Raw genomic sequence first — 57,671 nt, 5'->3', positions numbered from 1 at the left:
GGTGCTGACGATATTCACTGCCACTTTCACGGTGAGCGCGTCGTAGTTGGTTGACCACAGGAAGCCAGGATGTCCGGACTGCGTGCTGTCGACCACGATGCGATAGGTTCCCGCACTCTGGCCTTCCAGCGAAACATTCAGCGGACTGCCGCTGGTAACCGCCTGAGTGCCGCTGGTCACGTTGTCCCAGCGCAGCGTCTGCTCGTTATAAACCTGCAACGACCAGTTCACCGAAACGGTATTGCTGGCATTGATCGACGCCCCGGTCACGCTGACGTTAATCTCCTGCAGATCGCTGATGCTGTTAACCGTGAAGCTCTCACTGGTGAAGCTGCTGGTCGCAGTGTTCATCGTGGTGGTCTGCGCCACGCTGTCGCTGAGCAGAGCAACGTCGCCCGTGACATCGGCCGCATTGTTTTCAGGCGCGGTTTCGGTGCTGCTCAATTTCATGTCACGATCAACATAGAGGTTCACGGTCTGACCATCGGCGGTGGTGCCGACGTAATGAACGTAATCCACATTGTTGACCACTTCACTGCCAGAGAGCGTCCAGCGACCGGAGAGGGTCAGTGTGTCTGTGATGGCACCTTTAACAAACAGCGTGTTATCAGCATCAGTGATATCCGCTATGTTTTGCGTGGTGACAACCAGATTATTGACCGCGCTGTCATTAACCAGCTCAATCTCTTCGATATTGCTGATTTTCGACTGCAGATCGCTGAGCGTCAGTGTGCCTGTGCCGCTCCACACCAGCGTATCCAGACCTTCACCCCCATCAATATGGGTGAAGCTGCTATCGCTCACGTTAAAGATATCGTCGCTAGCCGTACCTGTTACATCCTGCGCAGCGGTAACGGTATATTCCGTTCCATTCTGGCTATCCGTATAGGTGGTTGAAGAGAGATTAATCCCCTGCTGCACGTAGATATCGACCACTGTTCCGGCAGCCGTCGTGCTGGTGTAGTGCGTGTAGGTGATGCTGTCGACGATTACCGTGCCACTGTCGACCCAGGTGCCTTGCAGCGTCACGCTGTCGCCAGCGATGCCTTTGATATACAGCGCATTACTTTCGCTGGTGACATCTTCTACGCTCTGCGCATCCAGCACCAGATTGTCGCTGCTGGTGGTTGAGGTCAGCATGATCGATTCGATATTGCTGACTTTCGCTGCGACGTCGCTTAAGACCAGCTGGCCATTGCCATGCCACGCCAGCGTGTCGTCGCCAGCCGCACCATCTACCGAGGCGAAGTTAGTGTCATACACATCAAACACATCGTCTGCCTCAGTGCCGTGGAACACCAGAGCACCGCCGTTGCTGCCGTTAACCTCAACGCCCAGATGGATCGTGACGGTGGCAGTAACGACCTCACCATTGGCACCTTTCAGCGCATAGGTGAACACGTCTTCAGAGCCGGCTGGCAGTGTGGTGGTGGCAGGGGTGTAGGTATAAGCCCCGTTGTTATAGATCACCAGGGTGCCATACTGACCCGCAATGGAGACGCCACTTTCGGTGACCCAGGTATAGCTGTCATCGATCGTCACATCGCTGGTGCTGTCACCGGCTTTGGCATAGATGCGGGTGTAGATAGAACTCAGCTTATCAACCGCACCGTCTGTGCCTTCATCGGTCAGCACGTTGCCAGTGGCGAGTTCATTCGCGGTGATGACGTAGTCCGTAGTGCTTAAAACATCCACGTTCATGTTCACTCTGATCGTGTTGGTTGCCCCCGTTTTGGAGACAGCAATCCGATAGGTTCCTGCTTCAGAAACCAGAGAGGACATGTCGGTGAGAAGCAGCACTTCGTCACTATGGTTGCCCGCTTTCACCACTAACTCGTTGGTGGTTACCGTTGACCAGCTTCCGTCTTCTCCCAGTTTCTGGACTTCGTAGACGAGAGTCATATCCTGCGAGAAGTTATTGCCCCAGAAATCATATTGCGTTGAGAGCTTAAACTCGCCGGTCACAATGTCATCTGCAGAATTCAGCGTGAATGAGTCGGTGTAAATGGCTGCACTCTGTGCTGTCAGCAGGGCTTCGGGCATCGTGTCACTGGTTTTGTTGTAAATCACCGTAACGCTGGCATTTGCCTCGTTACTGGAAGCAATGTCGGTGATCGCTGCCGCCGTGGGATCGGTTGGATCCCAGCTCAGATCCAGAGCCGCATTGGTGGTACCAATCTGCACGTGAATCTGGGCGGATGAACTCTGGCCGGTGGCAGAGTCGGTAATGGTATAGGTAAAGGAATCTACCTTACCGATGCTGTCCATGGACGAGATCGGGGTATAGACATAGCTGCCATCGGCGTTGATGACCAGCGTGCCATACTGACCCACCAGTGTGGCGGTTTTGGTGGTGGCATCCAGCGTGACAGATGTCACGGTGCCATCACTGCTGGTCACGCTCGCCGCACTCACTGAGGTATAGGCGCTGTGCGGAATACCATCTGCCCCATAGACGGTATCGACATCCGTGATCACATTGCCGGTTGCCGTGGTGTAGTCGGTCGGCGTGCCCTGTTCCGCCAGCGTATAGACGGTTTTAGAGGCGTTCAGATTAAAGCTCGCACCGACGTTAATACCGCCGGTGGTATAAACCAGCTGATACTGGCCAGCAGTCAGACCGGTTAGCGTGATGGTGGAGGTGGATGCGCCCAGTCCAAACATGCCAAACAGGTTTCCGCTGTTCTCCTCAGAAACGGTAACCCAGGTGCTGGTGGATGAGTCATACTTCTGCAACACCAGCGTCGAGTTACTGGCGACGTTAAGGAATGCGGAAGAGGTGGCCGTAACATCAAGATCGATAATGGTGCCATCGGCGACCACAATCGGATCACTGACAATCTTATTGTTAAACGACACTAATCCGCTGTCTTCCAGTACTGTCCCCAGATCCTGACTCACATCAACCGGATAGGTAAAGCCGACCGCTGCACCTGAGCTGACATTATCGGAGGCGGTCAGCACAATCGCCTGCACATTCAGATCCAGAGCGTCAGAAGGCGCGCTGCTGTTACCTGCCGCATCTGTCACGGTAAAGGTCACTTCATGCGTGCCGTCATACAAACCGTCTTCAGCGGTAAATTTCCAGCTGCCATCATCAGCAACGGTAGTTTCGCCGACGATCTGACCTTTGTCATAGATCGTAACGGTGGCACCAGGCTCAAGATCGCTGCCGCTGAAGGTGAGTTTACTGTCGCTCTGGGTTTCGGCTGTATTAATAGCCGCGCCCACTTCATCGGTGATCACCACCGCAGCAATGTCCACACCTTCAGGTGCAACAGAGTCCACGACATAACTGACAGCGTCAGATTCACCGCTGCTGTTACCTGCCGCGTCGACTGTCTCAAACGTAAAGCTATGGTCACCCTCAGTCAGCGCTTCAGACGGCGTGAAAGACCAGCTGCCATCGTCGGCGACCTGAGCTTCACCCAGTACCGTACCATTATCGCGAACGATAATAGTGGTGCCCGCTTCCTGGCCTGAGGCGCTAAAGGTCGGTGTGGTATCACCGATAGCGCTGCCAGCGACTAACGCATTGCCTGCATCATCTGAGACCACCATCGCGGCCACATCAATGACCTCTGGCGCAACGGTGTCGACCACGACGTTAACGGTGTCGCTGCTGGTGTTGCCTTCCGCATCCGTTACAGTCACGATTAACGCATGGTCACCTTCAGCCAGGGCTGCTTCAGGCGTAAAGCTCCAGCTTCCATCTTCGGCAACCACGACACTTCCCAGCACGGTTTCACCATCGGCGATAGTCACTGTGGTGCCTGGTGTCTGATCTTTTCCGCTAAACGTCGGGGTGGTGTCATTTATGGCATCGCCATCAACAATCACGCGTCCTGCATCATCGGTAATTACGACACCGGTGTTAATGCCTTTGGTAGCTGAGACTGAGAGATCCAGTGCCTCAGACATGCCGCTGCTGTTGCCGACTGCATCGGTGACTTCAAACGTAAAGTGATGATCGCCATCGTCAAGTGCGGTTGATGGTGTAAACGACCAGCTGCCATCCTCATTCACCGTCGTTTCACCCAGTACAGTTTCACCGTCGCGAATAACAACGGTGGCTCCTGCTTCGAGATCTTTGCCACTGAAGGTCGGCATGTTTTCAGAGGTAACATCCGCGGCGGTAATCGCATTGCCATCTTCATCGGTCAGAGCCACCGTAGTGATATCAACCCCATCTGGCGCGGTGGTATCAATCGTGACGTTGAAGATGCCGTCATTACTCACACCTTCTGAATCAGTAACAGTGACCTTGATAGCGTGCGCACCTTCAGCCAGTGGGTTTTCCGGCGTGAAGGTCCAGCTTCCATCTTCACCAACTGTCACGGTGGTCAGCGTCGTTTCGCCATCAGCGATGACGATATTGGTTCCCGGTTCGAAGTTTTTACCGTTGAAGGTTGGGGTGCTGTCACTAACAGTGTCGCCATCCAGAATAGCGGTACCGTTATCATCAACGATCTCCATAGACGGCGCGGTTTGCACCACGACATTAATGGTGTCATTGACCGCGTTGCCGCTGGCGTCGGTGCCGTCGATGACCAGCGCGTGCTCGCCGTCGGCCAGCGGGGCGTCAGGGGTAAAGGTCCAGCTGCCGTCCTCGCCCACGGTGGCGGTGCCGAGCTCGGTGTCGCCGTCGGAGACGGTGACGGTGGAGCCGGGCTGCATGCCGCCGCCGCCAATTGTTGGCGTACTGTCGCTGGTGGTGCTGCCGTCGGCGATCGGGTTGCCCGCGTCGTCGGTGAGGCCCGGCGCGGTGGCGCTGGTGTCAACGGTGACGTCGACGGTGCTGCTGCTGGCGTTGCCGTTCGCATCAGTACCGTCAACCACGAGCGCGTGCTCGCCGTCGGCCAGCGGGGCGTCAGGGGTGAAGGTCCAGCTGCCGTCCTCGCCCACGGTGGCGGTGCCGAGTTCGGTCTCGCCGTCGGAGACGGTGACGGTGGAGCCGGGCTGCATGCCGCCGCCGCCAATGGTCGGGGTGCTGTCGCTGGTGGTCGCGCCGTCGGCGATCGGGTTGCCCGCGTCGTCGGTCAGGCCCGGCGCGGTGGCGCTGGTGTCGACGTTCACGTTCACGGTGTCGTTCACCGCGTTGCCGTCCGCACCGGTGCCGTCGATGACCAGGGCGTGCTCGCCGTCGTCCAGCGGCGCGTCAGGCGTGAAGGTCCAGCTGCCGTCCTCGCCCACGGTGGCGGTGCCGAGCTCGGTGTCGCCGTCGGAGACGGTGACGGTGGAGCCGGGCTGCATGCCGCTGCCATTAATGGTCGGGGTGCTGTCGCTGGTGGTGGTGCCGTCGGCGATTGGGTTACCGGCGTCGTCGGTCAGGCCCGGCGCGGTGGCGCTGGTGTCGACGTTTACGTTCACGGTGTCACTGACCGCGTTACCGTCGGCGTCGGTGCCGTCAACCACGAGCGCGTGCTCGCCGTCAGCCAGCGGATTTTCCGGCGTAAAGGTCCAGCTGCCGTCCTCGCCCACGGTGGCGGTGCCGAGCTCGGTGTCGCCGTCGGAGATGGTCACGGTGGAGCCGGGCTGCATGCCGCCGCCGCCGATGGTCGGGGTGCTGTCGCTGGTGGTCGCGCCGTCGGCGACCGGATTACCCGCGTCGTCGGTGATGCCCGGCGCGGTGGCGCTGGTGTCGACGTTTACGTTAACGGTGTCACTGACCGCGTTGCCGTCTGCGTCGGTGCCGTCAACCACGAGCGCGTGCTCGCCGTCGGCCAGCGGTGCCTCGGGGGTGAAGGTCCAGCTGCCGTCCTCGCCCACGGTGGCGGTGCCGAGCTCGGTGTCGCCGTCGGAGACGGTGACGGTGGAGCCGGGCTGCATGCCGCCGCCGCCGATGGTCGGGGTGCTGTCGCTGGTGCTGCTGCCGTCGGCGATTGGGTTACCGGCGTCGTCGGTGATGCCCGGCGCGGTGGCGCTGGTGTCGACGGTGACGTCGACGGTGCTGCTGCTGGCGTTGCCGTCCGCACCGGTGCCGTCAACCACGAGCGCGTGCTCGCCGTCATCCAGCGGCGCGTCAGGGGTGAAGGTCCAGCTGCCGTCCTCGCCCACGGTGGCGGTGCCGAGCTCGGTGTCGCCGTCGGAGACGGTCACGGTGGAGCCGGGCTGCATGCCGCTGCCATTGATGGTCGGGGTGCTGTCGCTGGTGGTCGCGCCGTCGGCGACCGGATTGCCGGCGTCGTCGGTGATTCCCGGCGTGGTGGCGCTGGTGTCGACGGTGACGTCGACGGTGCTGCTGCTGGCGTTGCCGTCGGCGTCGGTGCCGTCAACCACGAGCGCGTGCTCGCCGTCATCCAGCGGATTTTCCGGCGTGAAGGTCCAGCTGCCGTCCTCGCCCACGGTGGCGGTGCCGAGCTCGGTGTCGCCGTCGGAGACGGTCACGGTGGAGCCGGGCTGCATGCCGCCGCCGCCAATGGTCGGGGTGCTGTCGCTGGTGGTGGTGCCGTCGGCGACCGGATTACCGGCGTCGTCGGTGATTCCCGGCGCGGTGGCGCTGGTGTCGACGGTGACGTCGACGGTGCTGCTGCTGGCGTTGCCGTCCGCACCGGTGCCGTCAACCACGAGCGCGTGCTCGCCGTCGGCCAGCGGGGCGTCAGGGGTGAAGGTCCAGCTGCCGTCCTCGCCCACGGTGGCGGTGCCGAGCTCGGTGTCGCCGTCGGAGACGGTCACGGTGGAGCCGGGCTGCATGCCGCTGCCATTGATGGTCGGGGTGCTGTCGCTGGTGGTCGCGCCGTCGGCGACCGGATTACCGGCGTCGTCGGTCAGGCCCGGCGCGGTGGCGCTGGTGTCAACGGTGACGTCGACGGTGCTGCTGCTGGCGTTGCCGTTCGCATCAGTACCGTCAACCACGAGCGCGTGCTCGCCGTCGTCCAGCGGGGTTTCCGGCGTGAAGGTCCAGCTGCCGTCCTCACCCACGGTGGCGGTGCCGAGCTCGGTGTCGCCGTCGGTGACGGTCACGGTGGAGCCGGGCTGCATGCCGCCGCCGCCGATGGTCGGGGTGCTGTCGCTGGTGCTGCTGCCGTCGGCGATCGGGTTACCGGCGTCGTCGGTCAGGCCGGGTGCGGTGGCGCTGGTGTCAACGTTGACGTCGACGGTGCTGCTGCTGGCGTTGCCGCTGGCATCGGTGCCGTCAACCACGAGCGCGTGCTCGCCGTCGTCCAGCGGGGCGTCAGGGGTGAAGGTCCAGCTGCCGTCCTCGCCCACGGTGGCGGTGCCGAGTTCGGTGTCGCCGTCGGTGATCACCACGGTGGAGCCGGGCTGCATGCCGCCGCCATTGATGGTCGGGGTGCTGTCGCTGGTGCTGCTGCCGTCGGCGACCGGATTACCGGCGTCGTCGGTGATTCCCGGCGTGGTGGCGCTGGTGTCGACGTTCACGTCGACGGTGTCACTGACCGCGTTGCCGTCCGCACCGGTGCCGTCAACCACAAGCGCGTGCTCGCCGTCATCCAGCGGGGCGTCAGGGGTGAAGGTCCAGCTGCCGTCCTCGCCCACGGTGGCGGTGCCGAGCTCGGTGTCGCCGTCGGTGATCACCACGGTGGAGCCGGGCTGCATGCCACCGCCGCCGATGGTCGGGGTGCTGTCGCTGGTGCTGCTGCCGTCGGCGACCGGGTTACCGGCGTCGTCGGTGATTCCCGGCGTGGTGGCGCTGGTGTCGACGTTCACGTCGACGGTGCTGCTGCTGGCGTTGCCGCTGGCATCGGTGCCGTCAACCACGAGCGCGTGCTCGCCGTCATCCAGCGGGGTTTCCGGCGTGAAGGTCCAGCTGCCGTCCTCGCCCACGGTGGCGGTGCCGAGTTCGGTGTCGCCGTCGGAGACGGTGACGGTGGAGCCGGGCTGCATGCCGCCGCCGCCGATGGTCGGGGTGCTGTCGCTGGTGCTGCTGCCGTCGGCGATTGGGTTACCGGCGTCGTCGGTGATGCCCGGCGCGGTGGCGCTGGTATCTACGGTGACGTTCACGGTGTCACTGACCGCGTTGCCGCTGGCACCGGTGCCGTCAACCACGAGCGCGTGCTCGCCGTCGGTCAGCGGGGTTTCCGGCGTGAAGGTCCAGCTGCCGTCCTCGCCCACGGTGGCGGTGCCGAGCTCGGTGTCGCCGTCGGAGACGGTGACGGTGGAGCCGGGCTGCATGCCGCCGCCATTGATGGTCGGGGTGCTGTCGCTGGTGCTGCTGCCGTCGGCGACCGGATTACCGGCGTCGTCGGTGATTCCCGGCGTGGTGGCGCTGGTGTCGACGTTCACGTCGACGGTGTCACTGACCGCGTTGCCGTCCGCACCGGTGCCGTCAACCACGAGCGCGTGCTCGCCGTCGTCCAGCGGGGTTTCCGGCGTGAAGGTCCAGCTGCCGTCCTCGCCCACGGTGGCGGTGCCGAGTTCGGTGTCGCCGTCGGAGACGGTGACGGTGGAGCCGGGCTGCATACCGCCGCCATTGATGGTCGGGGTGCTGTCGCTGGTGCTGCTGCCGTCGGCGACCGGATTACCGGCGTCGTCGGTGATTCCCGGCGTGGTGGCGCTGGTGTCGACGTTCACGTCGACGGTGTCACTGACCGCGTTGCCGTCGGCGTCGGTGCCGTCAACCACGAGCGCGTGCTCGCCGTCGTCCAGCGGGGTTTCCGGCGTGAAGGTCCAGCTGCCGTCCTCACCCACGGTGGCGGTGCCGAGCTCGGTGTCGCCGTCGGTGACGGTCACGGTGGAGCCGGGCTGCATGCCGCCGCCGCCGATGGTCGGGGTGCTGTCGCTGGTGCTGCTGCCGTCGGCGATCGGGTTACCGGCGTCGTCGGTGATTCCCGGCGTGGTGGCGCTGGTGTCGACGTTCACGTCGACGGTGCTGCTGCTGGCGTTGCCGCTGGCATCGGTGCCGTCAACCACGAGCGCGTGCTCGCCGTCATCCAGCGGGGTTTCCGGCGTGAAGGTCCAGCTGCCGTCCTCGCCCACGGTGGCGGTGCCGAGTTCGGTGTCGCCGTCGGTGATCACCACGGTGGAGCCGGGCTGCATGCCGCCGCCATTGATGGTCGGGGTGCTGTCGCTGGTGCTGCTGCCGTCGGCGACCGGATTACCGGCGTCGTCGGTGATTCCCGGCGTGGTGGCGCTGGTGTCGACGTTCACGTCGACGGTGTCACTGACCGCGTTGCCGTCGGCGTCGGTGCCGTCAACCACGAGCGCGTGCTCGCCGTCGTCCAGCGGGGTTTCCGGCGTGAAGGTCCAGCTGCCGTCCTCACCCACGGTGGCGGTGCCGAGCTCGGTGTCGCCGTCGGTGACGGTCACGGTGGAGCCGGGCTGCATGCCGCCGCCGCCGATGGTCGGGGTGCTGTCGCTGGTGCTGCTGCCGTCGGCGATCGGGTTACCGGCGTCGTCGGTCAGGCCGGGTGCGGTGGCGCTGGTGTCAACGTTGACGTCGACGGTGCTGCTGCTGGCGTTGCCGCTGGCATCGGTGCCGTCAACCACGAGCGCGTGCTCGCCGTCGGCCAGCGGGGCGTCAGGGGTGAAGGTCCAGCTGCCGTCCTCGCCCACGGTGGCGGTGCCGAGTTCGGTGTCGCCGTCGGTGATCACCACGGTGGAGCCGGGCTGCATGCCGCCGCCGCCGATGGTCGGGGTGCTGTCGCTGGTGCTGCTGCCGTCGGCGACCGGGTTACCGGCGTCGTCGGTCAGGCCCGGCGCGGTGGCGCTGGTGTCGCCTTCCGCTGGATTACCTGTGTTGTCGCCCGCGCCCGGCACAGAGGCACTGCCATTGTCTTCTGCCGGGCTGCCTGCATCATCACTCGCGCCCGGCGTCGTGTCACCGGTGTCGATGATAACGTCGACGGTGCTGCTGGCAGGGTTGCCGCTGGCATCGGTGCCGTCAACCACGAGCGCATGCTCGCCGTCGGCCAGCGGGGCGTCGGGGGTAAAGGTCCAGCTGCCGTCCTCGCCCACTGTGGCAGTGCCGAGCTCGGTGTCGCCGTCGGTGATCACCACGGTGGAGCCGGGCTGCATGCCGTTACCACTGATCGTGGGGGTACTGTCGCTGGTAGGACGACCAGCCACGGGGTTGCCGGCGTCATCGACAAGAGATGGCGTTGTGCCAGCAACAACGCTGGCAGTGCTATTGTCCTCATTGGCTGCTGCCGTATTGTTATTTCTTGAGGAGGAGCCACCTGAGTTTGATGCTGCAGCCACACCAATTATCGCGGCCAGACCACCTAAAACACCACCCGCCAGATAGACATTGTCAGTGATGAGCGGATCCGCAGTCGTTGAAGCGAGTTCATATACGCCATTAGCCGCATCATAGTTATACGCATAGGCCACACCATCCGGGCCAGAGGCAGTCATAATCGGGAGTTCATCTGCGCTGACGTTTTGCAGGACGATGTCATACTGCTCACCCGTTACATCATCCACCAGCTTAAATTTCATCTGGCCGTTAGCTTTTGACGCAACGATTTTCTGCGGAGGCTGCCCATCAACGCTGTGAACTTCATAGGACGCAGCCTGTGGCGTGGACTTCAATGCCAGCGACTGCCCAGGTTTTAAAGCATGCTTAGCAATGATATTGCCATTACTGTCTTTAATAATTAATTGAATTTTCATTTTTCACCCATAGATGCCGAAATGAACCGGGCGATTAATTAATCACCAGGCGTTGCTGTGCTGATTTAAGAAAAATTTTGTTAAAACAATTAATTAACCTCCATGTAGCCGTTAATAATGGCCACCTGCTGTGGCGTAATAAACATGGCTGAAAGTATTATTTCCTGTAATGAGCGGTGCCATTTGATACGCTGCATTAATAATGCGGAACGCCTTTTCCTGTACCTTGCCATAAGGTGAGTGATCGTTTTTCAGAGTAAGGTTTTAACCTGTTTTAGGATTGATTCGCTTATCCTGAATGTTTATTGCCCCGGTTATATGGCTCATGGATGAGTTCGGGTAACTGAGTGTTTATCCGGGGCGGTAACGCTATTTGGTATAACTTAAACCACCTCTCTCTTATCAAAGGGACAGGAGGGGGTGATGATTTAATTATTCAGGTAACTGCAGTCGGCATTCTTACAAATAAACTCATAAAATGGAATTTACAGAGTCCTGGTAAGATATAGTATCGATAAGAGTCGTTATGCAAAATATTATTCTTTAAACGTTTTTCTGGAGTGGTTTTTTAGTGTTAAATTCTAAAAATAATCTCTATTGCAGTTTTTATCAGATTTTTATGTCAATTCAATGTAAGCGTAGGTAAGGCGCTTTTTTTTGCGCGTAAAAAAGAGTTTCAAAATGGATTATATAAAAAATTCAATAAAAACAGTTCATTGTGTGATGCGATTTGGTTTATCAGGGGCATTATTTCAAAGGTGATCTGTTTTTTTTACACCTGATGTTAATAGGTTTTGCGTACAATAAAAACCTGCGTTGTCATATGGCAATAAATAATGGTGGGATATTTTTAACAATAAATGCACTCTTAATTATCTTTCTGTGAGACAGGCAATAAGATAATCATTTTATAGTCTATGTTAAAATCTATAGCGTGTTGCAGTGTGTCTGGCAGGAGAGAGGTAAATATCTACAGTCTGTGAAGAGGGGCGTGTCTTTATGTTTGCTTCTTCGTTTTGGATTTTCTGATTTTATTCGCGGGTATAATTATTCCCTTTGTTCTGATAACGGTGATTTATTGTACCCTGACGGCTGGGCTGCCTGTTGGGTATCACGGCATACCTGACAGGCATCCTGAAACACGCAGGTGTTGTTAATACCTGCGGCAACGTTTGGTTTCAGCAGACAGTGGACTCAGAAGGGTAATCGCAAGGCAGGGAGTTAATTCGTTGAAGCACATTTCACATTCTCTCGGGAATGAGTCTGTATAGTGCCTTCTGCAGCAATCTCTCTCTTCATTTTTGCAAAAAAAGCCCGGCTTACGCCGGGCCTGATTTTATCTTTACGCCATCTTCAAACGCTGCAATCGTTTCTCGCGGCGAATCTTACGCTCTTCCATCACGGCAACCAGCGCCATCAGGCAGATACAGGCGATAGCAGCGGCATCCAGTGCGGCAAAGGTGCCCGCCCAGCCGGTCAGGCCAAATATCGGCGTGCCGTCGGCAATCATGCCAAGGCCCAGTTTAGCGAAGCTGTCACCAATCAGATAGGCGAAGGTGCCTTTGATGCCATCTGCTGCGCCGATTGCCTTTTTCGGTACAAAGCCGACCGCGGCGACGCCGATTAACAGCTGCGGGCCAAACACCAGGAAGCCCAGAGCGAACAGCGACGCCAGATAGACATACTGGTTGCTGGCATGCTGATAGATCCCGAGCGTGGCAATAATCAGCGCTAACGCGACGCAGGCCACCAGCGCACGGCGGCCATTGGCCAGATCGGATAACCAGCCCCACATCAGCGTGCCGACCAGTGCGCCCACTTCAAACAGGGTAAAGCCCTGAATCGCCACCTCTTTAGATAGCTTCAGCTCCTGGAAGGCGTAAACCGTTGACCACTGATCGATCCCGATGCGCACCACATAGAGGAAGATGTTGGCGAAGCAGAGCAGCCAGATCACTTTGTTCTTCAGTACGTACTCAATAAAGATCTGCCATTTGGTCATCGACTCATCTTCAGCTTCTTTGTCCTCATCGCTCAGCTCTTCGTCAAACAGCTCTTCGGCCTTGCCCAGGCCATAAGACTCCGGGGAGTCGCTGCCGTAGCGCAGGCCGATAAAACCAACAATCAGCGCGATAATAGACGGGAAGATAAACATCCCAATCACGTGGCCGTTGAACAGCACATTGGCGCCAAACAGCGCAACGCCTGCCGCACCGGCACCGCCGAGGTTGTGGGAGATATTCCACATGCCAAGATAAGTACCTCGTTTGCGGCGCGGCGTCCATTTGGTGATGGTGGAGTAGCTACAGGAGCCGCCGGTACTCTGGAAGAATCCGCTTAAGGCATAGAAAGCGATCATCAGGAACAGGCTGACGGAACCGGTGCCCATGCTGGCGCTGAAACCCAGCATACAGATGGCCGAGAGGATCAGCATAAACGGCAGGAACTGCTTGGTGTTTTTGCCATCAGCATAATAGGAGACCAGGGTTTTACCGACGCCATAGGTGATGGAGAAGCCCAGACCGATCATCCCCAGCTGCGTCATGCTCAGTCCGTAGGTGGTGATCATATCGTTCTGTGCAATGTTGAAGTTTTTGCGGATCAGATACATGGTCAGGTAGCCGATAAAGACCACCAGATAGGACTGCATAAACGGCTTGAACCACATCTTGCGCCGCAGTTCGATCGGCAGATCCAGCGTTGGTCTGCGCACCTGTTTAAGGAATGCCAGCATGGAAGGGGATTCTCCTGGTTGGAATAGCTGCAATGGGCAGCGAATGGCTGGCATTGTAAAAACCTGCCGCCAGACTGGCCTGAGACAGCATCCAGGCGAAACCAGGAAAATTTCTTAGTTTTTTCGCACTCGGGGCAAAAAGGAGAGGCGTATCACGCTTCAGGCAGGACGCGCGGCGCCTGAGCATTTAAAAACGGCAGCAGAAGCAGCGCGGAGATCCCCGCCGCCGTGGCAATCACCGCAAAGAAGCCGCTCCAGTGCCAGACGTCGATAACCCACGCCAGCGGCCAGCCGGAGAGTGACGCGCCCAGATAGGCGAAAAGACCGACGAAGCCGGTTGCTGCGCCCGCCGCATCTTTATGGGAACACTCGGCTGCCGCCATACCAATCAGCATCTGCGGGCCAAAGACAAAGAAACCGGTAGTAAAAAAGCAGGCTGCCTGCATCACGTAACTGGTAAACGGCATCAGCCATAGTGAGCCGACGGAAAGCAAAATCCCGGCTGCAAAAATCAGGTTCATCGGACCACGGTTGCCGTTAAACAGCCTGTCCGAGCCCCAGCCCGCGACCAGTGCACCTATCACACCGCCCAGCTCAAACAGGGTGATTACCGAGTTTGCCGTCACCAGATCCACCCCCAGCGTGTCGGAGATGTAGAGATTTCCCCAGTCATTGAGCGCCGCGCGAACCACATAGACCAGCACGTAACAGAGTGACAGCAGCCAGATGTAGGGGTTGAATAGCACGTAGCGGGTCAGGATCGCTTTGCGACTCAGACCTGCGCCTTCCTGCTGCTGCGCCATCTCCATCTCATCCTGTCGCCAGTCGCCTACCGCGGGCAGGCCGACAGTCTGAGGCCGGTCGCGCAGACGCCAGCAGAGAAACAATCCGGCGAGTATCGCTAAAGTGCCCGCAATCATCATCCCGGTTCGCCAGCCATAATGCAGTGTCACCGCGCCGATAACGATCGGGATGACCGCACCGCCAACGTTGTGCGCGGTGTTCCATAATGCCCACCAGCCGCCGCGCTCGTTACGTGAATACCAGCTGGTCAGCAGGCGCGCGCAGACCGGCGCGCCCCAGCCCTGGAAAAAGGCGTTGATGGTCCACAGCAGCGCAAAGGCCCACAGCGACGTCGAGAAGCCAAACAGGATATTGACCACGCCAGTGGCGATCAGCCCCAGCCCCATAAAGTAACGGGCGTTGGAGCGGTCACTGACGATGCCGGAGAAGAACTTCGACAGGCCGTAGGTGATGTAAAATAGCGTCGCCAGCAGGCCGATATCGGTGCGCATCATCACGCCGCTGGCGATCACTTCCGGCGCCGCCGCATTGAAGCTTTTGCGGGTAAAGTAGAACAGGGCATAGCCGATCCAGATGGTCGACATGATGTGCCGCCGCCAGTAGCGATAGCGGCTGTCAATCTCACTTTTGTCCTGCAGCGAGGCGGCGTTAGCGGGCGTTTTCAGAAAGTTAAACACGGTGGTTCCTCAGGCCGTACGCAGCGGCAGATGCACGCTGACGCGGGTTCCATGGGTGCAGGAGATAGTCAGCGATCCGCCCAGCGCACTCACGCGTTCGCGCATCCCGACCAGACCAAAGCTCTGCTGACCGGAACCTGGCGGCAGACCGCAGCCATCATCTTCAATCACCAGCAAAACGCGACCATTCTGTTGCCAGCCTTTGATCGTCACGGCGCTGGCGCTGGCGTGTTTCACAATGTTGTTCAGCCCCTCCTGACAGACGCGAAACAGCGTGACGCGCTGCGCTTCGCTCAGCAGCGTCTCATCAATACGCCACTCAAGGTGACTGACGATGCCGCAATCCTCCAGCTCCATCTCACGCATCAGGGAGCGAACTGCCTGTTCAAGTGACAGGTCATCTAACTGGCGGGGTCGCAGACGTCCCAGCAGTCGCCGCACTGAGTCATAGACGCCAAGAGAGAGCTGTTCAATGTGGACGCCGCTCTGGATCACCCGGCTATTACCCGGCGCAAGGCGCTGCACAATGCCCGCCTGGGTACGAATTGCCGTAATCGTCTGACCGATATCATCGTGCAGCTCGCGCGCCACCTCCTGGCGCACGTTCTCTTCTGTCTCGACCAGCCGTTCCGCCAGGCGTCGGTTGCGCGCCAGCTCACTCTGCAGCGACTGATTCAGCTCGCGCAGCCGCTGGATACCGGCACCCAGCAGCAGTCCGGTCAGGCTTTGCGCCAGTAGCGAGAGCAGGAGATCGACCGGATGATCGTGCCAGGTCTGGCTGGCGATCAGCGCGATTGCGTTCATCAGCGTCGCGATCAGCGCACCCTGCCAGCCGTAGTGCCAGGCCAGCGCAATAATCGGCAGAGCCAGACAGAATGGCGTAAAGCGCGACAGTTCAGCGGGCAGGCCAAGCTGCAACCACAGACTGATGACAAACAGCAGCAGATACCAGATAAGATGCCGGGCGCGCCAGTTGACCGGGTGTGAGACCAGCGACGGCCCCAGCGGCTGCCAGCGGGTGCTGGTGAGGTAGTGCCAGATGACCAGGCAGGTCGGGGCCAGCGTCAGACCACCGGTGAGCGTCAGCAGCAGGGCGTTCAGCATCTCCTGCTGTCCCGCCCATGCCAGGGATTGCAGCAGCGCTGCGGCGATCAGAGCCGCGCCCTGGCTCAGCAGCGTGCGCCAGTCACGCTGATGGCGGTAATGGGAGATCAGCGCCACCGGCAGCAGCGTCAGTACACTGCCCGCCATTAACAGCGGCAGATGCGCCAGCGCGACCACCTTCGCCAGCCAGATCAGCATGATCCACTCAGCTGCCAGCAACACCGGCCAGTAAGCGCGTGGACATTGCAGCATCAGCCCCAGACGCAGGCCAAACGGGAATAGCAGCACCGCCAGCTCCGGGCGTTCCACCAGGTGCAGGCTGATACTCCACAGGCAGAACCAGGCCGCCGAGAAGATGAAAAAGCTGGCGACAATGGAGATCAGCCGCGAAACACAGGGGCTCATTGCCAGCCATCAAACATGCGGCGCGCCAGCTCCACATCATTGCTGACGCCGAGCTTCTCCATCAGATTCGCGCGATGGACATGTACGGTTTTCGGTGACAGCGCCAGCTCAACGGCAATTTCCTTTACCGCCATGCCCTGTGACAGTTTTTCCGCCACCTGACGTTCGCGTCGGGTCAGCGGGTCCTGCCGGCCAGCGGCCAGCTTGATCGCAATCTCTGGCGTCAGATAACAGCCGCCTGTGGAGACCGTGCGCACCGCCGCGATCAGTTCATCGGGACGACAGCGTTTAGAGAGGAATCCGCGCGCACCGGCATTAAGCGCCTGCTCCACCAGGGCCGGACTGTCATGGACTGACAGCATAATGGTGGCCAGGCCCGTCGGCAGCTTGCTCAGCAGCTCCAGCCCGGAGAGATCCGGCATCGAAATATCGCAGATACAGACCTGAACGCCCCGGCCCGGTAAACCTGCCAGCGCCTCACGGCCAGAACCAAATTCCGCTACGACCTGGAAATCCGATTCCAGGCCCAGCAACTGGGCAAAGCCGGAGCGGACGATAAGGTGATCGTCAATAAGCGCGATGGTGATCATGTTTATTCCTGGCGGGTAAAATCGCGCTTACCTTAGCGATAAGCACGAAGCTGTTCAAGTCGTGAGCAGTCTATTCAGGTAACGGTGTGGGTAGGGTGATGCAGGTCAAACTGTCGTGGATCGTGAGAAAAGCATGCCGGGCTGAATAGCCGCCCGGCAGATCGTGAGGCTAAGCAGCCGATCAGTGCAGACAGCACTGCTTATATTTTTTGCCGCTGCCGCACGGACAGGGATCGTTGCGGCCGGGCAGTTTCTCTGCCGCGACAGGCTTCTGGGGAACGGGAATGGCTTCTGGCTGGGAGATCCAGTGATCGTGCAGCGCCAGCGCAGCAGGACGGATAGCTTCAATGCTGGCTTCCATCTCGTCCGGCGTCATGGCATCGATCTTTTCAAGATTCTCTTCCACGCCGTGCAGAGCGATGGCGTCCAGCGCGGGTTGCAGATCCTGCGGCAGGGCAGACCAGTCGGTCAGCGCGACACCGCGCATGTAGCCGAAGCACCACTCTTCCACCACGGTAAATTCCAGACCTTCCATTTCGCGGATGCCAAACAGCGGTTCGAACTGCTCAGGGAATTCAGATAAGCGGTCAGCCACATCATTCATATGCTGGAAGCAAAGCGACATAAAGCGCGTCATTTCACGCTCGTTGCTCCATTTCGGAATCTGCTTCTCGCCACCCCACAGTGCCACCAGCCACTGGCTTGGCTCAATGCTGACGGGACCGGAGAGTACAGCAGTCAGCAGGCCATCCAGCTCGGAGACATCAATAATCGATGCTTCGCTGCCATATTTTTCCAGCATATCTTCCAGCCATTGCAGCTCTTTTTCGGACAGTGGGCCTTCTTTCATGCGGTTGCCTCCCGGGCATTTCAAAATTTCAGCGGCGTTGAGCCTTAAAACCGCAGCAGTGTACACCCTTGTGGACTGCAACACAGCTAACCCTGTTCGGGCGTGCTGCGGTGACTAAACCGCGTTTAGCACCACTTTCACCCCGTTATGCAGGCGATAGCCCACAGCACTTTATGGTACATTTTTGCGCTCCAGCCAGACAGTTGCGTGTTAAATAATAATAAGTAAATGATTAATATATGAAAAATGGATTTACTGGCAGGCCGGCTGTTGCAGTCTCCCTTGCGCGGCGGTCCCCTGGCGGCCAGTGGATCAGCAGATTAATGACGCGATTCATGCCAGCCTTTATCTTCCTGCTGGCGGGATGTGGAACCCTGTCGCAAACGTCCGCCCCGGTGGGCGATCGCGTTTATCTGACACACGCCACTTTTCATGAAAATGTCGATGACATCGTGCAGCATTACATGCAACAGAAGCAGGTTCCCGGCATCAGCATTGCGGTCATTCATCGCGGTGGGCCGACCCGCTATTACTCTTTTGGCGTAACCGATCGTGTGCATCGCTATCCGATCACGCCCGATACCCTGTTTGCGCTGGGATCGCTGAGTAAAGGCGTGACGGCAGAAGTGATTATTCAGCTGGTTGATCAGGGTAAGTTGCGCTGGAGCGATACCCTGGCCGATCTTCTGCCGGAAGGCGCTTGCCTCAGCGCTGACGCGCAGCACATCACGCTGCTGCAGCTGGTGACGCACACCTCGGGTCTGCCGCGACAGGATATGGATTTGACGATGCTGCAGCAGTTCGTTCGATATCTGGACACCGGCGAGAATTTCTATGGCAACCTTGATAGCGACAAGCTGCTGAGTTATCTGGCGGACTTCTCTGCGCCCGCGGTACGCATGCCACACTACTCCAACCTCGGCTATGCGCTGCTTGGTTATATCCTGCGCACGCGTTTTCATCAGGATATTCAGACGCTGGCGTCACAGCTTATTTTCACACCGTTAAAGATGAACCAAAGCAGCTTTGTACCGGAAACGCTGGCGGGCTATCCGCTGCGTGCGCTGGGCCATGCAGGCGATCAGCCGAAATTTATCCGCCGCGGCACGCTGACGCCGGACTGGCATTTTCACGGCAACATGGTGGCGGCGGCCAGTCTCTACAGTAATGCGCGCGATCTGAGTGCTTATTTGCGCGCGCATCTCAGTGCCACCGGTGATGCTGCGCTGGACCGGGCTTTCGCGGCGGTAGAGCAGGCGTGGTATCAGCAGGGCGCGCAGGTGCAGAATATCGCCTGGGTGACCGACACTTTCGAAGGGCAGCAGATCATCTATCAGGTGGGCTATATCGGCGGCTATTCCAGTTTTATCGGCTACGATAAACGTAACGGCAATGCGATTGTGGTGCTGCAGAACGGCTTTAACTGGAGTAACTATTTAGGCATTGCGTTGTTGGTCGATCTGGCAACTCAGGATAAAGTGGTCGGACAGTGATCCGCTACCTGGCCTGTGTGCAGTAAAGTGAATAGCGCTGTTTTTCCTTACACATAGCGTCAGTGCGCCGGAACTGAAGTGCGATAAAAATTGTCTTTAGCCTGACTGTCAAAATTCAACGTGGAAATCATTATGCGCAGGACTCAACGTGTACTTTTATCAATGGGATTACTGGTTGGCTCGCTGAGCCTGATCCCCGCTGTACAAGCCGCTGGCGAAGCAACGGATACCGTTCCGCCACCGCCGCAGATTCAGCCTGCTAATCCGGATGCCCAGCCCGCTACGCCTGATACGGGCAGCGTTCAGCCGGATGCCGGTGCCGCGCAAAGCCAGGCACCGACCAGTTCACAATCTAATGATGGTATTACGCCGACCACGCCGGCACCTTCCAACGGCGCACACCCTAATTACGACCTCAGCACCATCATCATCGACTACAAACAGTACCAAATCGGTGACACAGTGCCAGAGAAGTACACCGATAAAACGTACACCATCAATGAGTGGCAAAAGCGTAATCTGCCCGCTCCACAGGAAAATACCCACTGGGCCTATATCAACGCCAACTACATTCTTATTACCAATGACACCGGCAAAATCGTCATGGGTAAATCGGGCGATATCTTCTTCCGCGGTTAAAATAAGCGGTAAAAAATCAGCCGGTCGTGATGACCGGCTTTTTTTTAGCTGAAACGCTCAGCACCAAAGCTTGCCAGCATCGGATGCTTTTCACCGCTTACAATCTCCTCCGCCAGTAATTCACCGACAATCAGCGCCAGGGTTGCGCCCGAATGCGTGAACGCCACATAACAGCCCGGCACCTTCTGCAGTTGCCCCAGCACCGGATCGCCATCGCCTGGAATCGGCTTCAGGCCAATTTTCCAGCTCTGGACGCTGAGCGGCTCGTCACCCCGTAACAGCTGACTCGCTTCCTCGGCCAGCTTTGCTACAACCTGCTTATCAATATGGTAATCGCCTCCGGCCAGCTTCTGGATATCAGCCTCGTACCAGTCGTGATCCAGGGCGTAACGGTTGCCGGGGTTTGGCCGGATGGCGGCGCGGGGCGTGTTCAGCACCGCTTTGAGTTCATGTTTGCCCGGCTCAGTGATCACCAGCATGGAGACGGGCGATCCGTTGGGAATCGTCACACCCAGTGGCGCAATCACATCCGGTGTCCAGGGCCCGCAGGCGACCACCACCGCATCTGCCCGCAGTTCACCCAGCTCACTGCGAATGCCGCAGGCCCGGCCATTCACTGTGATCACACTGGCTTTACCGGCGTGTTCAATCAATTCCCCCCCGCGTGCCCGGAACTGATTCACCAGATACTCTGACAGGTGCGGCAGGCTGACCCAGCCTTCACCGGGGTTAAATATCGCCTGCGACGGCAGCGCGTCGGGATCGATCGTCGCATCCGCCTGCGCCACGTTATCAGGGGTCATAAGTTGTGAGTCGTAGCCGTGTGCTTTCTCATAGGCGTGCCGCGCCTGCGTTCCGGCTGCATCATTGCTGAACCAGCAGACCCCGCCATCAAAACGCAGCCAGTCGAGGGTAGGTTGTTGAGCAAACAGTGTGCGATAGCGATCAATGCCCGCCATGCGCAGCGCGTGATAGGGGCGGGAGCGTTCACCCGCCGAGTTGAGCCAGGAGAGTGAACGTCCCGATGCGCCAGAACAGAGCGCGGCTTCGGTCACCAGGGTCACCGCCGCTCCCCGTTTTGTCAGCTCCAGCGCCGTCGAGACACCTATTACGCCACCGCCCAGAACAACCACTTTCATTTCAGTTTTTACCGCCATTATCAGGTTCCTTGCTCAGTTACAGCACTTCAGAGAGAAAACGTTGCAGTCGCGGCGACTGTGGCGTATCAAAAATGGCGCCCGGCGGCCCGGCTTCAACAATCTCACCTTCGTCCATAAACACCACCTGATCCGCCACTTTGCGCGCAAAGCCCATTTCATGTGTCACCACAACCATCGTCATGCCGCGACGACAGAGATCTGCCATCAGCGTCAGGACACCTTTCACCAGTTCGGGATCGAGCGCGGAGGTCGCCTCATCAAACAACATGACCTCGGGATCCATCGCCAGCGCGCGGGCAATCGCGACACGCTGCTGCTGGCCGCCGGACAGATCGCGTGGCCGGTGATCGGCGCGCTGACCCAGACCCACTTCTTCCAGCCGCTGACGCGCAATCGCCATCGCCTGCGCTTTGGGCAGGCCTTTAACCCGCCACGGTGCCAGCGCCACGTTCTCCAGCGCGCTGTGATCGGGGAAGAGATTGAAATGCTGAAACACCATGCCGATCCGTAACCGCAGCGCATCTGGCTTGTCGCGCAACACTGACCGATCAGCCAGAAGTACATCCCCCGATTGCGGTTCATGCAGCCGGTTGATGCCGCGCAGCAGCGTCGACTTACCCGAACCGGATGGCCCGATAATGCAGGTGGTGCTGCCGGGCGCGACCCGCAGCGAGACGTTACGCAACACCTCAATCGGGCCGTAAGCCAGAGTCAGATCGCGCAGCTCCAGGCTGGCACCGTGCCAGCTCGCGGCAGTGGTGCTGTTCAGGTTATTCATGGTTGCCTCCGATCCGGGGATGAGTGACCAGTGCGCCGCCGGGCGCTCTGACTTCATCCACCTCTTTTAAGCCACTTTGCGGGGCAGTCAGGCGACGTCGGCCGGTGCGATAACGCACATCGACATAGTTGACCATGTGCGTCAGCGGCACAGTGATAATCAGATAGAACAGCCCTGCCAGCATCAGGGGCGAGAGGTTGCCGGTGAGCACCGCCGCATCCTGGCCCACGCGAAACAGTTCCCGTTGCTGGGTCATCAGGCCCAGCAGGTAAACCAGCGAGGAATCTTTAATGATGGCGATGAACTGGTTAACGATGGCGGGCAGTACGCGGCGGATCCCCTGCGGGATCACCACCAGTCGCATTGCCCGGCCATAACTCATCCCCAGTGCACGGCAGGCTTCCATCTGGCCGCGTTCAACACTCTGAATACCGGCGCGGAAAATCTCGCCCATGTAGGCGCTGGCGATCAGGCTGAGAGCGAAGATCCCCAGCGGATAGGGCGTAGGACCGAACAGCTGATAGCTGAAGCGCGCCAGGCCCTGACCAATCAGCAGAATGGTCAGAATTGATGGCAGACCGCGGAACAGATCGGTATAGAGCCGGGCAGGCAGACGCAGCCAGCGTGAGGGCGAGATGCCCATCAGCGCCAGCAGAAGGCCGAATAGCGTGCCGAGCAGCGTTGCCGCCAGCGAGATAATCACCGTGTTGACCAGCCCGGTGGTCAGCATCTGCGGCAGTACTTCCATCATTGATGGAAAATCAAAGAAGGTGCGGGAAAGAATCGTGAGCAAGTCCATCGCCGTCTCCATGCAGGGTGGGGGATCCCCCGGTTAACTCAGGACGCGGACGTCCGCATCTTTACTGCCCGCCAGGCAGATACTGTTTTGGCATCGGCGATCCGGGGAACCACTTCTGATAGAGCCGTTGCCAGGTGCCATCCTGCATGGCTGCTTTGATGGCACTGTCCAGCGCGGCCTTGAAGGCGGGTTTGCCTTTAGCAATGGCAATGCCGGCCGGGGCATCAAACGAGGGGATATCGGCGGCAGAGACCAGCTTAAAGCGGTCGGCGTAGCTTTTTGCCGCCTCATAGTCGAGGAAGATCGCGTCGAGCGTACCGTTGTTGAGCGCAGAGACTGCGCTGTTGTTATCCGGGAAGCGCACGAGATCGGTCTGGGTGAAGTGTTCGACGGCATAGCTCTCCTGCAGCGTGCCCTGAACCACCCCGAGCCGGTGTTTTGCCAGGCTGGCGACATTCTTCACGCCGCTGTCATGGCGGGTCAGCACGGTGAGAAATCCCGCCAGATAGCCGGTTGAAAAATCCACCGTCTTTTCACGCGCAGGGGTGATGCCGATAGCCGCCACCGCCGCGTCATACTGACCGTTGGCCACCGCCGGCATGATGGCCGAGAAGTCCTGTCCAATAAAATCGACCTTATCGATCCCGATACGATGGGCGACATCTTTGAAGAATTCGACGTCAAAGCCGGTGAACTGACCGCTGGCATCCGTGAAGGTGTAAGGTTTTGAGTCGCCGACGCTGGCGATGCGTAGCTGACCCGGTTCGATCAGCCCATAGGGATTGTTATCGCTGGCAGCCAGCGTACAGAACGACAGTGAACAGAGTGCGAGCGTGGTGCCGAGCAGTTTGCCCAGGGTGGTTTGCGATTTCATAGCTCATCCGTTTTTGCAGGTTTAAACATCAGAGACTGTTGAGCCAGCGATTATAATTGAGACCGGTCTCAACACAGGTGGCACCTTAAGACACTGATGTTGTGAGACCGGTCTCAAGGGGTTACAATGAGTTTAAGCACAGCCTTTTTTCGGCGTCAATATTCCTGTCATCAACCTGTGATTCAAAATAATTATGACCAGCCAGAAACGACAATCTAAAGCGCCCACCGTGGCGGATGTGGCGCGCGCAGCAAAAGTATCCAAAGCCCAGGCGGCGCGTGCGCTGGGTGGCTATGGTGCGGTCAGTGATGAGGTACAGGAGCGGGTCAACAGCGCGGCCTCCGCGCTGGGCTACCGTCTGAATGCCCTGGCCCGCAGTATGAACACCGGACGTTCCAATACCATTGGTGTGATTGTCGGCGACATCGAAAATCCCCATTTCGGTCTTGCGCTGCGCGGCATGGCGGATGTGGCGCGCACTGCCGGTTACCATCTGCTGCTCAGTAACAGTGATGAGAAGTTGCAGGCTGAGCAGGATGCGGTGCGGGTGATGCTGGAAAAGCGGGTCGACGGCATTATCGTTGCGCCTTGCTGTTCAGAACACCATCACAACAGTCACCTGACTCAGGTTCTGGAAGAGGGCAGAGCGCTGAAATTATTTGATCGCGCAGTGACTGACCTTGATGTGGAGGCGATCTGCTGCGAATTTACCGAAGTCGCTGCAGAAGCAACCGCGCAGTTACTGGAAGCGGGCCATCGCCACATCGCCTATATCACCAGCATGGCACTGGCAACCGACTACAGCACGCCAGGGGATTTTGGCCTGACGCCGGTCGCCCAGCGCGTGGGCGGCATGATGCAGGCATTTGCTGCCGCGGGCGTAGAATTTGATCCGACGATGGTGAAAGTGAATGCGCTGGACGAAGCGGAGATTGCCCGTATCGTGGCCGAGCTGTGGCAGCGTCCGCAGCCGCCCACTGCGCTGGTGGCTTCTGACAGCGTGGTGGCGATGTGGCTGCTGCGCGAAGTGACGCAGCGCGGACTGCGAATCCCTGCCGATCTCTCATTCGTGATGTATGACAATTTTCCGTGGAGTGAGATTGTCACGCCACCGCTGACGGTGGTAGCGCAACCGGTGTATGAGATGGGCCGTGAAGCGGCACGACGCTTGATCGCGGAGATACGCGGCGAAGCCGTCGGACCGATGCCGCGCTTTGATGCCCGTCTGATGATTCGCCAGTCCATTGCCGCACCGGCCAGCCTCATCAGTGCGGAATGATGCGGTTAACCCGGCCAGCCCGGTAACCGGTATATCGCCTGGCTGATGCGTTCGCAGGCAATGGGTCTATCATTTTCGCCAGTTTTGGACCTTTTTAATCAATTATGATCGTGGCAATCTGCAGAGATAATCTGCAGCCAGGAGGCAACATGTCACAACATACCAATCGGTACGGACAGCCGGTCGGTGAGCCAATGCCAGACTGGCAGCCCCGACCTCTGCCCCAGCATCAGGTTTTTACTGGCGAAGTTTGTCGGCTGGAGCCGTTTAGTGTGGCGCGTCATGCTGAGGCACTGTTTGAGGCATGGGCGCTGGCTGAAGATGGGCGTGACTGGACTTACCTGCCTGCCGGTCCTTTTACCGATCGTCCGGCATGGCAGGCGTATGCCGCACAGCTTGAAATGAGTCGTGATCCGCTGCATTTTGCCGTGATCGATCTCGCCACCGACCAGGCGGTGGGTAGCCTATCGTTAATGCGCATCCAGCCTGAACATGGCGTGATGGAAGTCGGGCATGTCATGTTTTCGGCCCGGCTGAAACAGACCCGTATGGCAACGGAGGCGCATTTCCTGCTGATGCGTTACGCCTTTGAGACGCTGGGTTATCGCCGTTATGAATGGAAATGTGATAACTGTAACGCCCCTTCCCGTAAGGCGGCGGCACGTCTCGGTTTTCGTTATGAAGGCGATTTTCGTCAGGCGATCATCTACAAAGGGCGTTCACGTGACACCAGCTGGTTCTCGCTTATCGATAGCGAATGGCCGCAGGTGAAAAAGGGCCTGCAGCGCTGGCTGGCGGAGGAGAACTTTACCGCCGACGGTCAGCAGCGCGAAAAGCTGGAGGCGCTGCGCGACAGACCCTGACCGGGCGATAACGGGCTCACATTAAAATATCTTTCAGGACCGCCGCCAGCAGGGTGGTGGTCATGAGAATAGATAACCGTTTGATCCAGCGCATATCGGTAGTCAGGGTAACAACGTCATTTCTGAGGCTGTCCACAGCCGAAGTTAATCGGAAATTCATTTCACTGAGAGCGACATCCAGCTTATCCACTTTGGCTTCTAACTGATTAAAACGGATGGCCAGTTTGTCCGTTTTTCTTTCAACATGGCCAAGCCGCTCGTCTATCTGATGTACTTTTGTTGTGAGCTGACCAAGCTGCCCATCTATCTGATCGACTTTGGTCGTAAGCTGCCCGAGCCGAATGTCTATATGGTTGGCTTTGGTCTGAATCTGACCGAGTTGCTTTCCAACCTGTCCGCCTGGCTGCCTCTGCTGCATATCAGTAAACACCTGCACCATCGCCTCCGCTTGCTGATCGTCGATCCCTGCCTGTTGCAGCGCTTTAAAAGCTTTGTGGGTACTCATCATTGTGCTTGTCATCACGACACCTCCTTGGGCACTTCAGCGATAACGGCATCATGACAGGCAAAAGACGTATCGCCACTAAGCCGGTTACATTTTGCGCGCCTAGCCGAAAAATATCAATTAGTACAACAAGTAACGTGCAACAGAGTACGGGCTGTCTCGCAACATTTAGCTGATGGCAGGATGAGGCGACTCTGCGGAAATTCGCAGAGTCGGAAAGAGAAAAAGCGGGCGTTAGGGCTGTGGCACGATTTTAATTTCAATCATGCCGATGCCCAGTTTGCGCGGATCCTGACCGGTGATATTGCCGGTGTTGCTCAACTGCGGTTCCGGTGGTGCAATCACCAGACGATGGCTGGCGCCTGGGTTAACAAAATGCAGGGTATGTGTCGATATCTCTTCACTCAGCGACAGCAGTTGCTGCTGATCGCCGACCCGAACCGGAATCGCCCGGTGCGCGTTGGGGCCATACGCGCGCGCGGTGATCACCAGATCGAACTTCGCAGGTAGCGCATCGATATAGTCGATATGAACCTCGGGCGCGAGATTAGCGTTAGACCAGCGTCCCCAGCTCTCTGGCCGTGAGATGCCGCTGAAGCTTTTAACACTCTCCGGCGCACCAGGCACATCAAGCCGGAAGCTATCGGCGCTGTAGCGAATGTTGTTATCTTCAATACGGATCTGCGCAAGGTTCTGCTGATAACGCGCATCGCTGATAGCGCCCTCCGGGAAACGGACTTTGCCTTTCCACTGCGGTTTGTCGACATGCGTCACCGTCGGCGTGCCGCCGAGCTGTCCCATCGCCACACAGAGATCGCCGGAGAGTGCCAGCGAAGGCTGCCAGAGTCGCGCCATTTTAAAACAGCGATCCACCCAGAGGAATTTATCGGCTGAGGCGAAATCCGCCAGCTGATAGCGCAGCGGTGCCGAATATTCCCCCTCCGGCATCGGCTCGACATGCTTATCACTGATGCGGAACAGAATCGGCAATCTGAAGGTGGTCCCCGAGAAGCTGAAGATATTCTTCGCCTGATCCACCGTGAAGTTGTCTATCTTCTTCGGGAAGTTCCACAGCTGGATAATGTCGGGTTTCCAGCTCGTCACCTTACTCTTCATATCGTCGAACTGGGTGGAGAGTGAAAGCGATGAGAGGCTGCTGCGGCCCAGGCCAATCGCGTTATCGCCGCCGAGAATATCGAGCAGCGTGGCGCCGTTATCCAGCGTGCTGCGCTTCGCCTCCATCAATTCCGCCTGCGGCTTGTCACCACGGATCACCATGAAAAGATTGCGACGAGGCTGTTTGACCAGCCACGGATGCGCAGTGTTGTTCATCGCCAGATGATCCGAGCTCACCACAATCACGGTGTTTTTGAACCACGGCGACGCTTTAATGCGCGCAATCAGGCGCGCCACATGCTCCTGCGAGCAGGCGACCGCACTGAATGACTGATTCGGTTTGCCCTCAATGCTGTAGCTCCTGCGATCGCAGCTGCGTGAGATAAATCCGTCAGGATGATGGGTGTCGACGGTCAGCGTAAACAGCGCAAAAGGTTTACCGGCCTGAGAGAGTTCCTGATACTTCTCAAACACCTCATCCATTACCGTATCGTCGTAATAACCCCAGTTATTACGGTAGGTGGGATCGGCGACGCGACTTTTCAGCTCCTGCGAACCATAAAGGTTAGCGGGATCAAAACCGTGTGATTTCAGGAAGATATCTTTCCCGGCGAAACGCAGATCGGCACCCTGAATAAACCAGTTCTCGTAGCCGGAGTTTTTCAGGATGTCGCCCAGACAGACGTTCTGAGGATAGAAGCTGGAGAGCGACGCTGACGCATTGCCATCAAATGGGGCAAACAGCGGAATGCCACACTGTGAGGCGACCATGCCCGCAATGGTGTAATCGGTACCTGGCAGCTGTTCGGTTTCGCTGAAGTCGATGCTCTGCTCTTTCTGCCGGCTCAGTTCCGGCGCTAAGCCGGGAAAGGCGATAGGGTCAAAATAGGTGCGCTCTAAGCTTTCACCATAGATGTAAACTACGTTGAGGTGCGGCTGTTCAATGCGATTACGCGGCACTTTATAGAAGTTGTCGAAGTCAGAATCTGCCAGTTGGGTATGCGACACAATCAGGGTCGCGACCTGGCGAAAGGCCGGGGTGGTCTGCACCGAGCCGAGTGCGCAGGCGGCAGCCAGCAGCGACCAGCCCATGTGATGCGGACGCTTACGCCGCCGCAGAATCCATGACAGCAGGCAGAACAGCAGAAACAGCACGATGATCAGCCCAATCGCCGGCACCACATATTTACTGACACCCGCGCCGGTCAGACTGTTGGTCAGCGTATAGAGCACCGCATCGTTGATGCCTTCACCGGTAAAATAGTTGCTGGCATAGAGGGTGGCGTTCAGCACAACGAAAAGCACCAGCAGAATAAGAACGACAATAAACCAGAATTTGTTACGCCCGGCTTTACAGGAATAGATTGCAATAGCGGCCAGAAACAACGCGACGGACACCAATTCGGACAACGGCAAATCCTCTCTTCAGGGCTACGCGAGGCTTCACGCAACCGGCCACCTTCGGGGGATGGTTTTTCGACAATCTATATTGGCTGTAATCCGGCTGCAACATATCCGGCCCGATTTGTGCGGTGAAGAGCAGATTGGTTTATTGTCATTTCAGAAGTGAGGTTATCAGGCGTGACGGTGGCTGGCGCGCACCGTCAGCAGAGCAGACGTCAGGGCGATTTTCAGAGTTTGCCGGTGAGATATTGTGCTTCGCCGTCGGCAAAACTCCAGTCACCTTTGTCGTTGGTGATAAAGCTGATCATTAAATCGTTGCCCTGCACACCACATTGTTCACGCAGCTCACGCGCCAGCTCGGCCATGAACAGCTGTTTCTGTTCACTGCTGCGTGGGCTGGTATAGACCCGCACCATCACCAGATTATCGCTACGGCTGAATCCCAGTCCGGTATCCTGAAACACCATCTGATAGCGCTTGTTTTCCTGAACAATCTGGTAGCGATCGCGTTCCGGCACCTTAAAGGCCGTGAGCACGGCGCGGTGTGCCGCATCCAGCAGTGTACGAAGCTCTGATTCTGAACGACCCTGGATAACATCAAATTGCAGCAGTGGCATAGCGGATTCCTCCCGGTGATTAAGAACCCTATGGTGACCCCTTTATCCGGCGGGAAAAAGCGCGTAGCCTGAAATGATTATTCACTATAGTGAACAATCGTGATGAAAGAGATGAAAACGGATACGCTGTGGGATCATCTGCACTGGCTGACCGTACTGGCAGAGCAGGGCAGTTTTACCCGCGCGGCAGAGCGGCTCGCCGTCAGCAAGGCGGCGATGAGTCAGAAAATCAAAGAGCTGGAGGAGATGGCCGGTGTGTTGCTGGTACAACGCACTACGCGCAGCGTGCGGCTGACCTCTGCCGGTGAGAAGTTGGTGGAGGAGCTACGCGAGCCTTTTGCCCGCATCGAACAGAGTTTTTTCAGCGTGCGGGACACCGCCGGGCCGGTGCGTGGCCTGGTGCGCATTACCGCACCGGTGGCGTTTGCCCGTCAGCAACTGGTGCCGATTATCGGTGAGTTTCTGCGTGATTATCCGCAGGTGCGTCTGCAGCTGGATGTGACTGACCGCATTGTGTCGCTGAGCAGTGAGGGATTTGATCTGGCCATTCGACACAGCGACACCCTGCCGGAAACGCACGTGGCACTGCCGCTGTGTGACACGCGGACATTACTGGTGGCATCACCCGCCTATCTCAATGAACAGGGGATACCGCAAACGCCGCAGGATCTGGCGCAGCATAACTGCCTTTACTACCCACGCGGCGTAGAATCACCGCGCTGGCGGTTTGCCACCACCGCGGATAGCGAACAGGTCCAGGTACGCATTCAGGGCAGCTTTGCCACTAACAACAGCGAGTCGATACGCGATGCGGCCCTGCAGGGATTAGGTATCGCTATGCTGCCCGATTTCAGCGCCCGGGAGGCGCTGGCAGCGGGATCATTGCAGCAGGTGCTGCCTGCGTGGCAGCCGGTTGAGGCCTTTGCCGCCCGCCTGTGGATCGTACGACCCTGGGCGGCGCAGGTGCCACGTGCGGTCACCACGTTTACGCACTGGTTACGCGCGCGCTTTGACCGTTGATGGCAATGCCAGCGCAGGCGGCGTGGTGTGCATCATCTCGCCAATCAGGCTGCTGCGGTTATATAAACCAAGCCGCAGATTGAAGTCGAGATGTAGCCGCTCGTTACCGGTTAATTTTATAATGGGTGGCGGCGTCTGTGGCCGCTGCTGAAACATCACAGACTGCGCAAAGGCGCTGCTGCTGTCGGCATGCAGGCGCTGATAGAACCAGGCGCTGGCTTCACTTTTACGCAGATAGAGATTCGCCCGCCGGTATTCCCGCATTGCAACCTGCTGCGCCAGCGACAGGAGCTGACGAGACGGATTCTCCATATTCTGCACAATCAGCGGAAAATCATCACGCTTCTTCAGCTCATGGAAATAGTTGCGGATGCCGACGTTTTTAACCGGCGCCAGCTGTTTCAGCCATTCGCGGATAAAGGGATTTTGCGGGGCGGCAGCAAGAAACCAGCTCTCGGTGACCGGCGCAAGCAGGTTCAGCGTCGATTGCTCACCATAGTAACCAATGAGATCCATTGACCGCGCTTCGTGAACGCGATGCACCCAGGCGAGATTCTCAAACAGCAATGTGCTGCAATCGATGCCGATGCCGCCATAACGGTGAATCAGCTCAAGCCGGATAATTTCACTTTTATGTGCCAGCGTCAGATCGGAAGAGATAAAGTTGAGATCGGGCAGCCACTGCGACAGGGTGCGCTGCGTAATCAGATAAACCTGGTGGTCGGGGTTGTCCCGCCGGATTTTACTGATATTCAGCGCCATTGAGGCAGGCAGATGATCGTTATGCCAGACCATCCAGACGATTTTTGGAATCTCCGGCAGATCTTTCTGCTGCGCGATCAATACAACATTATCTTCCTGACCCGGATCATATTCCGGAGCCCGACAGAGTCGCTGCTGTTTTCTATTCCATAACATCTGGCTACTGAACGATATTCTTTTCCAGTTACGCCAGATTTTATGCGCTGGACGTTGGCGATGTGAAGTCATGGTACACCTGTTATTTTTATTTTCCCGTCATAGTGCAGGCTCTGCCCGTTCCGCCAGCGGCAGGAACGGCCGACATTGCAAACTGGCTGCAATCCCGATGAGTGCGGGAATTAATGAATAGTTTTCCCTGGTGGCGACGCAGTGCTGGAGCGCGCGATAGTTTCCTCACGGCTGTTTAATTGCACTGCACCTTTTTAATAAAACATTATTTACACATTAGCTATGTCTTTTTTTGACTTTAGGATAATACGGAAATAATCCGGTCACGTTATGAAAATAATAATGTCGTCACTGTTAATCATTTATTTAAATGCGGTAATAAACGCCGTTAAGGAATATCTGAATATTCTTCTGAGCCTGCGCGTTATCCTGCGGCCCGGGCCACAGGAACAGTGGCTATTGTACTTAACTGGTGGTGTAAGCCCGGTTCATCAATCCCCGGAATCAGACAGCCTGAAGAGGGTTGTCTACGCTTAAGAAGAACTTACTGAGAAAGGAGCGCGCATGCAGAGTGAATCTTACGGGTTACTGGCGGTTGATAAGCAGGGTAATCGCATCCTGTTTCTTAATCCGGAAACCTTCGCGGTCGAGCGGGAGCTGAACGCTTTTCCACCGCGGCCGCATGAACTCCTGATGCTGGCCCCCTGGGGTAAAGCCTATGTACCCATTTTTGGCGATGGCGTTCATGGTAATAACCCGCATCCGGGTCACAAAGTGGCGATTATCGATTTAGAGCGTCGGGAGATCAGTGGCTTTATCGATCTGTCGCCGTTACGGGCGCCCCACAGCGGGCAGCTGGGCCGCGATGGCAAAGTCTATCTCTGCTGTGAACAGAGTGCCGCAGTGGCGGTGATCGATCCGCAGAGCGACAAAGTGGAAAAAATCATTCCAATTCCTTCTCATAACGCGCATCGCCTGACGCTGTCACCCAGCGGCCGCAAGCTATTCACCGATAATGAAGAGGATGCGACCATCACCGTGGTGGATCTCTGTGAAGCGGAGGGGCGGGTCATCGACACCATCCTGCTGCCCGGGCCGATTGCTGGCATCGCTGCCTCTCCGAAACACCCCTATCTGGTCGCCAGCGCCGCTGATGCACCGTTGCTCTATGTGATCGATCGGCAAAGCCACCGCATTCGCCAGCGCCTGACGCTGCCGGGTCATGAGCGGCCCTGTCAGGTGGTACGCTTCAGCGCCGATGGCGAGCAGCTGGTGGCGATAGGGGATCAGGAACCGCTGGTGACGCTGTTTGACGATCTGCTGAATCCGCTGGGCGACATCCGGGTAGGTAACATGCCGATGGATGGCTGTTTTACGCCAGACAGGCAACAGCTGCTGATTGCCAATCAGGATGATGGCACGCTGAGCGTGATCGATCTGGCGCAGCGTAAAGTGATTGCCACGCCGCGTGTCGGAACGGGCTGTGAGGTGCTGGGTTATTTTCCGATCGGTCAGATAAACGGACGATGATAGATCGCGGAACTCCAGTGGCGGCTGCTGGCGTGCTTCTCCGCCTGCCAGCCGCGTTTACGTAATTCGCGCGCAATCATCTTATTCATGATGCCGTGGCCCAGCAGCAGCACCGTGCCTTGCTGTGAGTGTTCGATCAGCTTCTCTGCCGCCGCCGAGGCGCGGCTGCGCGCATGTTGCAGCGACTCCGCTTCACCCGCATACCCGCAGAACCACAATAGCCGCAACAGGGCCAGCCAGCACAGGGTAGGCAGTTGCACCGCGCCGGTTCGCAGCAGCGGTACGGCGACTTCGCTGAATACGGCATCAACCTCATGGGGCTGCAGACCGAGCTGGCTCAGAGAGGATTGCGCGCGGGGCAGGGGACTGCAGACAATAAACGTAGCCTGACGGGCAATTTCGATGCTGCGCGGCGGCGGTCCGTCACTAACCTGTGACAGATCGTAGGCTTCGCACCAGTCTGCCAGTGCCTGCACGCTCTGGCGACCCGCAGCCTGGTGGTCAGGTTTACCGTGTCGCATCAGGATAATTTTCATAGCATCTCTGTCCGCCCTTTTTGTCAGGGTAACGTATTGTCTGCGCTTACAGCGAATTTTCAGAATAAATACACGTGTCATCTCATGGTCACAGGCGTGTGCGACAACAGAGCGCGATGAAAGGATTTTAGCCTGTCTTATAACGCTTAATCATAAGAGAAAATGGTAATTTATAATCGATGGTGATTTTTTCAGGCGATGTGGTGCGGTTAACTGGCTGAATTTGCGCTAAAAATGCGTGGTGACGGGATGTGATAGTGAAGTTTTACTAATAATTTTCATCAGGATCTATTGATTTATCTACGCGCGTAGATACACTAGGTCCCCAGTGATTGCTCACGGTGCCCGATGCACAGTAGGCCCATCGATTGTTAAGTTACATTCGCTCAGTTTAAGCGACCGGTGAAAAATACACCGGCGAAATGGGGCGAAGAACAAGATTCCAACACCAGGGAATCCTTTAACCTTTCATCATGGTTAGTCAACTGAACGTCGTCACCGGGGAATTTCCGCTTTTATCAGGGAATCGACCCATGGACGGGCGTTTATCGATCTGCATACTCATTCAGGGATAGGGTTATGACGGCACACAACTCCGTTAATCAGCAGGCATCACTGTCATCCACTTCAGCCGCCGATGAGCGGTTTAACACCCCTTCAGGCCGCAAAGATTTCTGGCGCGCCACTTTCTCATGCTGGCTCGGAACGGCAATGGAGTACGCGGATTTCGCGCTCTATGGCCTGGCGGCCGGTATTATCTTTGGCGACGTCTTCTTTCCGGAATCAACCCCTGCCATGGCACTGCTCTCCAGCTTTGCTACCTGGTCAGTCGGCTTTGTTGCCCGGCCTATCGGCGCACTCTTTTTCGGCTGGCTCGGCGACCGCAAAGGCCGAAAGGTGGTGATGATCTCCACCATCATTCTGATGGGCGCTTCCACGACGTTTATCGGCTTAATCCCGAGCTATGCCTCTATTGGCGTCTGGGCTCCTGCCTGTCTGGTTCTGCTGCGCTTTACGCAGGGTTTCGGCGCTGGCGCGGAGTTATCGGGCGGGACGGTGATGCTGGGCGAATATGCGCCGACAGAGCGTCGCGGACTGATCTCCTCCGTGATCGCACTGGGTTCTAACAGCGGCACACTGCTGGCTTCGCTGGTCTGGTTGCTGGTGGTACAAATGGATCAGCAAAGCCTGCTGGAGTGGGGCTGGCGTATTCCGTTCCTTAGCAGTGCGCTGATTGCGCTGGTTGCCTTGTGGATTCGACGTCATCTGCGCGAAACGCCGGTGTTTGAGCGCAGAAAAGCGGAGATGGAAGCAGAACGCGCAGGCGTGCTGGCCGCTCCGGTGGTGGATCAGCGGCCTTTCTTCCAGCGTACCCGTGCCTTCTGGACCATGGTTGGCCTGCGTATCGGCGAAAATGGCCCCTCCTATCTGGCGCAGGGCTTCATCGTCGGTTACGTCGCGAAGGTGCTGATGGTCGACAAGTCCGTACCAACCACTGCGGTGTTCCTCGCGTCGTTGCTGGGTTTCCTGATCATTCCTTTAGCGGGCTGGCTCTCTGACCGCTTTGGTCGGCGGGTGGTTTATCGCGTGTTCTGTCTGTTACTGATGTTCTACGCCTGGCCCGCCTTTACGCTGCTCGACACGCGTGAACCGATGCTGGTGATCCCGGTTATTGTGGTCGGTATGGCGCTGGCGTCGCTGGGTATTTTTGGTGTGCAGGCGGCATGGGGCGTGGAGATGTTCGGCGTTCATCATCGCTACACCAAAATGGCAGTGGCTAAAGAACTGGGTTCCATTTTGTCCGGCGGAACCGCACCACTTATTGCCGCTGCTATGCTTTCTTATACCGGTCACTGGTGGCCGATTGCGGTTTATTTCTCGGCGATGGCCGCAATTGGGTTCTTTACCACCTTTGTCGCGCCTGAAACGCGAGGGCGGGATCTCAATCTGCCTGAAGATGCCATCTAGCTTTGCCTGAGGATGCCATCTGCCAGGATAGCGCGAAAAGCAGCAGGCCGTGTAAAGCGGCCTGTTTTTTTTATGGAGGAACGTGATGTGCCTAAGTCGTTAACGGGAAAAGTGACCCGAAGTGAAGTTGCGAAAGCGGCAGGCACCTCAGTGGCAGTTGTCAGTTATGTCATTAATAACGGGCCTCGTCCGGTCGCCGAGGCGACCCGTCAGCGGGTACTGGAGGCGATTAAAGCGACCGGTTACCGGCCAAATGCGGCAGCACGCGCACTGGCTTCCGGTAACACCAAAACCTTCGGACTGGTGGTGCCCAACATCGGCAATCCTTTTGTGGCGTCAATGGCGCACGTGTTGTTGCAGGAGTCGATGAATCACGGCCACGTCATGCTGCTGGGTGATGCAGGTGATGACCGCAAGCGCGAACTGGAATTAATTCAGGGATTGCTGAATCGGCAGGTTGATGGACTCTTTTACAACAGCGTCGATCGCCATCCTTACATTGACCTGATTAAAGCCAGCGGTACGCCACTGGTCATGCTGGAGCGGGTTGAGCCTCAGCCGGGCGTTAACATGCTGCGGGTCAATGAGCGTCAGGCCGCCTGGCAGGTGACGGCACATCTGTTGAGTCACGGTTATCAGCAGGTCGGCATAATCAGCGGCCCGGTCGATATGCTTAACGCGCAGGATCGTATTCAGGGCTGGCGTGATGCCATGCAGGATCGCGGTCTGCCGATTGATGAATCGCTGATGTTTCCCGCCAGCTACACCCCACAGGGTGGATACGCTGCGGCACAAAGCATGATCGCCCGGGGTCGTGTGCCTCGTGCGCTGTTTACCAGCAACGAAGGTCAGGCGATTGGTGCGCTTCGCGCCTTTTCCGAACATCAGATTCGTGTGCCGCAGGATGTGGCGCTGGTCTGTTTTAACGGTACCAATCACTCGTCGTTTCACGTCCCGACATTAACGACCGTGCGCCAGCCACTGCGTGAGATGGCTCGCTCTGCGATTCATATGCTGAAAGAGGGACAGAGCGAAGCGCAATTAAAGGAGTTTCCACACTACCTTGAAATCGGTGAATCCTGCGGCTGTAAGCCGCAAAGCCAGAGTTAGCCTATAAAAATATGAAAAGAATTATTATTGACTGCGATCCCGGCAACGGTATCGCGGGTGCCAACACCGATGATGGGCTGGCGATTGCGCTGGCCTTAGCTTCACCTGCACTGTCGCTGGAATTGATCACCACCGTGGCCGGTAACACGCCATGTGAAGTCGGCGCGCGCGTCGCCAAAGATCTGATCGTCCGGCTGGGATTATCTATCCCGGTAATCCAGGGTGCAACGCAGGCGCTACAGGAAGATCCTGCGCCGTGGCGCGAGACGCTGGATAACCGGGTCAATCAGCTTGCGCTGGGTGAGATGTGGCAGGGCGTGCGTCAGCCAGCGGATGTCGCGGCGGATGCGTTTGATGCAGCTGACGCTATCGGCAAACTGATTTGTGACAATCCGGGCGAGATTACCCTGGTGGCGATTGGTCCGCTGACGAATGTGGCGCTGGCAATGCAGCGCTATCCCGCTATGGCCGACGCTGTGGCGGAAATTGTCATCATGGGCGGCGTGTTTACGCTGGATGATTATATCAAAGACACCAATTTTGGCCTGGATCCGGAAGCGGCACATCAGGTGCTGCACAGTGGTGCAGCAGTAACGCTGGTTCCGATGGATGTCACCACGCAGACGCTGCTGACCCAGCAGGATTTGACCCGCCTTACCGCCGTCGATCATCCGCTGACCGAATTTGTGCGCGACACGCTGCGTCCGTGGATCGACTATTCGATGGCGACCCGGCAACTGGCGGGATGCTGGATCCACGATGCGCTGGTGGTCGCCTGGTTGCTGAATCAGCGGGTCGCGTCAGGCATCGATTACCGGGTAGATATAGAACTGCGTCCCGGTGCGACGCGCGGCAAAAGCTGGCGTTATCGTCAGCCCCTTCGGCTCACTGTCGGTGTGCCTGAGCAGTGCGGCGCATCGGTGCATGTGCTGCATCGTGTCGATAACACGCTGCTGTTGTCGATTATTGAACAGGCATTTAAGCGCCTGAAATCCTGATGTCGTGGGCGATTAACTCGCCCGCTTGCTGGCTGCGGCGGATCGGTTTCCAGAAGGGCGCTGTGGCCATCAAACGCTGACGGTATCCGTCAGTTTATCAGCAGCATCAGGGCGCGGGCAGAAGGTGCAGGGCTTGTGTGAGTTGATACCCGGCATTACATCGCTTCGCACACGTCGATCCAGCGGGCGTTAGTCAGTTCAGCCATCAGCTGTGGGGTAATACGGACGGCGCTGTGGATAGCGCCAGCGGCGGGCAGGACTTCCTCGAAACTGCGCAGTGAGACATCACAGTAAACGGTCAGCGGATTCTCAAGACCGAAAGGACAGACGCCACCCACCGGGTGGCCGGTCCAGTTAATCACCTCGTCCACGCTCAGCATTCGTGCTTTCGCCCCCAGCGCCGCTTTCAGCTTGCGATTATCCAGCCGGGCATCGCCTCGTGTCACAATCAGCACCACGTCGTTTTTTACTTTCAGTGACAGGGTCTTGGCAATCTCTCCTGGCGTCACGCCATGGGCGCGGGCAGCCATCCCGACCGTCGCAGTGCTTTCGGCCAGTTCAATAATTTCAATTTCAGGGGCGTGTTCGGCGAAGAACTGGCGCACGGACTCCAGGCTCATCTTTATCTCCAGGCTGATCGAAGGCGTAAAAATTGCCACAAGCCTCAGTGCCTGTAAACGAGATAAACGGAGAATTCAGCGTAATTAAGTCTGTTTAGCTGCCGCTCAGGGTGCAGTTGCCGCATTGTTCGACATCGGGAATGCGATAACGCTGGCAGCAGCTGCGACGGACCAGTTCACCATTACGTGGGATCATGGTGCGGTAGAGCGGATTTTCGCTGCCATCCAGCAGCCGCTGGTTGAAGAACAGCGCCTGCTCCAGTTGCAGCACCAGCGACTCATCGATCTGGCTTTTCAGCTCACCCAGGAACCACTGGAATGAGTAGCCCATATTGTTCCAGATGAGTCGGGCGTTGATATCACCATGCTGCGTAATACCATTGACCACCGGAATCAGATGCTGCTGAATCAGCCGATCGATACGCTGCTGAGGGTTAAGGTAGCGCGCTTCTTCATCCTCCTGCACATCGATCCAGAAAGTGGCCGGATGACCATTCTCATGAAAACCGACGCGGATATGCTCTGGCGAGCAGTCCAGTGCACGTGACTCCTGCAATAACGCCATGGTCAGTGTTGGCAGCAGCAGGCCAAAATACCATTGCGCCCAGAGTGACAGCACCGGTTTCGCTTCACGAACTGCATCAGGATGATCGCGATAGAGATAATCGCTGTAGCGCTGGATAATTGGGGTAAAGGACTCTGATTGTGACCAGGCGGCGAGGGTCAGCGTGTCGCGCGGAGCAGGCTGGCTGAGCTTCGTCGATTCAAGCAGATAGCTGCGCTGTTGTTGCAGCCGTTCATGCAGACTTTCCGCCAGTGGACGGTCATTCTGCCGGAAGATCATCGACTGAGCGTTAAAACGCTGTTCCTGAGCTGAAACGGTTGCCATGACGACTCGCGAAAAGTGTAGATAAGAAAGCAAATGATAATCGTTATTGATTAACTCTACAAGTCGTGTAAAAAATCGTCGTTGCGGGTGGGAAAACGGTGGGGTTAAGGTCAGTTATCCGATCGGGCAGAGCAGCAGAGAGCCGGGCATATTGAGTCAAAGCCTCAGTGATTACCGATAGCGTTACGTTTAATTATGCATGTTCACTGGCGGCGTGATGCTGTTTTCGGGGTAAATCTTCCCAGGCGAGAATGGTATTCCGGCCCTGATTTTTAGCCACATATAATGCGCTGTCAGCATTGGCGACCGCCAGGTCAAATTCATTATCATAAATAGGCGCGATGCCGGCACTGATGGTGACATGGGTTGAAACGGTTTCATTGAAAAGATGGGGAATTTCTAAATCCAGCACGTACTGACGGATTCGCTCTGCCAGTTTCATGGCGATGGAGCCGTTCACATTGGTCATCAATACCAGAAACTCTTCGCCGCCATAGCGGGTGACAACATCGCGTGAACGCACCGCATCACGAATCGCGACAGAGACCCGCGCCAGCGCCTGATCGCCCATCGCATGCCCGTAATTGTCGTTATAAGACTTAAAATGATCGATATCCAGCAGCAGCACATAGTGGCTGCCAGCATGGTTTTCCAGAATATTATCCAGCCGGTTCTTAAGACCACGACGGTTATAAAGCCCGGTCAGCGGGTCCAGCATGCTGAGGTCGCTGAATGTCTCTTTCTCTTCGTAGAGCTGATGCATCAGGCGCAGAGTAAAGTTGTCGGCACGGCGGCGCATCAGATGCTGTAGTGAGAAACCAATCAGCGGCAGCGTAATGGTCAGCAGGATCAGCGGCAGGTGCTGTGCATTGTCGAGCAGCAATACGGTGAGCACTGGTGGCGTGACATGCAGACAAAAAGCCCCCAGATAATCGCTCAGGGCGATGGCACTGATAAATAAAACACTGATCAAACTGATAATAAGAAAGCCACCATCAAAATAGAACACCTGATGAAAGCGATAATTAATATGCCAGGCCCAGAGCATTCCCAGCAGCAGCGCCACAGGATTTAACAGGGGAAGTTTTACTTTAGGCCATATTAAAAGGGAAATTAACATAATGCCGCTAAAGGCCGCGACACTCATTACCGGCAGGGTCGTCTCACTTTGCTCACTGTTCATTATTGGCAGCAGATGAAATAGCGAAACGGCGATATTCAGAAACAGGAAAAGCATCACTGAAAGCCGGTATTTACTCTGCTTCAGCTCTTCATAGGATTGTAATTTCATTATAAGTACTCGTGACGACCCTGAAATACTAAAGCGCACGCCGGCAAAATCAGGTTCTGCCAGACAATGAGCAAATTATTGCTGTTGCTGTTATTAAAGGTGTTATCGGCCGCAATCTAGCATTTTCCAACTGGTCTGTCATCTTCGTTGCCGGGCGTGACAAAAACAGGCTGCAGTGCAGGCAAAACTGTCATATGATAATGGGAATGCTTATCATTTGAGGTTTGTGTCATGGGGATAGCGATTATCGCGGCCTGCGGCCTGTGGGGAGTCAGTTGGGCACTGGGTAAAAAGCTGGATAGTGCGTGGGGCGTGTTGCTGCCGTGCATTGCGCTGCCGCTGTTCGCCTTATGGGAACCGAGCTTCAGCCAGTGGCGGATGGTGATGACGGTTGCGCTGCTGCTGACTGTCGTGATGCTGTTTAACCAGCGGCTGCGTCACTATCTGCTGCTGCCATCCTGTCTGGCGTTAGCGGGCGGACTGGCGGCTGTCTCTGTGAATTTTCATCTGAATTAACATAAGCGGAGTGGGTACAACCGGCGTACGGGGTAAAGCGGCTGGAAAAGGTAAAGCGACCGGAAAACAGAACAACTGGAAAAGGTAAAACGAGCAGGGGGTAAAGCGAAACCGCAGGGGAACAGAAGAGATGAGCGGGAAAGGCCTGAAGATGACAACGTTGGTGCGAAGAGAGGGACTTGAACCCTCACGTCCGTTAAGACACTAACACCTGAAGCTAGCGCGTCTACCAATTCCGCCACCTTCGCATCGAGTTGTCTGTTCATATCACCGCAATGGTGCGAAGAGAGGGACTTGAACCCTCACGTCCGTTAAGACACTAACACCTGAAGCTAGCGCGTCTACCAATTCCGCCACCTTCGCGCAGTGCTCGCGATATGAAACTTGTGATTTTGGTGCGAAGAGAGGGACTTGAACCCTCACGTCCGTTAGGACACTAACACCTGAAGCTAGCGCGTCTACCAATTCCGCCACCTTCGCATACCCGTAACACCTTGAGAATGTTACAACCACGGAGGCGCATTCTAGAGATTTTACTCTTTGCGTCAACAACTATTTCGTCGGGCTGAAACGATCGCTGTAAAAAGCAACGTTTTCAGCCCGGCAAAGCAGTTAACGGCAGGAAAAACCCTTAGCGCGTTTTGGCACCGCGACCATAGACGGCACGGTAAACTTTGAAGCGGCCGGTTTGCGCGATGACTTCGTGACTGCCGAAGGCTTCATCCAGCGCCTGCGGGTAGGGCAGGAAGGTGTTGGCAACGATACGCAACTCGCCGCCGGTATTCAGGTGCTTCACCGCACCACGAATCAGCGCCTGTGCGGCATCGAGGCTGGTCTGAGTGCCTTCATGGAAGGGCGGATTAGAGATAATCATGTCGAAACGACCGGTCACGTCAGAGAAGACGTTGCTGGCGAAGACTTCGCCCTCGATGCCATTGGCGGCCAGCGTCGCTTTACTCGCTTCAATCGCCGCTGCGTGCACGTCACACAGCCACAGACGCACTTTAGGCGAACGGGCAGGGAGCGATGCGGCAATCACGCCCGCGCCACAGCCCATATCCAGCACTTTACCTTTGGTGTGTGGGGTAAAGGTCGACAGCAGCAGGGCGCTGCCGCTATCCAGACCGTCACGGCTGAAGACGCCAGGCAGGGTATGAATCGTCAGACCGTCAAGCTGATACTGGTGACCAAAAGTGCTGGCATCGAATTCAGGCTGCTTGTCGAGGCGTCCGTGGTAGAGACCACAGCGACGCGCGCTATCGATCTTCTCCAGCTTCACCCACGACTCCATCATGCCTTCGGCGCTGCGCACGCCGCTGCGGTTTTCACCGACCACGAACACGTCGCAGCCCACCGGCAGCAGCGACAGCAGGTTCTGCAGCTGGAACTGCACTTCCGGCTTATTCTTGGTCCAGAAGTAGACAAGGGTATCGCAGCCCTGCACATCTTCGGCCTGCGCAACCATTCCGTAACGCGCCTGTTCGCCCATACGGCGGCTCAGGTTTTGCCAGTGATGATATTGCTGGGTGTGAACGCGCGACGAGGCGGTTTCCAGCTGAGCGGGCAGGTCATCCTGCAGATCGCCAGCAAATAAAACATGGCGGGCGGTAAATTCATCACTGTGGCGCAGAATGACTTCGCTGGCCGGGGTAAAAGCAGACATGTAGGGCTCCTGTAAGATCTGAGCGGGGATTATAGTGGTTTGTTGGCGCATGTTCGATGGGTTTGCTAGCATAGCGTCGCATTCAGGCAGCAGAACAGGTAACACCATGACGTCCAGGCGCGACTGGCTTTTACAGCAAATGGGAATTACGCAGTACCAACTGCGCCGCCCGCGCGTGCTTCAGGGCGAAATTGCCGTCACGCTGGCACCGGACACGCAGTTAATTATTGTCGCTGACGCGCCCCCCGGTTTGCATGAACCGCTTATGCGCGATGTGCTGCATGCCCTCAATCTGCAACCCGCTCAGGTAATGACCGTGACACCGGATCAGCTGCAAATGCTGCCGGAAACGCTGAACTGCGCGGGCTGGCTGCTCGGCGTAGAGAGCGAACAGACTTTCAATGGCGTGGCATTAACCAGCGCCTCTTTTAATGAACTGATCAGCAGCGGCGTCGCCAAACGCGCGCTCTGGCAACAGATGTGTAACCATGACAGCCATCTCTTTACTCACCCCTGACGATCTGGCGCAGGCCTTCGCCATTGAGTGTCGTAGTCACGCGTTTCCCTGGAGTGAAAAGACGTTTGCCAGCAATCAGGGCGAGCGCTTTATCAATTTACGTCTCGACGTTGACGGCAAAATGGCCGCCTTTGCGATTACGCAGGTGGTACTGGACGAAGCCTCGCTGTTTAACATCGCGGTCGATCCCGCTTTTCAGCGCCGGGGATTGGGCCGCCAGCTGTTGCAGCATCTGATCGATGAATTGATCAAACGCGACGTGCTGACGCTGTGGCTGGAAGTGCGGGCTTCGAACCTGCCCGCCATCGCGCTCTATGAGCAGCTTGGATTCAATCAGGTCAGTCGTCGCCCCAACTATTATCCCACCGCCAGCGGCCGTGAAGATGCCATTCTCATGGCACTGACGCCGTAGCGGTGTTAAGGAGCTTTAATGATTGATAACTGGGATTGCATCCTGTTTGATGCCGACGATACCCTTTTTCATTTCGACGCCTATGCCGGTTTGCAGCGCCTGTTCGCCGGTTATGACGTGCAGTTCACCGACCAGGATTACAGCGATTATCAGGCGATAAACAAGCCGCTGTGGGTCGATTATCAGAACGGTGCTATCTCCGCGTTACAGCTGCAGACTCAGCGTTTCAACCACTGGAGCGAAAAGCTCAGCGTTGCGCCGGAGATCCTCAACAGCGGCTTTCTCAGCGCAATGGGAGAGATCTGTACGCCGCTGCCGGGCGCGGTCAGCCTGATGAACCAGCTGCATGGCCGGGTGAAAATGGGCATCATCACCAACGGCTTTACTGCGCTGCAGCAGACGCGTCTGGAGCGCACCGGTTTTCGCGATTACTTCTCGGCGCTGGTAATCTCCGAGCAGGTCGGCCAGCCAAAACCGGCGCCAGAGATTTTTGATTACGCACTGAATCTGATGGGCAACCCGGATCGTGAGCGGGTGCTGATGGTGGGTGATACGCCAGAGTCAGACATTCTGGGCGGCATGAATGCCGGCATTAAAACCTGCTGGCTCGATCATGGCACCCGGCCGCTGCCGGAACATATTAAGCCCACCTGGCAGGTCAAATCGCTGGGCGAGCTGGAAGCGCTGCTCATCGGCTGACGGAAGACGCCTCGCAAATCAGCATCTTTCCCATAAAAAAGGCCCGCGCAGCGGTAATGTCAGTCAGTTAAGCGACAGGTGATAACGCAGTCTGGTGCCGATCAGGGGCTGGCGGTCCTCGCGCCGCTGCGCGGTCCCTTCACTTCATTCCTCTGCCTGACGGACCGCCGGGGATGGCACATCCTGTGCCGCCCCGCCTTTCGCCCGCGTCCTGCGGGCTCTCCTGGCAGACTCATTCTGTTCAGCGCTGCGGATTGCCTGCCCCTGCCCGGCACCGGCCTGCTCTGAAGCTTCTGGTGCGTGCTGTTAAAAAGGGCACGAGAGTGAAAGCCTGAGCGCCTCTGCTGCTGAAAGGGCTATCCACAGCGCTGAGGCGTGACGGTGGGCCAGAAGTCCACGCCGGGAAGCGTGGACAGTTCGGGGCCGGCCAGGGAGGGCCGATCCCCGAACGGTTCGTCGGCACGACGTCAAAGCCGAAGGTACCGCGTGAGCGGCGCGAGGACGGCCCGGCAGCAGCAGAGGTGCGCTGGCCCGCACTGCGGCACGCTCGCCCGGAAAAAAAGCTGCCACGTTTGACCGTGACAGCCTTTACAAATCTAATCTTAACTGACCAGCATTACCGCTGTGCGGGCCTTCGTTGTTTTATCTTTACAGCAGTGCCGGAACACTACTCTTTCTTCTCGTCGTCCTCATCCCGATCCTCTTTCACCGGTGTACTGGCGGTGAGCAGGAATGGCGACTGCTGCCAGCGGGTGCGGCGGTGGCGCAGCAGGGTGCGTGAGAGAATAATGCCGATAGCCAGCGCCAGCAGCATCATCAGACGCAGAATATTGGTGGTGTTATCGACCTGATGCGAGTCGGTGACCAGCACATGGGTATCCAGCGTCACGCGCAAAAAGCCCAGCGGACCCTCGTTTCCGGCCAGCGGCTGCACAATCTGATGGTTGAAATAGCTGCCCGCGCGCTGGCCGTCGAGCGCCAGCCGATCGCGTACATTGATGTTTTCACCGCTGTGCGCCACCAGGCTGCCGTCGCCGTCATAGACCGATGCATCCAGAATACGGCTGTTAGCCGTCATCTGATTAAGGATGGCTTCTATCTGAGTCCGGTTATTTTCACTGTTGTCCATCAACGGTTTAAGGCTGAACGCCACCTGGCTGGTCAGCGTATGCGCCAGCTCCTCGACCTGTTCAGAACGCGCCGCCTGATGACCGAGGCTGAACCAGGATGCGCCCTGCATCAGCACGACCAGCAGCGCCATCGAGATGAGAACGATCACGGTACGATGTAAGCGAAATTTCAGTGCGGTTTTAGCCATTAATCATCCGGGTCATATCACAACAGAAAGCCTGGAGATTATGTTGCCAGAAGCGGCGCAGACAAGGTAGCCTCTTGCGTGGTTTTGTTGTCCCTACAGGAGCTCTGATGCCAAATCGTTTAACCTGGTGCGATCTTCCCGCCGATGTCTCTCTCTGGCCGGGTTTGCCCCTTTCTCTTAGCGGTGATGAAGTGATGCCGCTGGATTATCGCGCTGGCCGTACCGGCTGGCTGCTGTATGGCCGCGGGCTGGATAAGCAGCGGCTGACCGATTACCAGCACCAGCTGGGTGCCGCCATGGTGATCGTCAGCGCCTGGAACGTCGATGAGTATCAGGTGATTCGTCTGGCGGGATCGCTGACGCCGTTTGCCAGCAAGCTGGCGCACGAGGCCGGACTGGATGTTGCGCCGCTGGGCAAAATCCCGCATCTCAAAACGCCAGGCCTGCTGGTGATGGATATGGACTCCACCGCGATTCAGATCGAGTGCATTGATGAGATTGCAAAACTGGCGGGCTGCGGCGAGCAGGTGGCGGAAGTCACGGAACGCGCGATGCGCGGCGAACTCGACTTCACCGCCAGCCTGCGTCAGCGCGTGGCCACGCTGCAGGGCGCGGACGCCAATATTCTGAAACAGGTGCGTGATGCCCTGCCGCTGATGCCAGGCTTAACCACCCTGACGCAGAAGCTGCAGGCGCTGGGCTGGCAGGTTGCCATCGCGTCTGGCGGCTTTACCTACTACGCCGAATACCTGCGCGACAAGCTGCATCTGTCGGCGGTGGTCGCTAATGAGCTCGAAATTCGCGACGGCAAACTGACCGGCAACGTGCTGGGACCGATTGTCGACGCACAATACAAAGCCGATACCCTGAAGAAGCTGGCGCAGCGTTTTGACATCGCGCCGGAACAGACGGTGGCGATCGGCGATGGTGCCAATGACCTGCTGATGATCAAAGCCTCAGCGCTGGGCATTGCGTTCCATGCTAAACCTAAGGTGAATGAGCAGACTGCGGTCACCATTCGCCATGCCGATTTAATGGGGGTGTTCTGCATCCTCACCGGCAGCCTGATCCACGAAGAGCGTTAACTGAGGTATTGATTTGGCCAAAGCGGCAAAACGCGCATTTGTCTGTAACGAATGTGGCGCAGATTACCCACGCTGGCAGGGGCAGTGCAGCGCCTGCCACGCCTGGAACACCATCACCGAGGTGCGCATTGCCGCCTCGCCCGCGGCTGCGCGTAACGAGCGCCTGAGTGGCTATGCCGGCAGCGCCGGAACCAGCCGGGTGCAGAAGCTCTCTGAAATCAGCCTGGAGGCATTACCGCGCTTCTCGACCAGCTTCAAAGAGTTTGACAGGGTGCTGGGCGGCGGAGTGGTGCCGGGCAGCGCCATTCTGATTGGCGGCAGCCCCGGCGCAGGCAAATCCACGCTGCTGCTGCAGGTGATGTGCCGGTTGTCAGAGGGCATGAAAACCCTGTATGTCACCGGTGAAGAGTCACTACAACAGGTGGCGATGCGCGCCCATCGTCTGGGATTACCTACCGAAAATGTGAATATGCTGTCGGAAACCAGCATTGAGCAGATCTGCCTGATCGCCGAACAGGAGCAGCCGCAACTGATGGTGATTGACTCGATCCAGGTGATGCACATGGCGGAGATCCAGTCATCGCCGGGCAGCGTCGCCCAGGTGCGTGAAACCGCCGCTTACCTGACGCGCTTCGCCAAGACGCGCGGTGTGGCGATCATCATGGTCGGTCACGTCACCAAAGATGGCTCCCTGGCCGGACCGAAAGTACTGGAGCACTGTATCGACTGTTCGGTACTGCTGGATGGCGATGCCGATTCCCGCTTCCGCACCCTGCGCAGTCATAAAAACCGCTTCGGCGCGGTCAATGAACTGGGTGTGTTTGCTATGACCGAGCAGGGCATGCGTGAAGTCAGCAACCCGTCAGCTATTTTCCTGTCGCGCGGCGAAGAGGTCACCTCGGGCAGTTCGGTGATGGTGCTGTGGGAAGGAACGCGACCGCTGCTGGTGGAGATTCAGGCGCTGGTCGATCACTCGATGATGGGCAATCCACGCCGCGTGGCAGTGGGTCTGGAGCAGAACCGTCTGGCGATTCTGCTGGCGGTGCTGCACCGGCACGGCGGATTGCAGATGGCGGATCAGGATGTGTTCGTTAACGTGGTCGGCGGCGTCAAAGTCACTGAAACCAGTGCTGACCTGGCGCTGATGCTGTCGATGGTGTCGAGCCTGCGCGATCGTCCGTTGCCGCAGGATCTGGTGATCTTCGGAGAAGTGGGACTGGCGGGCGAAATCCGTCCGGTGCCCAGCGGTCAGGAGCGCATCGCTGAAGCGGCGAAGCATGGCTTCAAACGCGCTATTGTACCGGCAGGGAATGCACCGAAAAAACCGATTGCCGGTATGCAGGTTTTCAGCGCGAAGAAGCTGGCCGATGCGCTGGCGATTCTGGACGATCTGTAACGCGCCTGCGGCCGCCAGCGAAAAACCGCTGGCAGGCCGCTCCCACCTTAACCGCATTGATGCAGGAGGCACGACATGTCGTCGTTTGATTATCTGAAAACGGCCATTCGCCAGCAGGGCCACACGCTGCAACAGGTCGCTGATGCCAGCGGCATGACCAAAGGCTATCTGAGCCAGTTGCTCAATGCCAAAATCAAAAGCCCCAGCGCGCAAAAGCTGGAGGCGCTGCACCGTTTTCTGGGGCTGGAGTTTCCGCGCCGCGATAAAACGGTGGGCGTGGTGTTTGGTAAGTTCTATCCGCTGCACACCGGCCATATCTATCTGATTCAGCGCGCCTGTAGCCAGGTCGATGAGCTGCATATCATCATGGGCTACGACGAGCCACGTGACCGCGAGCTGTTTGAGAACAGCGCGATGTCACAACAGCCCACGGTCAGCGATCGCCTGCGCTGGCTGTTGCAGACCTTTAAGTATCAGAAAAATATCCGCATTCACGCCTTTGATGAGGAGGGGATCGAGCCCTATCCGCACGGCTGGGATGTCTGGAGTAAGGGCGTCAGCGCGTTTCTCAGCGAGCATGGTATTGCGCCGGACTGCATCTACACCAGCGAAGCGCCCGATGCGGAGATGTATCAGCAGCATCTTGGCATTCAGACCGTACTGGTCGATCCCAGCCGATCCTTTATGAGCATCAGCGGCGCGCAGATCCGTCAGGATCCGTTCCGCTTCTGGGATTACATCCCGACCGAAGTGAAACCTTTCTTTGTGCGCACCGTGGCGATCCTCGGCGGTGAGTCGAGCGGTAAATCGACGCTGGTGAATAAACTCGCCAACATTTTCAATACCACCAGTGCCTGGGAATATGGCCGCGACTATGTCTTTTCCCACCTGGGCGGTGATGAAATGGCACTGCAATATTCTGATTACGACAAGATCGCGCTGGGCCAGGCGCAGTACATCGATTTCGCGGTTAAATACGCCAATAAAGTGGCCTTTATCGACACCGACTTTGTCACCACGCAGGCGTTTTGTCTGAAGTATGAGGGGCGTGAACATCCGTTTGTGCAGGCACTGATCGATGAATATCGCTTTGATCTGGTGATTCTGCTGGAGAACAACGTGCCGTGGGTTGCCGATGGCTTGCGCAGCCTGGGCAGTTCCGTTGATCGACGGGAGTTTCAGTCGATGCTGGTGACGATGCTGCGGGAAAACAACATCGAATTCCTGCACGTGCAGGAGGATGATTATGACACCCGGTTCCTGCGCTGCATTGAACTGGTGAAAGCGATGCTGGGCGAGAAAAACGCCCAGCCGTAACGCATGCTGTGACCCGGTCTGCCGCAGGGCAGCCGGGTCAGCGCATTAATACACCATCACTACTTTGCCGCGCATGTGGCCTTCCAGTACGCGCTGATGGGCAGCGGTTAAGGTCTCAACGCTCAGGCCGTGCAGCGTCTCGCTCAGTGTGGTTTGCAGCTTACCTTCATCCAGCAACGCCGAGACGGCATCCAGAATCTCGCCCTGACGCGCCATATCCGGCGTGTTAAACATGCTGCGGGTGTACATCAGCTCGAAATGCAGTGCGGCACTCTTCAGCTTCAGCTGATCCATTGACAGCGGATGTTCGTTTTCCACAATGGTACAGATATGGCCCTGCGGGGCGATAAGCTTTGCCATGGTCTCCCAGTGGCCGTCGGTATCATTCAGGCAGAAGATATAGTCGACCTGCTTAATACCCTGTTTTTCCAGCTCTCCAATCATATCTTTGTAGTTGATCACCAGATCGGCGCCACGATCGCGGCACCACTGCGCGGAATCTTCACGCGAAGCGGTGGCAATGATCTTCACCTTGCTGCGCAGCTTCGCCAGCGGGATCGCCAGCGATCCGACGCCGCCCGCGCCGCCGACGATCAGCAGCGTCTGATCTTCCGTTGCTGACTCAAGGTTCAGTCGCTCAAACAATCCTTCCCAGGCGGTCAGGGCCGTCAGCGGGATCGCAGCGGACTGCGCCCAGTCCAGGCTCTCTGGCTTGTGACCGGTGATGCGTGAGTCAACCAGCTGCTCGGTGCTGTTACTGCCGGGACGGGTCAGGTCGCCCGCATAAAAAACTTTATCGCCTGGCTTAAAGTTGCTGACTTTGCTGCCCACTTCCAGCACCACACCGCTGGCATCCCAGCCGAGGATGCGAGGCTGCTGCAGGCCGTTCTTCATCGCCCCTTTGTGCACCTTGGTATCAACCGGATTGACCGACGCGGCTTTAACTTCGACCCGCAGGTCATACTCACCTGGCGCTGGGGTTTCAGGGAAAATTTCAGTGAAGTTTTCAGGACTTTCCGGATTAATTGCGATAGCGCGAATAGACATAAATTTTTCCTGTTTAGTCAGGCTGGAAGCCTGGATCTTGTGGTTGCCATTCTGGCCCTGGAGAGTGCTCACACTCCGCAGGGGCTGTGCCACGCTGTTCGCGGCAGACTGGCTGATGATTCGGAACAGGCTTTAAGTGTAGAACCTGATTTTAGCGGTGATAAGATGGACAATCCTTCATAGAGTGTTCGTCTGAGGTGAACAATGGCGTTTCGTCAGTGGCAGGATATGGCGCTGTTTGCGCTGGTGGCGGAGTGCGGCAGCTTTACCGGCGCGGCAGAACGCGCAGGGCTGCCAAAATCGAGCGTCAGTCAGCGCATCAGCCAGCTGGAGCAGCGGCTGGGGATTCGTCTGCTGAACCGTACCACCCGCCAGCTCAATCTGACCTTTGCCGGTGAGCGCTATCTGCTGCATTGTCAGGAGATGATGCAGGCCAGTGAACGCGCCGATCAGGCGATCGCCAGCCTGCGCGAAAACCCCAGCGGGCGTCTGCGCATCACCAGCCCGGCGGGGATTGGTGCCACGCTGCTGGCGCGCTGTAACGCGGCGTTTTTACGTCTCTATCCCGATGTGACGCTGGATGTCTCGATCTCCGATGAGATGCGTGATCTGGTGCAGGAGGGCTTTGATGTGGCGCTGCGCACCGGTCAGCCGCAGGAGTCCTCGCTGATTGGCCGCCGGATAGGCAACTGCCCGCGACTGCTGGTCGCTTCACAGCGCTATCTTGATCAGCATCCGCCGCTGGTTCATCCACAGCAGTTGTCGGCCCACCGCTGTATTGCGCATCGCGCCTGGAATGAATGGGTGTTGCAGCGCGATGATGAGTTCTATCGCTGGCTGCTGCCGCCGGGCCATCTCACCGACAATTTGCTCTATGCGCGCGAATCTGCGCTGGGCGATGCGGGCATTACGCTGCTGCCGCACTTTCTGACCGATGGGGCGATGGCGGATCCCCGGCTGGTGCCGGTACTGCCGGAATGGGAAATCGAGGGGAATGAGCTCTGGCTGGTCTATCCGGGCCGTAAACTGAATTCACCTGCGCTGGCGCGGTTTATTGAGTTCGCGCTGCAGTCACCGGTGTTCAGGGAGTTTTATCGCTGACCGGCACAATGTGGCGCAGGAAGAGTGCCGCCATTTTTTCCGGGCCACTCTGGTAACCCGCGATATTTGCCGCTAACCAGTCGCTGGGGCTCACGCCTTCCCAGTTCACCTGATAGCCTGCATGAAGAATGATATGTTCGAACAGAATGCGTAATGCCCGACCGTTTCCTTCCCGAAAGGGATGCAGAATATTGAACTCGCAGTAATACCAGGAAACCTGATGACAAAAAGCTTCATGGTTAGCCTGCTCCAGCCATCTTTCGCACGCCAGTTTTGCAAATAATTTCGCCGCTTCACGCAGAATAAAAGCGGGCTGGCAAAAGCGGGTCTCTCCTTTGCTGATAGAGATATCGCGTATCTGGCCCGCCCAGCTATAAAGCTCGTTAAACAGGCAGTAATGAATGTGACACAGTGACTGGAGGGTAAAAGGAGGATGAGAGAGCTTAATGTGGTGAATGGTCAGCGCGGTAACATCACGCTCAGCCTGATCCAGCAGTGTTTGTTCGCGGATATCATAACGATTGATCAGCACATCGGAATCGGGATAACAGTAGTGATCTCGCCAGACAAGATAACGATTCACGTTGGCTTCCTGTTACTGCTTATAGCGGCGCCGAACCTGTTCCAGGGTCGATAATTCAGCATCTGCTGAAATACGTATCCCCTCCAGCAGGGAACTTGCGGCAAAGTTTGCGACTTTAGTGGCTTCATAAATCGCTTCAGCTTTTTTAGCCACTGGCCGCTCAGCTTTTTTCTTCATTGCGTTCAGCCCTTAAAACGTCACTGGTGAAGCAGGAGGAGGCCTGAGCCTCCCCCTGACATCGTTACTTCGTCATACGCTTGTACTTGATGCGCTTCGGCTCCAGCGCTTCGGCACCGAGGGTACGCTTCTTGTACTCTTCATATTCGGTAAAGTTACCTTCGAAGAATTCGATATTGCCCTCATCCTGATAATCCAGAATGTGCGTGGCGATACGGTCCAGGAACCAGCGGTCATGCGAGATCACCATGGCACAACCCGGGAACTCCAGCAGGGCGTTTTCCAGCGCGCGCAGGGTTTCAATGTCCAGGTCGTTGGTTGGTTCATCGAGCAGCAGCATGTTGCCGCCAACCTGCAGCAGCTTCGCGAGGTGCAGACGACCACGCTCACCACCCGACAGTTCGCCTACGCGTTTGCCCTGATCGACGCCTTTAAAGTTAAAGCGGCCGACATAGGCGCGGCTTGGCATCTCGGTGTTACCGATGCGCATGATGTCCTGACCGCCGGAAACCTCTTCCCACACGGTTTTGGCGTTATCCATGCTGTCGCGGAACTGATCCACGGACGCCAGCTTCACGGTTTCACCCAGTACAATCTCGCCCGAATCAGGTTGTTCCTGACCGGACATCATGCGGAACAGCGTCGATTTACCCGCGCCGTTCGGACCGATAATCCCGACAATCGCGCCTTTCGGTACCGAGAACGAAAGATCGTCAATCAGCACACGGTCGCCATAGGACTTACGCAGATTGCTGACTTCCAGCACTTTGTCACCCAGACGGGCACCTGGCGGAATGAACAGTTCGTTAGTTTCGTTACGTTTCTGATAGTCGGTGTTGTTCAGCTCTTCAAAGCGTGCCAGACGGGCTTTGCCTTTAGACTGCTGGCCTTTTGGCCCTTTGCGCACCCACTCCAGCTCTTTCTCAATCGACTTACGACGAGCGGCTTCAGAAGAGGCTTCCTGCGCCAGACGCGCATCTTTCTGCTCCAGCCAGGAGGAGTAGTTACCTTCCCACGGAATCCCTTCACCGCGGTCAAGTTCCAGAATCCAGCCTGCAACGTTATCCAGGAAGTAACGGTCATGCGTAATCGCGACGACGGTACCTTCGAAGTCGTGCAGGAAGCGCTCCAGCCAGGCGACAGATTCGGCGTCCAGGTGGTTCGTCGGTTCGTCCAGCAGCAACATGTCTGGTTTTTCCAGCAGCAGGCGGCAGAGGGCGACGCGACGACGTTCACCACCGGAAAGGGTGGCGATTTTCGCGTCCCAGTCAGGCAGGCGCAGCGCATCGGCAGCACGTTCCAACTGGGTATTCAGGTTGTGACCATCGTGAGCCTGGATGATCTCTTCCAGACGGCCCTGTTCAGCGGCCAGTTTGTCGAAGTCTGCATCTTCTTCAGCATAGAGCGCATAGACTTCATCGAGACGCTTCAGTGCGCCAACGACTTCTGACAGCGCTTCTTCTACCGACTCACGCACGGTGTGTTCAAGGTTAAGCTGCGGTTCCTGCGGCAGGTAGCCAATCTTGAGGCCTGGCTGCGGACGCGCTTCCCCTTCGATATCTTTATCGATGCCGGCCATGATGCGCAGCAGGGTAGATTTACCCGCGCCGTTCAGGCCGAGTACGCCAATTTTTGCGCCAGGGAAGAAGCTGAGCGAGATGTTTTTCAGGATATGTCGCTTCGGCGGAACCACTTTGCCGACGCGATGCATGCTATAGACGAATTGAGCCACGTTGGTTTGAGCCTCTGGGTCTGTTGGTCGTTGGAATGATGTCGAAGTTTAGCCTTTTTCACCGTTTAATCCCAGCCGGGGGGCGGCGAATATTAGCGTGGCGGAGCCGATGCCGGGCATTGCCAGGCATAACTGACTGATTTCCACACTCAATAGCTGACAGAGTCAGGAGAGCATGTCAGAAAGAGGCGTCAGGGCAGACGCAGCGGGATCGCCTGCTGGGCCAGCCAGTTTTGCAACGCCTGATCGGGCGCGCTGTCACTCACCAGCAGATCAAAGCGCTGCAGCTCGGCGATGCGGGCAGGCAGCACCTTGCCATATTTACTGCTGTCAGCCACCAGCACCGACTTTCGGGCGCGCAGCATGGCGTGATGCTTCATCATCAGCTCATTGGTGTTGTAGCAGGTCGCGCCCTGATCTTTGTCGATGCCTGCCGCGGAGATAAAGGCCAGCGTCGGGCAGAGATCGTCAAGGATGGTATGCACGCCAATCGGCGTAAACAGGGCGTTGTCAGCATGAAATTCACCGCCGCTGAGAATCACGTTACAGGCCGGTTTCTCTTTCAGCGTCAGAAAGGTATTCATGGCGCAGCAGATGGCAGTAAACGACAGGGTGTCGGGAATCGCATCCACGATGTAGGGCAGGGTAGTGCCGCAGTCAAAAAAGACCGTATCGTTCTCATTGATCAGGCTGGCGGCCGCCTGTGCCAGCCGCTGCTTTCTGGCGGCATTCTGGCCATGCTGGTCGCTGACAAAATAGTGGCTGGCATGACTTTTCGGATCGCTGACGATATAGCCGCCCAGCAGGACCACGCTGGAGCCCGGCTCGGTTAAATCGCGGCGAACCGTCATCTCTGAGACGCCAAGCAGCTGGGCCGCATCTTTCAGATGCAGTTTGTCGGTGCGTTTCAGCGCCTGCGTCAGCTTGTGAATGCGTTCGTCGCGCCGGGTTTCCATGGTCATCTCTCTGTTCCCTATCCTGCAGTGCGGAGGAAAGACGCCGGGATCGACGTCAATACGCTACAAACCTCACAGATTTGAATGAGTTGCGTCTCATCCGCCAGGCTGGCAGTCAATCTTACCTGCAATCCGTGAGGGCCGCAAACCTCCGCCGTGCTGTCAGCGTGTGGTGATATCGGCACATCACCGCGGGCGGTTGTGGCTTCACCATCCGCGTTCAATGATGTTAGGTTGTTATAATAATAACACTGAAAATCCCATTGCATGCCGTTATTCGCCCATAACCACCGTGTCAGGATGTGGTTTTTGTCACATATTTAACCTTTAAGAATTGTTATTGTTAATTTAATAACATTTTAAGTTTAAAAAACATCCGGGAGAAAAGGTCATGACAATTGCGGTCATCGGCTCAAACATGGTCGATCTGATTACCTATACCAACAGCCTGCCGAAAGCGGGTGAAACCCTTGAAGCGCCCGACTTTGCCATTGGCTGCGGCGGTAAAGGGGCCAACCAGGCGGTCGCGGCGGCAAAAATGGGCGGCAACGTGATGATGGTCAGCAAGGTCGGTGACGATCTCTTTGCTCCGAACACCGTTGCAAACCTTCAACAGCAGGGTGTGGACACGCGCTTCGTCACCACGGCGGCGGGCACCTCCAGCGGCGTGGCACCGATTTTTGTCGATGACCAGTCGCAGAACTGCATTCTGATTATCAAGGGCGCAAACCAGCAGCTGAAACCGGCCGATATCGACGACGCGGCAGAGGCGCTGAAAGCCTGCCAGCTGATCATTCTGCAGCTGGAGATCCCGCTGGAGACGGTCTATTACGCCATCGATTTTGCCCGCCAGCATCAGATCAAAGTGATCCTTAATCCGGCGCCGGCCGTCGCCACGCTTGATATTGATTACGCCTGCAAATGCGACTTCTTTATGCCCAACGAAACCGAGCTGGAGATCCTTACCGGCCTGCCGGTCAGCAGTGATGAAGAGGTGATCCTCGCCGGACAGTCGCTGCTGAAGCGCGGCCTTAAAAATCTGATCATCACCCTGGGCAGTCGGGGATCGGTCTGGATGAGCGGCGACGAGGTCCATCGCGTGGCTGCCACACCGGTTCAGGCGGTCGACACCAGCGGCGCGGGCGATGCCTTTATCGGCTGCTTTGCTTATCTGCTGGTGAAAACCGGCGATGTGGCCGCCGCCATGACCCAGGCGTCTGCCTATGCCGCCTGCAGCGTCACCGGGCGCGGCACCCAGCGCGCCTATCCCGACGCAGAGAGTTTCCAGCGTTTTCTCAACCGTAACTGAGGTTCTGCCATGCAACAGAAAATTGTTCAGCAATCTGATGGCTATCTGAATAAAACGCCGCTGTTCCAGTTCATTCTGCTGTCGTGCCTCTTTCCGCTCTGGGGTTGTGCGGCGAGTCTTAACGATATCCTGATCACCCAGTTTAAAAGCGTATTTGCGCTGAGCGACTTTGCCAGTGCGCTGGTGCAGAGTGCCTTTTATGGCGGCTATTTTCTGATTGCGATCCCCGCGTCGCTGGTGATCCGCAAGACCAGTTACAAGATGGCGATCATGATCGGCCTGGCGCTCTACATTGCCGGCTGTATCGCCTTCTATCCCGCCTCGCACATGGCGACCTACACCATGTTCCTGGCGGCGATATTTGCCATCGCCATCGGCCTGAGTTTCCTGGAAACCGCCGCCAACACTTACAGTTCGATGATTGGCCATCGTGATCACGCCACGCTGCGCCTCAACGTCAGTCAGACCTTCTATCCGATCGGGGCGCTGATGGGGATCGTGCTGGGCAAATATCTGGTGTTCCAGGAGGGCGACAGCCTGGAGAGTCAGATGGCGACCATGACGGCAGAGCAGGCACATGCGTTCCGCCTGACGATGCTGGAACACACGCTGGAGCCCTACAAATATCTGGTGATGGTGCTGGTGGTGGTGATGCTGCTGTTTATGTTCACCCGCTATCCGCGCTGTAAACCCGAAAGCAGCGAGAGATCGCGCCCTTCGCTGGGCGAGACGTTCCGCTATCTGGCTGGCAACCGACACTTTAAACGTGGAATTGTGACCCAGTTTCTCTATGTCGGCATGCAGGTCGCGGTCTGGTCGTTTACCATTCGTCTGGCGCTGACGCTGGGGGCAACTAATGAACGTCACGCCTCGAACTTTATGATCTACAGCTTCATCTGCTTCTTTATCGGCAAGTTCGTGGCGAACTTCCTGATGACCCGTTTCCGCGCCGGGAAGGTGCTGATTGCCTATTCGGTGCTGGGAGTGCTGACGCTGGCTTATGTGATGCTGGTGCCGAACTTTACCGCCGTCTACGCCGCCGTCTTTGTCAGCGTGCTGTTTGGTCCCTGCTGGGCGACGATCTACGCGGGAACGCTGGCGACGGTCGATAATAAATATACCGAAGTCGCGGGCGCGTTTATCGTGATGGCGATTGTCGGTGCGGCCTTTGTCCCGGCGCTGCAGGGTTTGGTTTCGGACTCACTGGGTTCTATGCAGCTGGCATTTGGCGTCTCGCTGCTCTGTTTCGCCTGGGTCGGATTCTACTTCTATGGCGAACTGCGCCATAAAAAACAGCCGGTTGCGACCGGTCGTCTGGCGGAGGAGTTACCATGAAAACCCGTTTACCCTTAGCGCGTGAACAGTTTCACACCACACCCTGGGTGCTGCTGGAGAGCGATGATTTCCGGGTTGAGCTGTTTCGCTATCCGGCGGGCATTGAGGCGGTGCGCATTCATAACCGGCGCGGCAACGTGACCGTGCTGCCGTTTCTCGGGCAGATGATCTGGGACGCAGAGTTCGACGATCATAACCTGACAATGGGCCACAGTTTTAAGCAGCCGCTGCCCGCAAATTCGATCATCGACACCTATGGCTGTTTCGCGTTTCATTCAGGGCTGCTGGCCAACGGCTGTCCCGCACCAGAGGACGATCATCCGCTGCATGGTGAGATGGCCTGCGCCCGCATG

45 protein-coding genes and 3 tRNA genes (2 of these 48 cut by a window edge) are annotated in these 57,671 nt (G+C 57.3%); 20 read left to right on the top strand and 28 right to left on the bottom strand.

All coding sequences use genetic code 11. The features are described 5' to 3' along the window. From ACR8BN_RS16490 to ACR8BN_RS16465, 6 genes are all read right to left on the bottom strand, one after another. Positions 1 to 10,572, bottom strand: the 5' portion of a protein-coding gene (locus ACR8BN_RS16490) for a BapA/Bap/LapF family large adhesin (RefSeq protein ID WP_434747121.1). Its footprint begins 1,446 nt before the window's first position; the window shows 10,572 of its 12,018 coding nt (coding positions 1-10,572); its start codon is at positions 10,570 to 10,572; its stop codon lies off the left edge, out of view. 1,342 nt (positions 10,573 to 11,914) lie between these two features. Continuing rightward, a complete protein-coding gene (gene uhpT / locus ACR8BN_RS16485) occupies positions 11,915 to 13,306 on the bottom strand; it encodes a hexose-6-phosphate:phosphate antiporter (protein ID WP_434747120.1) in 1,392 nt (463 codons plus the stop codon). Between the two features lie 152 nt (positions 13,307 to 13,458). Next, positions 13,459 to 14,787: an MFS transporter family glucose-6-phosphate receptor UhpC gene (locus ACR8BN_RS16480; protein WP_191923728.1), complete on the bottom strand. Its 1,329-nt coding sequence runs from the start codon at positions 14,785 to 14,787 to the stop codon at positions 13,459 to 13,461. A 9-nt stretch (positions 14,788 to 14,796) separates the two neighbouring features. Then, on the bottom strand, positions 14,797 to 16,296 hold the full coding sequence (gene uhpB, locus ACR8BN_RS16475) for a signal transduction histidine-protein kinase/phosphatase UhpB (RefSeq protein WP_434747119.1): 1,500 nt from the start codon (positions 16,294 to 16,296) through the stop codon (positions 14,797 to 14,799). Continuing rightward, entirely contained in the window at positions 16,293 to 16,886 is a 594-nt protein-coding gene (gene uhpA, locus ACR8BN_RS16470) for a transcriptional regulator UhpA (protein WP_010251517.1), read from the bottom strand. Before uhpA ends, uhpB begins: the two co-directional genes overlap by 4 nt. Before the next feature lie 181 nt (positions 16,887 to 17,067). Continuing rightward, positions 17,068 to 17,736 carry a YecA family protein gene (locus ACR8BN_RS16465; protein ID WP_039392428.1) on the bottom strand — a complete coding sequence of 223 codons (669 nt, stop codon included), beginning with the start codon at positions 17,734 to 17,736 and terminating at the stop codon, positions 17,068 to 17,070. A 239-nt stretch (positions 17,737 to 17,975) separates the two neighbouring features. On the opposite strand from ACR8BN_RS16465, the gene ACR8BN_RS16460 reads away from it, so the two are divergent. Together ACR8BN_RS16460 and ACR8BN_RS16455 are read left to right on the top strand one after the other, a co-directional pair. Continuing rightward, positions 17,976 to 19,229, top strand: coding sequence for a serine hydrolase domain-containing protein (locus tag ACR8BN_RS16460; protein ID WP_434747118.1), 1,254 nt, complete (start codon positions 17,976 to 17,978; stop codon positions 19,227 to 19,229). 132 nt (positions 19,230 to 19,361) lie between these two features. Next, positions 19,362 to 19,868 (top strand): RcnB family protein, encoded by a 507-nt coding sequence (locus ACR8BN_RS16455; RefSeq protein WP_022625353.1) that lies wholly within the window; start codon positions 19,362 to 19,364, stop codon positions 19,866 to 19,868. A gap of 44 nt (positions 19,869 to 19,912) precedes the next feature. On the opposite strand, the gene ACR8BN_RS16450 is transcribed toward ACR8BN_RS16455, so the two are convergent. From ACR8BN_RS16450 to ACR8BN_RS16435, 4 genes are all read right to left on the bottom strand, one after another. Beyond that, entirely contained in the window at positions 19,913 to 21,025 is a 1,113-nt protein-coding gene (locus tag ACR8BN_RS16450) for an NAD(P)/FAD-dependent oxidoreductase (protein WP_434747117.1), read from the bottom strand. 19 nt (positions 21,026 to 21,044) lie between these two features. Next, positions 21,045 to 21,806 (bottom strand): amino acid ABC transporter ATP-binding protein, encoded by a 762-nt coding sequence (locus ACR8BN_RS16445; RefSeq protein WP_010671731.1) that lies wholly within the window; start codon positions 21,804 to 21,806, stop codon positions 21,045 to 21,047. After that, positions 21,799 to 22,605 (bottom strand): amino acid ABC transporter permease, encoded by an 807-nt coding sequence (locus ACR8BN_RS16440; protein ID WP_129062768.1) that lies wholly within the window; start codon positions 22,603 to 22,605, stop codon positions 21,799 to 21,801. The genes ACR8BN_RS16445 and ACR8BN_RS16440 overlap by 8 nt, the downstream gene beginning before the upstream one ends. Positions 22,606 to 22,666: 61 nt before the next feature. Further along, positions 22,667 to 23,479: an ABC transporter substrate-binding protein gene (locus ACR8BN_RS16435; RefSeq protein ID WP_031593265.1), complete on the bottom strand. Its 813-nt coding sequence runs from the start codon at positions 23,477 to 23,479 to the stop codon at positions 22,667 to 22,669. Between the two features lie 193 nt (positions 23,480 to 23,672). Between ACR8BN_RS16435 and ACR8BN_RS16430 the strand changes: the two genes are divergently transcribed. Both ACR8BN_RS16430 and ACR8BN_RS16425 read left to right on the top strand, forming a co-directional pair. Then, positions 23,673 to 24,758, top strand: a complete 1,086-nt coding sequence (locus ACR8BN_RS16430) for a LacI family DNA-binding transcriptional regulator (protein WP_182504648.1) — start codon at positions 23,673 to 23,675, stop codon at positions 24,756 to 24,758. A gap of 149 nt (positions 24,759 to 24,907) precedes the next feature. After that, positions 24,908 to 25,621 (top strand): GNAT family N-acetyltransferase, encoded by a 714-nt coding sequence (locus ACR8BN_RS16425; RefSeq protein WP_434747116.1) that lies wholly within the window; start codon positions 24,908 to 24,910, stop codon positions 25,619 to 25,621. A 16-nt stretch (positions 25,622 to 25,637) separates the two neighbouring features. Here ACR8BN_RS16425 and ACR8BN_RS16420 read toward each other — a convergent pair whose 3' ends face one another. The 3 genes from ACR8BN_RS16420 to ACR8BN_RS16410 all read right to left on the bottom strand — a co-directional run bounded on the left by ACR8BN_RS16420 (position 25,638) and on the right by ACR8BN_RS16410 (position 29,263). Then, a complete protein-coding gene (locus ACR8BN_RS16420) occupies positions 25,638 to 26,141 on the bottom strand; it encodes a hypothetical protein (RefSeq protein ID WP_434747115.1) in 504 nt (167 codons plus the stop codon). A gap of 219 nt (positions 26,142 to 26,360) precedes the next feature. Continuing rightward, complete coding sequence (gene opgB / locus ACR8BN_RS16415) at positions 26,361 to 28,652, bottom strand: phosphatidylglycerol--membrane-oligosaccharide glycerophosphotransferase (RefSeq protein WP_434747114.1); 2,292 nt, start codon at positions 28,650 to 28,652, stop codon at positions 26,361 to 26,363. A gap of 221 nt (positions 28,653 to 28,873) precedes the next feature. After that, positions 28,874 to 29,263 (bottom strand): tautomerase family protein, encoded by a 390-nt coding sequence (locus ACR8BN_RS16410; protein WP_069025788.1) that lies wholly within the window; start codon positions 29,261 to 29,263, stop codon positions 28,874 to 28,876. A 102-nt stretch (positions 29,264 to 29,365) separates the two neighbouring features. On the opposite strand from ACR8BN_RS16410, the gene ACR8BN_RS16405 reads away from it, so the two are divergent. Beyond that, positions 29,366 to 30,283 (top strand): LysR family transcriptional regulator, encoded by a 918-nt coding sequence (locus tag ACR8BN_RS16405; RefSeq protein ID WP_434747113.1) that lies wholly within the window; start codon positions 29,366 to 29,368, stop codon positions 30,281 to 30,283. Here ACR8BN_RS16405 and ACR8BN_RS16400 read toward each other — a convergent pair. After that, entirely contained in the window at positions 30,260 to 31,273 is a 1,014-nt protein-coding gene (locus ACR8BN_RS16400; protein ID WP_109652470.1) for a glycosyltransferase family 32 protein, read from the bottom strand. The two genes, ACR8BN_RS16405 and ACR8BN_RS16400, sit on opposite strands and share 24 nt — an antisense overlap. Positions 31,274 to 31,777: 504 nt before the next feature. Here ACR8BN_RS16400 and ACR8BN_RS16395 point away from each other — a divergent pair. Beyond that, entirely contained in the window at positions 31,778 to 32,743 is a 966-nt protein-coding gene (locus ACR8BN_RS16395) for a WD40 repeat domain-containing protein (RefSeq protein WP_434747112.1), read from the top strand. Here the strand turns inward: ACR8BN_RS16395 and ACR8BN_RS16390 are convergent. After that, positions 32,725 to 33,279: a histidine phosphatase family protein gene (locus tag ACR8BN_RS16390; RefSeq protein WP_033770933.1), complete on the bottom strand. Its 555-nt coding sequence runs from the start codon at positions 33,277 to 33,279 to the stop codon at positions 32,725 to 32,727. The genes ACR8BN_RS16395 and ACR8BN_RS16390 overlap by 19 nt on opposite strands. A 579-nt stretch (positions 33,280 to 33,858) precedes the next feature. On the opposite strand from ACR8BN_RS16390, the gene ACR8BN_RS16385 reads away from it, so the two are divergent. The 3 genes from ACR8BN_RS16385 to ACR8BN_RS16375 all read left to right on the top strand — a co-directional run bounded on the left by ACR8BN_RS16385 (position 33,859) and on the right by ACR8BN_RS16375 (position 37,355). Next, the gene (locus tag ACR8BN_RS16385; protein WP_031593277.1) at positions 33,859 to 35,247 is read left to right on the top strand and encodes an MFS transporter; all 1,389 of its coding nucleotides are present in this window, start codon (positions 33,859 to 33,861) and stop codon (positions 35,245 to 35,247) included. Between the two features lie 87 nt (positions 35,248 to 35,334). Further along, a complete protein-coding gene (locus ACR8BN_RS16380) occupies positions 35,335 to 36,357 on the top strand; it encodes a LacI family DNA-binding transcriptional regulator (RefSeq protein WP_031593278.1) in 1,023 nt (340 codons plus the stop codon). An 11-nt stretch (positions 36,358 to 36,368) separates the two neighbouring features. Beyond that, positions 36,369 to 37,355, top strand: coding sequence for a nucleoside hydrolase (locus ACR8BN_RS16375; protein ID WP_031593280.1), 987 nt, complete (start codon positions 36,369 to 36,371; stop codon positions 37,353 to 37,355). Positions 37,356 to 37,510: 155 nt separating this feature from the next. On the opposite strand, the gene ACR8BN_RS16370 is transcribed toward ACR8BN_RS16375, so the two are convergent. The 3 genes from ACR8BN_RS16370 to ACR8BN_RS16360 all read right to left on the bottom strand — a co-directional run bounded on the left by ACR8BN_RS16370 (position 37,511) and on the right by ACR8BN_RS16360 (position 40,155). Then, complete coding sequence (locus ACR8BN_RS16370) at positions 37,511 to 37,975, bottom strand: YbaK/EbsC family protein (protein WP_010251476.1); 465 nt, start codon at positions 37,973 to 37,975, stop codon at positions 37,511 to 37,513. Positions 37,976 to 38,069: 94 nt separating this feature from the next. Next, positions 38,070 to 38,864, bottom strand: a complete 795-nt coding sequence (gene fhuF, locus ACR8BN_RS16365; RefSeq protein WP_031593281.1) for a siderophore-iron reductase FhuF — start codon at positions 38,862 to 38,864, stop codon at positions 38,070 to 38,072. Positions 38,865 to 39,057: 193 nt separating this feature from the next. Then, positions 39,058 to 40,155: a GGDEF domain-containing protein gene (locus tag ACR8BN_RS16360; protein WP_134161604.1), complete on the bottom strand. Its 1,098-nt coding sequence runs from the start codon at positions 40,153 to 40,155 to the stop codon at positions 39,058 to 39,060. Between the two features lie 231 nt (positions 40,156 to 40,386). Between ACR8BN_RS16360 and ACR8BN_RS16355 the strand changes: the two genes are divergently transcribed. Beyond that, positions 40,387 to 40,671 (top strand): DUF1435 domain-containing protein, encoded by a 285-nt coding sequence (locus ACR8BN_RS16355; protein ID WP_010251467.1) that lies wholly within the window; start codon positions 40,387 to 40,389, stop codon positions 40,669 to 40,671. A 161-nt stretch (positions 40,672 to 40,832) separates the two neighbouring features. Here ACR8BN_RS16355 and ACR8BN_RS16350 read toward each other — a convergent pair. The 4 genes from ACR8BN_RS16350 to rsmC form a co-directional block, all read right to left on the bottom strand. Next, positions 40,833 to 40,919, bottom strand: a tRNA-Leu gene (locus ACR8BN_RS16350). Positions 40,920 to 40,947: 28 nt separating this feature from the next. Then, positions 40,948 to 41,034 (bottom strand) — tRNA-Leu (locus ACR8BN_RS16345). A 30-nt stretch (positions 41,035 to 41,064) separates the two neighbouring features. After that, positions 41,065 to 41,151: transfer RNA gene (locus ACR8BN_RS16340), tRNA-Leu, on the bottom strand. A 151-nt stretch (positions 41,152 to 41,302) separates the two neighbouring features. Beyond that, positions 41,303 to 42,334: a 16S rRNA (guanine(1207)-N(2))-methyltransferase RsmC gene (rsmC, locus tag ACR8BN_RS16335; RefSeq protein ID WP_010253598.1), complete on the bottom strand. Its 1,032-nt coding sequence runs from the start codon at positions 42,332 to 42,334 to the stop codon at positions 41,303 to 41,305. 106 nt (positions 42,335 to 42,440) lie between these two features. Here rsmC and ACR8BN_RS16330 point away from each other — a divergent pair, with 106 nt between their 5' ends. From ACR8BN_RS16330 to yjjG, 3 genes are read left to right on the top strand one after another with little or no spacing between them, the layout of a single operon-like run. Further along, positions 42,441 to 42,851, top strand: a complete 411-nt coding sequence (locus ACR8BN_RS16330) for a DNA polymerase III subunit psi (protein WP_022625367.1) — start codon at positions 42,441 to 42,443, stop codon at positions 42,849 to 42,851. Then, a complete protein-coding gene (gene rimI, locus ACR8BN_RS16325; RefSeq protein WP_010253603.1) occupies positions 42,823 to 43,263 on the top strand; it encodes a ribosomal protein S18-alanine N-acetyltransferase in 441 nt (146 codons plus the stop codon). The genes ACR8BN_RS16330 and rimI overlap by 29 nt, the downstream gene beginning before the upstream one ends. 18 nt (positions 43,264 to 43,281) lie before the next feature. Further along, entirely contained in the window at positions 43,282 to 43,962 is a 681-nt protein-coding gene (gene yjjG, locus ACR8BN_RS16320; RefSeq protein ID WP_010671712.1) for a pyrimidine 5'-nucleotidase, read from the top strand. Positions 43,963 to 44,629: 667 nt separating this feature from the next. Here yjjG and ACR8BN_RS16315 read toward each other — a convergent pair. Further along, positions 44,630 to 45,280, bottom strand: coding sequence for a YtjB family periplasmic protein (locus ACR8BN_RS16315; RefSeq protein ID WP_010253606.1), 651 nt, complete (start codon positions 45,278 to 45,280; stop codon positions 44,630 to 44,632). 107 nt (positions 45,281 to 45,387) lie between these two features. Between ACR8BN_RS16315 and serB the strand changes: the two genes are divergently transcribed. From serB to nadR, 3 genes are all read left to right on the top strand, one after another. Further along, positions 45,388 to 46,365, top strand: coding sequence for a phosphoserine phosphatase (gene serB, locus ACR8BN_RS16310; RefSeq protein ID WP_031593286.1), 978 nt, complete (start codon positions 45,388 to 45,390; stop codon positions 46,363 to 46,365). A gap of 13 nt (positions 46,366 to 46,378) precedes the next feature. Beyond that, positions 46,379 to 47,761: a DNA repair protein RadA gene (gene radA, locus ACR8BN_RS16305; protein WP_031593287.1), complete on the top strand. Its 1,383-nt coding sequence runs from the start codon at positions 46,379 to 46,381 to the stop codon at positions 47,759 to 47,761. A 75-nt stretch (positions 47,762 to 47,836) separates the two neighbouring features. Then, a complete protein-coding gene (gene nadR / locus ACR8BN_RS16300; RefSeq protein WP_010253612.1) occupies positions 47,837 to 49,078 on the top strand; it encodes a multifunctional transcriptional regulator/nicotinamide-nucleotide adenylyltransferase/ribosylnicotinamide kinase NadR in 1,242 nt (413 codons plus the stop codon). Positions 49,079 to 49,123: 45 nt separating this feature from the next. Here nadR and ACR8BN_RS16295 read toward each other — a convergent pair whose 3' ends face one another. Then, complete coding sequence (locus ACR8BN_RS16295; protein ID WP_031593288.1) at positions 49,124 to 50,125, bottom strand: zinc-binding alcohol dehydrogenase family protein; 1,002 nt, start codon at positions 50,123 to 50,125, stop codon at positions 49,124 to 49,126. Positions 50,126 to 50,329: 204 nt separating this feature from the next. On the opposite strand from ACR8BN_RS16295, the gene ACR8BN_RS16290 reads away from it, so the two are divergent. Further along, positions 50,330 to 51,226 (top strand): LysR family transcriptional regulator, encoded by an 897-nt coding sequence (locus ACR8BN_RS16290; protein ID WP_010253616.1) that lies wholly within the window; start codon positions 50,330 to 50,332, stop codon positions 51,224 to 51,226. On the opposite strand, the gene ACR8BN_RS16285 is transcribed toward ACR8BN_RS16290, so the two are convergent. The 4 genes from ACR8BN_RS16285 to deoR form a co-directional block, all read right to left on the bottom strand. Next, complete coding sequence (locus ACR8BN_RS16285) at positions 51,207 to 51,809, bottom strand: Fic/DOC family protein (protein WP_434747111.1); 603 nt, start codon at positions 51,807 to 51,809, stop codon at positions 51,207 to 51,209. The two genes, ACR8BN_RS16290 and ACR8BN_RS16285, sit on opposite strands and share 20 nt — an antisense overlap. 12 nt (positions 51,810 to 51,821) lie before the next feature. Continuing rightward, complete coding sequence (locus ACR8BN_RS16280; protein WP_109652447.1) at positions 51,822 to 51,986, bottom strand: YhfG family protein; 165 nt, start codon at positions 51,984 to 51,986, stop codon at positions 51,822 to 51,824. Between the two features lie 64 nt (positions 51,987 to 52,050). Continuing rightward, positions 52,051 to 53,718 carry an energy-dependent translational throttle protein EttA gene (gene ettA / locus ACR8BN_RS16275; RefSeq protein WP_031593292.1) on the bottom strand — a complete coding sequence of 556 codons (1,668 nt, stop codon included), beginning with the start codon at positions 53,716 to 53,718 and terminating at the stop codon, positions 52,051 to 52,053. Positions 53,719 to 53,909: 191 nt separating this feature from the next. Further along, positions 53,910 to 54,674, bottom strand: coding sequence for a DNA-binding transcriptional repressor DeoR (gene deoR, locus ACR8BN_RS16270; protein ID WP_010253621.1), 765 nt, complete (start codon positions 54,672 to 54,674; stop codon positions 53,910 to 53,912). A gap of 391 nt (positions 54,675 to 55,065) precedes the next feature. Here deoR and rbsK point away from each other — a divergent pair, with 391 nt between their 5' ends. The 3 genes in view from rbsK to ACR8BN_RS16255 are tightly spaced (at most 9 nt apart) and all read left to right on the top strand, a layout consistent with a single transcriptional unit that may run on beyond the window. Continuing rightward, positions 55,066 to 55,983 carry a ribokinase gene (gene rbsK / locus ACR8BN_RS16265; RefSeq protein ID WP_434747110.1) on the top strand — a complete coding sequence of 306 codons (918 nt, stop codon included), beginning with the start codon at positions 55,066 to 55,068 and terminating at the stop codon, positions 55,981 to 55,983. A 9-nt stretch (positions 55,984 to 55,992) separates the two neighbouring features. After that, complete coding sequence (gene fucP / locus ACR8BN_RS16260) at positions 55,993 to 57,318, top strand: L-fucose:H+ symporter permease (RefSeq protein WP_115387915.1); 1,326 nt, start codon at positions 55,993 to 55,995, stop codon at positions 57,316 to 57,318. Beyond that, a protein-coding gene (locus tag ACR8BN_RS16255) for an aldose 1-epimerase family protein (RefSeq protein ID WP_031593295.1) crosses the window boundary here: on the top strand, positions 57,315 to 57,671 show its 5' end (the start). 657 nt of this gene lie beyond the right edge of the window; only the first 357 of its 1,014 coding nucleotides appear in the window; its start codon is at positions 57,315 to 57,317; its stop codon lies beyond the right edge, outside the window. Before fucP ends, ACR8BN_RS16255 begins: the two co-directional genes overlap by 4 nt.

It is taken from the genome of Pantoea sp. Lu_F5_004, from assembly GCF_051136245.1.
Lineage (GTDB): Bacteria > Pseudomonadota > Gammaproteobacteria > Enterobacterales > Enterobacteriaceae > Pantoea > Pantoea agglomerans.
Note: the sequence above shows the minus strand (reverse complement) of the source record. Positions and strands in the feature narration are given on the sequence as shown.

Bases quoted from the DNA above. Each gene is read 5' to 3' on its own strand.
- uhpT (WP_434747120.1), bottom strand. From the start codon at position 13,306: ATGCTGGCATTCCTTAAACAGGTGCGCAGACCAACGCTGGATCTGCCG.
- uhpB (WP_434747119.1), bottom strand. From the start codon at position 16,296: ATGAGCCCCTGTGTTTCGCGGCTGATCTCCATTGTCGCCAGCTTTTTC.
- uhpA (WP_010251517.1), bottom strand. From the start codon at position 16,886: ATGATCACCATCGCGCTTATTGACGATCACCTTATCGTCCGCTCCGGC.
- ACR8BN_RS16465 (WP_039392428.1), bottom strand. From the start codon at position 17,736: ATGAAAGAAGGCCCACTGTCCGAAAAAGAGCTGCAATGGCTGGAAGAT.
- ACR8BN_RS16460 (WP_434747118.1), top strand. From the start codon at position 17,976: ATGAAAAATGGATTTACTGGCAGGCCGGCTGTTGCAGTCTCCCTTGCG.
- ACR8BN_RS16455 (WP_022625353.1), top strand. From the start codon at position 19,362: ATGCGCAGGACTCAACGTGTACTTTTATCAATGGGATTACTGGTTGGC.
- ACR8BN_RS16450 (WP_434747117.1), bottom strand. From the start codon at position 21,025: ATGGCGGTAAAAACTGAAATGAAAGTGGTTGTTCTGGGCGGTGGCGTA.
- ACR8BN_RS16445 (WP_010671731.1), bottom strand. From the start codon at position 21,806: ATGAATAACCTGAACAGCACCACTGCCGCGAGCTGGCACGGTGCCAGC.
- ACR8BN_RS16440 (WP_129062768.1), bottom strand. From the start codon at position 22,605: ATGGACTTGCTCACGATTCTTTCCCGCACCTTCTTTGATTTTCCATCA.
- ACR8BN_RS16435 (WP_031593265.1), bottom strand. From the start codon at position 23,479: ATGAAATCGCAAACCACCCTGGGCAAACTGCTCGGCACCACGCTCGCA.
- ACR8BN_RS16430 (WP_182504648.1), top strand. From the start codon at position 23,673: ATGACCAGCCAGAAACGACAATCTAAAGCGCCCACCGTGGCGGATGTG.
- ACR8BN_RS16425 (WP_434747116.1), top strand. From the start codon at position 24,908: ATGTCACAACATACCAATCGGTACGGACAGCCGGTCGGTGAGCCAATG.
- ACR8BN_RS16420 (WP_434747115.1), bottom strand. From the start codon at position 26,141: ATGACAAGCACAATGATGAGTACCCACAAAGCTTTTAAAGCGCTGCAA.
- ACR8BN_RS16410 (WP_069025788.1), bottom strand. From the start codon at position 29,263: ATGCCACTGCTGCAATTTGATGTTATCCAGGGTCGTTCAGAATCAGAG.
- ACR8BN_RS16405 (WP_434747113.1), top strand. From the start codon at position 29,366: ATGAAAGAGATGAAAACGGATACGCTGTGGGATCATCTGCACTGGCTG.
- ACR8BN_RS16400 (WP_109652470.1), bottom strand. From the start codon at position 31,273: ATGACTTCACATCGCCAACGTCCAGCGCATAAAATCTGGCGTAACTGG.
- ACR8BN_RS16395 (WP_434747112.1), top strand. From the start codon at position 31,778: ATGCAGAGTGAATCTTACGGGTTACTGGCGGTTGATAAGCAGGGTAAT.
- ACR8BN_RS16390 (WP_033770933.1), bottom strand. From the start codon at position 33,279: ATGAAAATTATCCTGATGCGACACGGTAAACCTGACCACCAGGCTGCG.
- ACR8BN_RS16385 (WP_031593277.1), top strand. From the start codon at position 33,859: ATGACGGCACACAACTCCGTTAATCAGCAGGCATCACTGTCATCCACT.
- ACR8BN_RS16375 (WP_031593280.1), top strand. From the start codon at position 36,369: ATGAAAAGAATTATTATTGACTGCGATCCCGGCAACGGTATCGCGGGT.
- ACR8BN_RS16370 (WP_010251476.1), bottom strand. From the start codon at position 37,975: ATGAGCCTGGAGTCCGTGCGCCAGTTCTTCGCCGAACACGCCCCTGAA.
- fhuF (WP_031593281.1), bottom strand. From the start codon at position 38,864: ATGGCAACCGTTTCAGCTCAGGAACAGCGTTTTAACGCTCAGTCGATG.
- ACR8BN_RS16360 (WP_134161604.1), bottom strand. From the start codon at position 40,155: ATGAAATTACAATCCTATGAAGAGCTGAAGCAGAGTAAATACCGGCTT.
- ACR8BN_RS16355 (WP_010251467.1), top strand. From the start codon at position 40,387: ATGGGGATAGCGATTATCGCGGCCTGCGGCCTGTGGGGAGTCAGTTGG.
- rsmC (WP_010253598.1), bottom strand. From the start codon at position 42,334: ATGTCTGCTTTTACCCCGGCCAGCGAAGTCATTCTGCGCCACAGTGAT.
- ACR8BN_RS16330 (WP_022625367.1), top strand. From the start codon at position 42,441: ATGACGTCCAGGCGCGACTGGCTTTTACAGCAAATGGGAATTACGCAG.
- rimI (WP_010253603.1), top strand. From the start codon at position 42,823: ATGACAGCCATCTCTTTACTCACCCCTGACGATCTGGCGCAGGCCTTC.
- yjjG (WP_010671712.1), top strand. From the start codon at position 43,282: ATGATTGATAACTGGGATTGCATCCTGTTTGATGCCGACGATACCCTT.
- ACR8BN_RS16315 (WP_010253606.1), bottom strand. From the start codon at position 45,280: ATGGCTAAAACCGCACTGAAATTTCGCTTACATCGTACCGTGATCGTT.
- serB (WP_031593286.1), top strand. From the start codon at position 45,388: ATGCCAAATCGTTTAACCTGGTGCGATCTTCCCGCCGATGTCTCTCTC.
- nadR (WP_010253612.1), top strand. From the start codon at position 47,837: ATGTCGTCGTTTGATTATCTGAAAACGGCCATTCGCCAGCAGGGCCAC.
- ACR8BN_RS16295 (WP_031593288.1), bottom strand. From the start codon at position 50,125: ATGTCTATTCGCGCTATCGCAATTAATCCGGAAAGTCCTGAAAACTTC.
- ACR8BN_RS16290 (WP_010253616.1), top strand. From the start codon at position 50,330: ATGGCGTTTCGTCAGTGGCAGGATATGGCGCTGTTTGCGCTGGTGGCG.
- ACR8BN_RS16280 (WP_109652447.1), bottom strand. From the start codon at position 51,986: ATGAAGAAAAAAGCTGAGCGGCCAGTGGCTAAAAAAGCTGAAGCGATT.
- deoR (WP_010253621.1), bottom strand. From the start codon at position 54,674: ATGGAAACCCGGCGCGACGAACGCATTCACAAGCTGACGCAGGCGCTG.
- rbsK (WP_434747110.1), top strand. From the start codon at position 55,066: ATGACAATTGCGGTCATCGGCTCAAACATGGTCGATCTGATTACCTAT.
- fucP (WP_115387915.1), top strand. From the start codon at position 55,993: ATGCAACAGAAAATTGTTCAGCAATCTGATGGCTATCTGAATAAAACG.